This is a genomic window from Bradyrhizobium sp., assembly GCF_035935975.1.
In the GTDB taxonomy this organism is placed as follows: Bacteria; Pseudomonadota; Alphaproteobacteria; order Rhizobiales; family Xanthobacteraceae; genus Bradyrhizobium.
In genome coordinates this window covers 1-57,671 of sequence record NZ_DASYWN010000038.1, presented here as the reverse complement: position 1 = coordinate 57,671, position 57,671 = coordinate 1, and the positions used below count along the sequence as shown (strand labels likewise).

General features: G+C 63.5%; 49 protein-coding genes (1 of these 49 running past the window's edge). 26 read left to right on the top strand and 23 right to left on the bottom strand.

All coding sequences use genetic code 11. The features are described from left to right. From VGR99_RS20770 to VGR99_RS20760, 3 genes are all read right to left on the bottom strand, one after another. Positions 1–1,144: the 5' portion of an extracellular solute-binding protein gene (locus VGR99_RS20770; protein ID WP_326900897.1), read on the bottom strand. 731 nt of this gene lie to the left of the window's left edge; the window shows 1,144 of its 1,875 coding nt (coding positions 1–1,144); its start codon is at positions 1,142–1,144; the stop codon falls past the left edge of the window. A 14-nt stretch (positions 1,145–1,158) separates the two neighbouring features. After that, positions 1,159–3,054 carry an extracellular solute-binding protein gene (locus VGR99_RS20765; RefSeq protein ID WP_326900896.1) on the bottom strand — a complete coding sequence of 632 codons (1,896 nt, stop codon included), beginning with the start codon at positions 3,052–3,054 and terminating at the stop codon, positions 1,159–1,161. Between the two features lie 212 nt (positions 3,055–3,266). Next, positions 3,267–3,821, bottom strand: coding sequence for a c-type cytochrome (locus VGR99_RS20760; protein WP_326900895.1), 555 nt, complete (start codon positions 3,819–3,821; stop codon positions 3,267–3,269). A gap of 252 nt (positions 3,822–4,073) precedes the next feature. Between VGR99_RS20760 and VGR99_RS20755 the strand changes: the two genes are divergently transcribed. Both VGR99_RS20755 and VGR99_RS20750 read left to right on the top strand, forming a co-directional pair. Continuing rightward, a complete protein-coding gene (locus VGR99_RS20755) occupies positions 4,074–4,814 on the top strand; it encodes a 3-deoxy-manno-octulosonate cytidylyltransferase (RefSeq protein ID WP_326900894.1) in 741 nt (246 codons plus the stop codon). A gap of 21 nt (positions 4,815–4,835) precedes the next feature. Continuing rightward, positions 4,836–5,693, top strand: a complete 858-nt coding sequence (locus tag VGR99_RS20750) for a prephenate dehydratase (RefSeq protein WP_326900892.1) — start codon at positions 4,836–4,838, stop codon at positions 5,691–5,693. 158 nt (positions 5,694–5,851) lie between these two features. Here the strand turns inward: VGR99_RS20750 and VGR99_RS20745 are convergent, their stop codons facing one another. Continuing rightward, entirely contained in the window at positions 5,852–6,868 is a 1,017-nt protein-coding gene (locus VGR99_RS20745; RefSeq protein ID WP_326900891.1) for an LLM class flavin-dependent oxidoreductase, read from the bottom strand. 384 nt (positions 6,869–7,252) lie between these two features. Here VGR99_RS20745 and metF point away from each other — a divergent pair, with 384 nt between their 5' ends. The 3 genes from metF to VGR99_RS20730 all read left to right on the top strand — a co-directional run bounded on the left by metF (position 7,253) and on the right by VGR99_RS20730 (position 13,360). Next, a complete protein-coding gene (gene metF, locus VGR99_RS20740; RefSeq protein ID WP_326900889.1) occupies positions 7,253–8,179 on the top strand; it encodes a methylenetetrahydrofolate reductase [NAD(P)H] in 927 nt (308 codons plus the stop codon). 6 nt (positions 8,180–8,185) lie between these two features. Then, complete coding sequence (metH, locus tag VGR99_RS20735) at positions 8,186–12,037, top strand: methionine synthase (RefSeq protein WP_326900887.1); 3,852 nt, start codon at positions 8,186–8,188, stop codon at positions 12,035–12,037. Positions 12,038–12,592: 555 nt separating this feature from the next. Then, complete coding sequence (locus VGR99_RS20730; protein ID WP_326900886.1) at positions 12,593–13,360, top strand: hypothetical protein; 768 nt, start codon at positions 12,593–12,595, stop codon at positions 13,358–13,360. A 168-nt stretch (positions 13,361–13,528) separates the two neighbouring features. Here the strand turns inward: VGR99_RS20730 and VGR99_RS20725 are convergent, their stop codons facing one another. Next, complete coding sequence (locus VGR99_RS20725) at positions 13,529–15,004, bottom strand: sulfatase family protein (RefSeq protein WP_326900884.1); 1,476 nt, start codon at positions 15,002–15,004, stop codon at positions 13,529–13,531. A gap of 535 nt (positions 15,005–15,539) precedes the next feature. Here VGR99_RS20725 and VGR99_RS20720 point away from each other — a divergent pair. Beyond that, complete coding sequence (locus tag VGR99_RS20720; protein ID WP_326900883.1) at positions 15,540–15,902, top strand: hypothetical protein; 363 nt, start codon at positions 15,540–15,542, stop codon at positions 15,900–15,902. A 255-nt stretch (positions 15,903–16,157) separates the two neighbouring features. Here VGR99_RS20720 and VGR99_RS20715 read toward each other — a convergent pair whose 3' ends face one another. Then, the gene (locus tag VGR99_RS20715; protein ID WP_326900882.1) at positions 16,158–16,508 is read right to left on the bottom strand and encodes a DUF1622 domain-containing protein; all 351 of its coding nucleotides are present in this window, start codon (positions 16,506–16,508) and stop codon (positions 16,158–16,160) included. A 295-nt stretch (positions 16,509–16,803) separates the two neighbouring features. Here VGR99_RS20715 and VGR99_RS20710 point away from each other — a divergent pair, with 295 nt between their 5' ends. Continuing rightward, positions 16,804–18,108, top strand: coding sequence for a DUF2254 domain-containing protein (locus VGR99_RS20710; protein ID WP_326900881.1), 1,305 nt, complete (start codon positions 16,804–16,806; stop codon positions 18,106–18,108). Positions 18,109–18,366: 258 nt separating this feature from the next. Beyond that, positions 18,367–19,041 carry a hypothetical protein gene (locus VGR99_RS20705; protein ID WP_326900880.1) on the top strand — a complete coding sequence of 225 codons (675 nt, stop codon included), beginning with the start codon at positions 18,367–18,369 and terminating at the stop codon, positions 19,039–19,041. Positions 19,042–19,346: 305 nt separating this feature from the next. Here the strand turns inward: VGR99_RS20705 and VGR99_RS20700 are convergent, their stop codons facing one another. Next, positions 19,347–20,561 (bottom strand): L,D-transpeptidase, encoded by a 1,215-nt coding sequence (locus VGR99_RS20700; protein WP_326901248.1) that lies wholly within the window; start codon positions 20,559–20,561, stop codon positions 19,347–19,349. 199 nt (positions 20,562–20,760) lie between these two features. On the opposite strand from VGR99_RS20700, the gene VGR99_RS20695 reads away from it, so the two are divergent. Continuing rightward, complete coding sequence (locus VGR99_RS20695; protein WP_326900879.1) at positions 20,761–21,957, top strand: transglycosylase; 1,197 nt, start codon at positions 20,761–20,763, stop codon at positions 21,955–21,957. Between the two features lie 13 nt (positions 21,958–21,970). On the opposite strand, the gene VGR99_RS20690 is transcribed toward VGR99_RS20695, so the two are convergent. Continuing rightward, positions 21,971–22,600, bottom strand: coding sequence for a glutathione S-transferase family protein (locus tag VGR99_RS20690; protein ID WP_326900878.1), 630 nt, complete (start codon positions 22,598–22,600; stop codon positions 21,971–21,973). Between the two features lie 341 nt (positions 22,601–22,941). On the opposite strand from VGR99_RS20690, the gene VGR99_RS20685 reads away from it, so the two are divergent. The 4 genes from VGR99_RS20685 (at position 22,942) to VGR99_RS20670 (ending at position 27,417) form a co-directional block, all read left to right on the top strand. Next, a complete protein-coding gene (locus VGR99_RS20685) occupies positions 22,942–23,394 on the top strand; it encodes a hypothetical protein (protein WP_326900877.1) in 453 nt (150 codons plus the stop codon). Between the two features lie 5 nt (positions 23,395–23,399). Then, positions 23,400–24,788, top strand: a complete 1,389-nt coding sequence (locus tag VGR99_RS20680; protein WP_326900876.1) for a Dyp-type peroxidase — start codon at positions 23,400–23,402, stop codon at positions 24,786–24,788. Positions 24,789–24,832: 44 nt separating this feature from the next. Beyond that, on the top strand, positions 24,833–26,680 hold the full coding sequence (locus VGR99_RS20675; protein ID WP_326900875.1) for a di-heme-cytochrome C peroxidase: 1,848 nt from the start codon (positions 24,833–24,835) through the stop codon (positions 26,678–26,680). Between the two features lie 395 nt (positions 26,681–27,075). After that, on the top strand, positions 27,076–27,417 hold the full coding sequence (locus VGR99_RS20670) for a hypothetical protein (RefSeq protein ID WP_326900873.1): 342 nt from the start codon (positions 27,076–27,078) through the stop codon (positions 27,415–27,417). Positions 27,418–27,542: 125 nt separating this feature from the next. Here the strand turns inward: VGR99_RS20670 and VGR99_RS20665 are convergent, their stop codons facing one another. The 12 genes from VGR99_RS20665 to VGR99_RS20610 all read right to left on the bottom strand — a co-directional run bounded on the left by VGR99_RS20665 (position 27,543) and on the right by VGR99_RS20610 (position 40,470). Next, positions 27,543–28,001, bottom strand: a complete 459-nt coding sequence (locus VGR99_RS20665) for a hypothetical protein (RefSeq protein WP_326900871.1) — start codon at positions 27,999–28,001, stop codon at positions 27,543–27,545. Positions 28,002–28,075: 74 nt separating this feature from the next. Beyond that, entirely contained in the window at positions 28,076–28,456 is a 381-nt protein-coding gene (locus tag VGR99_RS20660; protein WP_326900869.1) for a hypothetical protein, read from the bottom strand. Between the two features lie 130 nt (positions 28,457–28,586). Next, on the bottom strand, positions 28,587–28,898 hold the full coding sequence (locus VGR99_RS20655; protein WP_326900868.1) for a hypothetical protein: 312 nt from the start codon (positions 28,896–28,898) through the stop codon (positions 28,587–28,589). An 84-nt stretch (positions 28,899–28,982) separates the two neighbouring features. Continuing rightward, positions 28,983–29,357, bottom strand: a complete 375-nt coding sequence (locus VGR99_RS20650) for a hypothetical protein (RefSeq protein WP_326900867.1) — start codon at positions 29,355–29,357, stop codon at positions 28,983–28,985. A 130-nt stretch (positions 29,358–29,487) separates the two neighbouring features. Next, a complete protein-coding gene (locus tag VGR99_RS20645) occupies positions 29,488–30,081 on the bottom strand; it encodes a GNAT family N-acetyltransferase (RefSeq protein ID WP_326900866.1) in 594 nt (197 codons plus the stop codon). Continuing rightward, positions 30,078–31,583, bottom strand: coding sequence for a glycerol kinase GlpK (gene glpK / locus VGR99_RS20640; RefSeq protein WP_326900865.1), 1,506 nt, complete (start codon positions 31,581–31,583; stop codon positions 30,078–30,080). The genes VGR99_RS20645 and glpK overlap by 4 nt, the downstream gene beginning before the upstream one ends. A gap of 233 nt (positions 31,584–31,816) precedes the next feature. Next, positions 31,817–32,590: an SDR family oxidoreductase gene (locus tag VGR99_RS20635; RefSeq protein ID WP_326900864.1), complete on the bottom strand. Its 774-nt coding sequence runs from the start codon at positions 32,588–32,590 to the stop codon at positions 31,817–31,819. Between the two features lie 151 nt (positions 32,591–32,741). Next, positions 32,742–33,884: a pimeloyl-CoA dehydrogenase small subunit gene (pimD, locus tag VGR99_RS20630; RefSeq protein WP_326900863.1), complete on the bottom strand. Its 1,143-nt coding sequence runs from the start codon at positions 33,882–33,884 to the stop codon at positions 32,742–32,744. A gap of 71 nt (positions 33,885–33,955) precedes the next feature. Then, positions 33,956–35,146 carry a pimeloyl-CoA dehydrogenase large subunit gene (gene pimC / locus VGR99_RS20625; RefSeq protein ID WP_326900862.1) on the bottom strand — a complete coding sequence of 397 codons (1,191 nt, stop codon included), beginning with the start codon at positions 35,144–35,146 and terminating at the stop codon, positions 33,956–33,958. Between the two features lie 149 nt (positions 35,147–35,295). Then, positions 35,296–36,483 carry an acetyl-CoA C-acyltransferase gene (locus VGR99_RS20620; RefSeq protein WP_326900860.1) on the bottom strand — a complete coding sequence of 396 codons (1,188 nt, stop codon included), beginning with the start codon at positions 36,481–36,483 and terminating at the stop codon, positions 35,296–35,298. Next, positions 36,480–38,156, bottom strand: a complete 1,677-nt coding sequence (gene pimA, locus VGR99_RS20615) for a dicarboxylate--CoA ligase PimA (RefSeq protein ID WP_326900857.1) — start codon at positions 38,154–38,156, stop codon at positions 36,480–36,482. The genes VGR99_RS20620 and pimA overlap by 4 nt, the downstream gene beginning before the upstream one ends. A gap of 217 nt (positions 38,157–38,373) precedes the next feature. Then, positions 38,374–40,470 carry a 3-hydroxyacyl-CoA dehydrogenase NAD-binding domain-containing protein gene (locus VGR99_RS20610; RefSeq protein WP_326900855.1) on the bottom strand — a complete coding sequence of 699 codons (2,097 nt, stop codon included), beginning with the start codon at positions 40,468–40,470 and terminating at the stop codon, positions 38,374–38,376. A gap of 130 nt (positions 40,471–40,600) precedes the next feature. Here VGR99_RS20610 and VGR99_RS20605 point away from each other — a divergent pair, with 130 nt between their 5' ends. From VGR99_RS20605 to VGR99_RS20565, 9 genes are all read left to right on the top strand, one after another. Beyond that, on the top strand, positions 40,601–41,467 hold the full coding sequence (locus VGR99_RS20605) for an IclR family transcriptional regulator (RefSeq protein ID WP_326901247.1): 867 nt from the start codon (positions 40,601–40,603) through the stop codon (positions 41,465–41,467). Between the two features lie 66 nt (positions 41,468–41,533). After that, entirely contained in the window at positions 41,534–42,331 is a 798-nt protein-coding gene (locus VGR99_RS20600) for an ABC transporter ATP-binding protein (protein ID WP_326900853.1), read from the top strand. Then, complete coding sequence (locus tag VGR99_RS20595; RefSeq protein WP_008135694.1) at positions 42,328–43,041, top strand: ABC transporter ATP-binding protein; 714 nt, start codon at positions 42,328–42,330, stop codon at positions 43,039–43,041. Before VGR99_RS20600 ends, VGR99_RS20595 begins: the two co-directional genes overlap by 4 nt. A gap of 13 nt (positions 43,042–43,054) precedes the next feature. Beyond that, positions 43,055–43,933 (top strand): branched-chain amino acid ABC transporter permease, encoded by an 879-nt coding sequence (locus tag VGR99_RS20590; RefSeq protein WP_326900844.1) that lies wholly within the window; start codon positions 43,055–43,057, stop codon positions 43,931–43,933. A 2-nt stretch (positions 43,934–43,935) separates the two neighbouring features. Then, positions 43,936–44,955 carry a branched-chain amino acid ABC transporter permease gene (locus VGR99_RS20585; RefSeq protein ID WP_326900843.1) on the top strand — a complete coding sequence of 340 codons (1,020 nt, stop codon included), beginning with the start codon at positions 43,936–43,938 and terminating at the stop codon, positions 44,953–44,955. 31 nt (positions 44,956–44,986) lie between these two features. Then, complete coding sequence (locus VGR99_RS20580; RefSeq protein ID WP_326900841.1) at positions 44,987–46,216, top strand: ABC transporter substrate-binding protein; 1,230 nt, start codon at positions 44,987–44,989, stop codon at positions 46,214–46,216. Positions 46,217–46,344: 128 nt separating this feature from the next. Further along, positions 46,345–47,571 (top strand): ABC transporter substrate-binding protein, encoded by a 1,227-nt coding sequence (locus VGR99_RS20575; RefSeq protein ID WP_326900840.1) that lies wholly within the window; start codon positions 46,345–46,347, stop codon positions 47,569–47,571. Positions 47,572–47,813: 242 nt separating this feature from the next. Continuing rightward, entirely contained in the window at positions 47,814–49,043 is a 1,230-nt protein-coding gene (locus VGR99_RS20570; protein WP_326900839.1) for an ABC transporter substrate-binding protein, read from the top strand. A 202-nt stretch (positions 49,044–49,245) separates the two neighbouring features. After that, the gene (locus tag VGR99_RS20565) at positions 49,246–50,529 is read left to right on the top strand and encodes a glycerate kinase (RefSeq protein WP_326900837.1); all 1,284 of its coding nucleotides are present in this window, start codon (positions 49,246–49,248) and stop codon (positions 50,527–50,529) included. A gap of 161 nt (positions 50,530–50,690) precedes the next feature. Here the strand turns inward: VGR99_RS20565 and VGR99_RS20560 are convergent, their stop codons facing one another. Continuing rightward, the gene (locus tag VGR99_RS20560) at positions 50,691–51,212 is read right to left on the bottom strand and encodes a MarR family winged helix-turn-helix transcriptional regulator (protein ID WP_326900835.1); all 522 of its coding nucleotides are present in this window, start codon (positions 51,210–51,212) and stop codon (positions 50,691–50,693) included. A gap of 173 nt (positions 51,213–51,385) precedes the next feature. On the opposite strand from VGR99_RS20560, the gene VGR99_RS20555 reads away from it, so the two are divergent. Genes VGR99_RS20555 through VGR99_RS20545 form a run of 3 tightly spaced genes read left to right on the top strand, consistent with a single transcriptional unit; the run spans position 51,386 to position 54,928 of the window. Continuing rightward, positions 51,386–52,426 (top strand): branched-chain amino acid ABC transporter permease, encoded by a 1,041-nt coding sequence (locus tag VGR99_RS20555; protein ID WP_326900834.1) that lies wholly within the window; start codon positions 51,386–51,388, stop codon positions 52,424–52,426. Between the two features lie 4 nt (positions 52,427–52,430). Continuing rightward, a complete protein-coding gene (locus VGR99_RS20550; RefSeq protein ID WP_326900832.1) occupies positions 52,431–54,200 on the top strand; it encodes a branched-chain amino acid ABC transporter ATP-binding protein/permease in 1,770 nt (589 codons plus the stop codon). After that, positions 54,197–54,928 (top strand): ABC transporter ATP-binding protein, encoded by a 732-nt coding sequence (locus VGR99_RS20545; RefSeq protein WP_326900830.1) that lies wholly within the window; start codon positions 54,197–54,199, stop codon positions 54,926–54,928. The genes VGR99_RS20550 and VGR99_RS20545 overlap by 4 nt, the downstream gene beginning before the upstream one ends. A 161-nt stretch (positions 54,929–55,089) precedes the next feature. Here VGR99_RS20545 and VGR99_RS20540 read toward each other — a convergent pair whose 3' ends face one another. Then, on the bottom strand, positions 55,090–55,710 hold the full coding sequence (locus VGR99_RS20540; protein WP_326900828.1) for a pyridoxamine 5'-phosphate oxidase family protein: 621 nt from the start codon (positions 55,708–55,710) through the stop codon (positions 55,090–55,092). A 123-nt stretch (positions 55,711–55,833) separates the two neighbouring features. On the opposite strand from VGR99_RS20540, the gene VGR99_RS20535 reads away from it, so the two are divergent. Beyond that, positions 55,834–56,718, top strand: coding sequence for a LysR family transcriptional regulator (locus tag VGR99_RS20535; RefSeq protein WP_326900826.1), 885 nt, complete (start codon positions 55,834–55,836; stop codon positions 56,716–56,718). A gap of 146 nt (positions 56,719–56,864) precedes the next feature. On the opposite strand, the gene VGR99_RS20530 is transcribed toward VGR99_RS20535, so the two are convergent. Continuing rightward, a complete protein-coding gene (locus VGR99_RS20530) occupies positions 56,865–57,284 on the bottom strand; it encodes a PaaI family thioesterase (protein ID WP_326900824.1) in 420 nt (139 codons plus the stop codon). Positions 57,285–57,671: the final 387 nt, after the last annotated feature.

The following is a 57,671-nucleotide window of genomic DNA, read 5'->3' as shown; positions in this document are numbered from 1 at the left end:
CGCTCGCCATGAGGTCCGAATTCTGGAACGGCGATACGGTGCGGGCATAGGCACCGTACATGATGGTCTTGTTGGTCCACTCGAAATCGAAGGCGTTGGTCAAGGCTTCGCGAACGCGAGGATCCCTGAATTTTTCGCGCCTTGTATTGATGAACCAGCCTTGCGCGCCGGACGGCGTATCGTCGGGCACGACCTCCATTTTCACCCGGCCGTCCTTCACGGCCGAAAAATCATAACGCGTCGCCCAGAGGCGGGAGGTGAACTCCTCGCGGTAGAGATAGTTCTTGCCGGTAAAGCCTTCGAAGGCGACGTCGCGGTCGCGATAGAACTCGTAGCGCACGATGTCGAAATTGTAGCTGCCGCGGCACGGCGGCAGATCGGCCGCCCACCAATCCTTCACCCGCTCGAACTCGATGTAGCGGTTGACCTCGAACTTCCCGACCTTGTACGGGCCCGAGCCGAGCGGCGTGTCCAGCGTCGATTCGTCGAAGGCCCGTGTGGCGTAATACGCTTTCGAGAAGATCGGCAGGCCGGCGACATAGAGCGGCACGTCGCGCGCCCGCCCCTTGGCGAAGGTGACGACCAGTGTCGCATCGTCGAGCGCTTCCGCACTGACCATGTCGCGCATCTGCACGATGATCAGCGGATGCCCCTTGGTCTTCAGCGACGTCAGAGAGAACGCCGCGTCGTGCGCAGTAAGCTTGCTGCCGTCGTGGAATTTCGCCTCCGGCCGCATGGTGAATCGATAGACCAGTCTGTCGGGCGATATCTGCACGGATTTGGCGGCAAGCCCGTACATCGCATCCGGCTCGTCATTGGCGCGCACCATCAGCGGCACGAACGTCATGTCCATGCCCTGCGCGCCGTCCCCCTTCAGGATGTAGGCGTTCAGCGAGTTGAAGGTCTGGTACGACTGGTTGTAGGCGCGTACCGACGGGATCAGCGAGAACGTGCCGCCCTTGGGCGCATCCAGATTGACGTAGTCGAAATGGGGGAAGTTCGCGGGATATTTGAGATCGCCGAACGCCGAGATGCCGTGGGCCTCGGCGGGCATCTCCGACGCCGCCGCGCCACGCCATGCGGCGGCGCTCAGCGCACCGCCGACACCTAAAGCCAGCACATGCCGGCGTGAAAGCTGCGCCATGCGCAATTGCTTCCTCAAGAGCGTTTTCCGATTCGCGCCGCTTTCTCCGCGTCGTACCACCACAGCGTCGGCAGGCCCGACCGGCCGTATTTCGGCAGCGGCTCGGCATGGCTGAAGCGGTCCCAGCGGGCATAGCGCGCGAACGAATAGGTGAACTGCGGCACCACGTAGAAATTCCACAGCAGCACGCGATCGAGGGCACGCGTCGCGGCGACGAGGCCGGCGCGGTCCTTGGCGAAGATCACCTTGTCGATCAGGGCATCCACGGCGGGGTTCTTGATGCCGATGGTGTTGCGCGCCCCCGGCACGTCGGCCGTCTGCGAGCTCCAATATTCGCGCTGCTCGTTGCCGGGCGAGAGCGACTCGCCCCATTGATCGATGATCATGTCGAAGTCGAAGCTGCGCAGCCGGTTCTGGTACTGCGCGTCGTCGACCACGCGGACCGACGTGTTGACGCCGATCCGCTCCAGCGAGGGCTTGTAGAACAGCGCGATGCGCTCGGACGACGGATCCTGCACCAGGATCTCGACCGTCAAGACCTTGCCCGAGGCGTCGACCAGCTTGTGGTCGCGCACCTCGAAGCCGGCCTCCTTCAGCAGCTTGGCCGCTTCACGCAGATTGGCGCGCACGGCTTCCGGGCTGCCGCCGACCGGATTCTGGTACGACGTGGTGAAGACTTCCGGCGGCACCTTGTCCTTCACGGTCTCGAGAATCTGCAGCTCTTCGCCCTGCGGCAGACCGGTCGCGGCAAGCTCGGTCCCCTCGAAATAGCTGTTGATGCGCTTGTACTGACTGAAGAAGAGCTGCTTGTTCATCTCTTCGAAGTCGAACGCATAGTTGAAGGCGCGCCGCACCCGCGCGTCCTTGAACTGGGGACGTCTGTTGTTGACCACGAAGGCCTGCATGCGGCCGGAATCGTTGATCGGAAATTCTTCCTTGATTACCCGCTTCTCGGCGACCGCCGGGAAGTCATAAGCCGTCGCCCACTGCTTGGCGGAGTTTTCCGCGATCCAGTCGGCCTGATCCGCCTTGAACGCCTCCAGCGCGACTTGGTTGTCCCGGAAAAACTCGAAGCGCAGTTCGTCGAAATTGTTCTGGCCGATCTGGCTTGGAAGGTTGGCGCCCCAATGATCCTTCACGCGCTCGAGCTTGATCGAACGCCCCGCCACGAATTCCCTGATCCTGTACGGACCGGAACCGAGCGGAATCTCCAGCGTGGTCGCGCCGACATCGCGCTTGCGGCCCTGCGCATCGGTGCCTTCCCACCAATGCTTGGGCAGCACGGTCAATTCGCCGACAATGGTCGGCAATTCCCGGTTGCCCGGCCCGTCGAAGCTGAACTTGACGTCGCGCTCGCCGACCTTCTCCGCCTTCGTCACATGGCGGTAGTAGGACGCGTACATCGGGCTCTGTTGCTTGAGCGTCTCCAGCGAGAAGATGACGTCCTCGGGCGTCACCGGCTTGCCGTCGTGCCAGCGCGCTTCCTTCCGCAGGCGATAGGTGACCCAGGAAAAATCATCCGGATGCTGCGCGGATTCGGCGAGCTCGCCATATTCGGTCGCCACCTCGTCCAGCGCCCGGGTCATCAGCGTTTCGTAGATCATGCCCGCAGCCGGCGCGATGTTACCTTTGACGCCGGAGATCGCGATGTTGAAATTGTCGAAGGTGCCGATCGAGATCAGGCGCGCGACGCCGGTCTTGGGCGCGTCCGGATTGACGTAATCGAAGCGCTTGAAATCGGCGGGATACTTGATGTCGCCGAACAGCGACAAAGCATGCCGCCAGGGCAACTCGGCCGCCGACTGCGCCCGGGCCGCGGAAACGACGGGAAGGCCCGCCGCAGAGCCAAGGGCGGGGAGCGCTGCGGCAGCAGTGCCGGTGAGCAGGAGTTCGCGTCGGGTAATGGCCAAATCAACATCCCTGTCTTGAAGGAGGTTACCCCTTTAAGGTCCCAATATAGGCGAGGTTTCGACGGAATATGTTGCTTTTTCCTCATGTTGGAAGCCCGGCAGGCCGATCCGCTGCGGCCAAACGCCCCGATAACGTCACTGCGAGGTCCGGATACGGAAACGGCCAGGCTTTTCAGCCTGGCCGCATGTTCCGGAAGAGGTTTTTGACGCCGTTACTTCGACGCCGTCGGGATCGGCTGCGGATGCTCTGACAGCGAATTCAGATAGGCAATGACGTCGGCGCGCTCGGAGTCCTTCGGAATGCCGGCGAAGCCCATCGCGGTGCCCGGGATGAAGCCCTTCGGGCTGGCAATGAACTTGTTGAGGTCGTCGAAGGTCCAGGTGCCGCCCTTGGCCTTCATCGCGGCCGAGAAGTTGAAGCCATTGCGGCCTTCGCCCCGGGCTTCGCCGACGACGCCATAGAGGTTCGGACCGACCCGATTCGGGCCGCCCTTCTCGAAGGTGTGGCAGGCGCCGCACTTCTTGGCGGCGGCAGCGCCCTTCTCTACCGACGCGGTCTGGAGCAGCTTTTCGATCGGCTCGGATGCGGCGGCAGCGCCGCCTTCCTTGCCGCCGTGGCCGGCGTCTTCCTTGACGGCGATCTCGAAGCCCGGCTTTTCCGGCATCTTGGGCGCGAACAGCGCACTCGCGGTGAAACTCGTCACCAGCAGGATGAGACAGGTACCGAGCACGGCACCGAGAATCTTGTTCAGTTCGAAAGAGTCCATTTCCGGCCAGGCCCCACACCGCAAGAAGGAAACAGCGGCCCAAGCGGCCGCCAGGACGAGCCTCGGGAGAATCAAAACGTTCCTTGTTGTTTCCCCGAGTTTTGCCATTGAGATATCGGTTTGCCCGGGGTCTGGCAACCCGTATAAGCGAGCCGGCTTCGAACCCGTCCTCACCCCATTTCTCGACGCGGAAAACCTCCCGTTTCCAGGCCCTTGAACCCGAGATCTTCAACCCAAGACTGCCCTTCAATCATGACCGATCCCCGCATCCTGGTGCTGATCCCGGCCCGCATGGCCGCCACCCGCCTGCCCGGCAAGCCGCTCGCCGACATCGCGGGCCTGCCGATGATCGTGCATGTGATGCGGCGAGCCGAGGCCGCCGGCATCGGCCGGGTCGCGGTCGCAACCGATACCGATGAGATCGCCTCGGTGGTGACCGCCCATGGCGGCGAGGCCGTGATGACCAGCCCTACGCACCCCTCCGGCTCCGACCGCATTCACGAGGCGATGCAGAAGCTCGATCCCGACGGCAAGGCCGAGATCGTGATCAATCTGCAGGGCGATTTCCCGACCATCACGCCACAGACCATCCGCGAGGTGCTGCCGCCGTTTGACGATCCGGGGGTCGATATCGTGACGCTGGCCTCGCAGATCCACACCGAGGAAGAAGACCTCGCCCCGAGCGTCGTGAAGGCCATCGGCTCGCCGATCGGGCCGCGGCGGATGCGGGCACTTTATTTCACCCGCGCCACCGCCCCTTACGGCGACGGACCGCGTTACCATCATATCGGCCTCTATGCGTACCGCCGCGCGGCGCTGGAGCGCTACGTCTCGCTGCCACGCTCTCCCCTGGAAATTCAGGAGAATCTGGAGCAGCTCCGGGCGGTGGAAGCCGGCATGCGCATCGACATCATCGTCGTCGACAGCGTGCCCCGCGGCGTCGACACGCCGCCCGATCTCGAAACCGCCCGCAGCATCCTTTCCAAATCCTGAGCTGCTGCTACAAGGCCCGTCATGAGCAAGATGAAGATCGCATTCCAGGGCGAGCCCGGAGCCAATTCCCACATCGCCATCGTCGAGGCCTATCCCGACGCCGAGCCGATGCCCTGCGCCACCTTCGAGGACGCGCTGTCCGCGATCTCGTCGGGCGAGGCCGATCTCGGCATGATCCCGATCGAGAATTCGGTCGCGGGCCGCGTCGCCGACATCCATCACCTTTTGCCGGCCTCTGGCCTCTTCATCATCGGCGAATGGTTCTTGCCGGTCCGCCATCAATTGATGGCGATCAAGGGCACCAAGCTCGAAGACATCAAGAGCGTCGAGAGCCATGTGCATGCGCTCGGCCAGTGCCGGCGCATCATCCGCAAGCTCGGCATCAAGGGTATCGTGCACGCCGACACCGCCGGCAGTGCCCGCGACATCTCCGAGCGCAACGACAAGACGGTCGCCGCTATCGCCTCGCGCCTCGCTGCGAAGATCTATGGCCTCGATATCCTCGCCGAAGACATCGAGGACGAGGCGCACAACACCACGCGCTTCGTGGTGCTGGCGCGCGAGCCGAAATGGGCCGCGCAAGGCTCCGGCCCGCTGGTCACGACTTTTGTATTTCGGGTGCGCAACTTGCCTGCCGCGCTCTACAAGGCGCTCGGCGGCTTTGCCACCAACGGCGTCAACATGACCAAGCTCGAAAGCTACATGGTGGACGGCAATTTCTTTGCCACGCAGTTTTATGCCGACGTCGACGGCCACCCCGACGACAGGGGCTTGGCGTTTGCGATCGAGGAGCTGAAATTCTTCTCGCGCGAATTCCGCATCGTCGGCGTCTATCCCGGCCACCCCTTCCGCGCGACCTTCAGCGAGACGCAGGATTAGTGTCGTGTCCCGGACGCGCGAAGCGCGAGCCGGGACCCAGGGGCTGCGAGACTCGAGGCAACGACAGGCCCCGGCTCAGCAGCGCATCACCATAGCGCGTCGAAGACGCGCGTTAACGCGCTTACGGTGCTGCGCCGCGTCCGGGGCGCGAGAGCGGTTCAAGCCGCCTGCTTCGCCAGCCCGAACGCCTCCGCGAGCAGCGAATACGATTTCTTGCGCGCCTCGTGATCGTACACGGCCGTGATCACCATCAATTCGTCCGGCTTGCTGGCATCGATCAGCGGCTGCAACTTTTTCTGCACGGTCGCCGGATTGCCGACGAACAGGCGTGAGCGGTTGCGCTTGATCGAGGTGCGCTCGGAATCCGTATAGGGATAGGCCAGCGCTTCCTCGACGCTCGGCAGCGGCAGGTATTGACCACGGTCGCGGCGCAGGCGGTTGAGGTCGAACGACGTCGCGAGCCTTTCGGCCTCTTCGTCGGTATCGGCCGCGATGACGGCGACCGCGAGGATCGCGTGCGGGCTCGCACTCCAGGCCGACGGCTGGAAATGGTCGCGGTAATGCACCATCGCGTCGATCGCATCATGGGACGCGAAATGATGGGCGAAGGCGAAGCCCATGCCGACCTGGGCAGCAAGCTCCGAAGAATAATCGCTCGAGCCGAGCAGCCAGATCGGCGGTAACGGCGTGTCATCGGGCATCGCGACGACGTTGTGATAGGGGTGCCCTGCGGGGAATTCGCGGGTCTGCCACAGGATCAACTCGTGCAGCCGCTCGAGGAAATCGTCGCCCTCGCGGCGGTCGAGCCGGCTTCTGAGTGCATAGGCCGTGGCGCCATCGGTGCCCGGCGCGCGCCCGAGGCCGAGATCGATGCGGCCGGGGAACAACGCCTCCAGCATCTTGAAGCGCTCGGCCACCACCAGCGGGGCATGGTTGGGCAGCATCACCCCGCCGGAGCCGACGCGGATATGCTTCGTCACCGCCGCGATCTGCCCGATCATCACGTCGGGTGCCGGGCTCGCCACTGAAGCGAGGTTGTGATGCTCGGCGAGCCAGTAACGGACAAAACCGAGCCCATCGACATGGCGGGCCAGGTCGATGCTGTTGCGCAGCGCCGCAGCGGGTTTTGTGCCGGTGGTGACGACCGAGAGGTCGAGGACTGAAAGCGGGATCATGGCGCGCTAACCTAGTGGAGGCCGGCGCCGCGGCAATGGGCCAACTGCGCAGGTCTGGCGCGCGCGGGCGGAGACGTCGAGGGGCGGGTCCAATCGTGGCGTTGGGACGAAGACGGCACTAACCGCACAAATTCCATATTGCCCACCCAACTAAATGACACTGGAAGACACCGTTGTTTTATTAACTATCTGATATTACTTAAGTATGAGAAATTAACGCGGTTCCCATCTACATTTCAACTCTAGCTCTATTTTGCCATCCACAGGCTAAAGTGGGCCACTTCCCACATTCGATGGGCTGTCGAATACGGCCGCGTTGGCTTATGTTGGGCACTCCCAATTGAGACCGACGCTGACGGCCCAGACGCTGGAGTAAGTGGTGCCATGACCGATCCGACGACGCCTGCCCATCCGAACGGGCAAGACGGGCATCTCGCTTCCAAGCGGCCTGCGATCTCGTTCGAGTTCTTTCCGCCCAAGACCGAAGATATGGAGCGCAATCTCTGGGAAACCATCAACAGGCTGGCCCCGCTCGACCCAAAATTCGTCTCGGTGACCTATGGCGCCGGTGGCTCAACGCGTGAGCGCACCCATTCGACCATCTCCCGTATCCTGAAGGAAACCGCGCTGCTGCCGGCCGCGCATCTGACCTGCGTCGGCGCCTCGCGCGGCGAGATCGACGAGATCGTCGACCGCTACCACGAAGTCGGCGTCCGCCACATCGTCGGCCTGCGCGGCGATCCCGCCGGCGGCATCGGCACGCCCTATTCCAGCCATCCCGAGGGCTACCAGAGCTCGGCCGAGCTCGTCGCCGGAATCAAGAAGCGGCATGCGGATATCGAGGTGTCGGTCTCAGCCTATCCCGAGAAGCACCCGGAAGCGCGCGACTTCGACGACGACCTCGACACGCTGAAAGCAAAGGTCGATGCCGGCGCGACGCGGGCGATCACGCAGGTCTTCTTCGATAACGACCTCTACTTCCGTTATCTCGACCGCGTCCGTGCGCGCGGCATCAACATCCCGATCGTGCCGGGCATCATGCCCATGCACAATTTCAAGCAGGCGCGCAATTTCGTCACCCGCGCCGGCACCACCGTGCCGGACTGGTTCGCCGCGAAATTCGAAGGCCTCGATGACGACGCAGAGACCCGCAAGCTGGTGGCCGCGACCGTTGCGGCCGGCCAGGTGCAGAAGCTCGCCAAGAACGGCGTCGACACCTTCCATTTCTACACCATGAACCGCGCCGATCTCGTGTTCGCGATCAGCCATTTGCTCGGCATTCGCGCCAAGAGCGCGCAGAAGGCGGCTTAAGACAACATGACCGTATCTCCCTCTCCGAAACGTACCGCCCTGATCAACGCCGCGCGCGAGCGCATCCTCGTGCTCGACGGCGCCATGGGCACGATGATCCAGAACCTGCAGTTCGACGAGGCCGCCTTTCGCGGCGAGCGCTTCAAGAACTTCCATCGCGACCTGCGCGGCAACAACGATCTGTTGATCCTGACCCAGCCGCAGGCGATCGAGGACATCCACGCCGCATATTTGCGCGCCGGTGCCGACATCGTCGCGACCAACACCTTCTCGACCACCTCGATCGCGCAGGCCGATTACGACCTCACCGACATCGTGTATGAAATGGCGCGCGAAGGCGCCCGCCTCGCCGGCAATGCCGCACGGCGGGTCGAAGCCGAGGACGGCAAGCCGCGCTTCGTTGCCGGCGCCATCGGTCCGACCAACCGCACCGCCTCGATCTCGCCTGACGTCTCCAATCCCGGCTACCGCGCCGTCACCTTCGACGATCTGCGCAAGTCCTATGGCGAGCAGATCAACGGCATGCTCGACGGCGGCGTCGACCTGCTCCTGGTCGAGACCATTTTCGACACGCTGAACGCCAAGGCGGCGCTCTATGCGATCGCCGAGATCACCGAAGCGCGCGGCATCGACGTGCCCGTGATGGTGTCCGGCACCATCACCGACAAGTCCGGCCGCCTGCTCTCGGGCCAGATGCCCGAAGCGTTCTGGAATTCGGTGCGGCACGCCAAGCCCGTCACCATCGGCTTCAACTGCGCGCTCGGCGCCGAAGACCTCCGCGCCCATATCGCCGATATCGGCCGCGTCGCCGACACGCTCGTCTGCGCCTATCCGAATGCCGGCCTGCCCAACGAGTTCGGCCAGTATGACGAGACACCGGAATACATGGCGCGCCTCGTCGGCGAGTTCGCCCGCGACGGCCTCGTCAACATCGTCGGCGGCTGCTGCGGCACCACGCCGGACCACATTGCGGCGATCGCCGCTGCGGTCGCTCCGCACAAGCCGCGCATCGTGCCTGAGATCGCATCAAAGCTGCGTCTCTCCGGCCTCGAGCCGTTCGTGCTGACCGACGCGATTCCGTTCGTGAACGTCGGCGAACGCACCAACGTCACCGGCTCTGCGAAATTCCGCAAGTTGATCACCAACGGCGACTACACCGCCGCGCTGCAGGTCGCACGCGATCAGGTCGAGAACGGCGCGCAGATCATCGACGTCAACATGGACGAAGGCCTTCTGGATTCAGAAGCCGCGATGGTGACCTTCCTCAACCTCGTCGCCGCCGAGCCCGACATCGCCCGCGTCCCCGTGATGGTCGACTCGTCGAAGTTCTCGGTGATCGAGGCCGGCCTGAAATGCGTGCAGGGCAAGCCGGTCGTCAACTCGATCTCGATGAAGGAAGGCGAAGACAAGTTCATCCACGAAGCCAAGATTGCCCGCCGCCACGGCGCGGCCGTCGTGGTCATGGCGTTCGACGAGGTCGGCCAGGCCGACACGTTCGCGCGCAAGACCGAGATCTGCAAGCGCGCCTACGACATCCTGGTCAACCGTGTCGGCTTCCCGCCGGAAGACATCATCTTCGATCCGAATATCTTCGCGATCGCGACCGGCATCGATGAGCACAACAATTACGGCGTCGACTTCATCGAGGCAACGCGCTGGATCCGCCAGAACCTGCCGGGCGCGCACATCTCGGGCGGCGTGTCGAACCTGTCGTTCTCGTTCCGCGGCAACGAGCCGGTGCGCGAGGCCATGCACTCGGTGTTCCTGTATCACGCCATCAAGGCCGGTATGGACATGGGCATCGTCAATGCCGGTCAGATGATCGTCTATGACGACATCGATCCTGAATTGCGCCAGACCTGCGAGGACGTCGTCCTCAACCGCGATCCCGGCGCCTCCGAGCGCCTGCTCGCGCTCGCCGAGAAGTTCCGCGGCAAGAAGACAGAAAGCAAGGAAGCCGATCTCGCCTGGCGCGAATGGCCGGTGGAGAAGCGGCTGTCGCATTCGCTGGTGCACGGGATCACCGAATTCATCGAGCAGGACACCGAAGAGGCCCGCAAGAACTCTTCGCGCCCGCTCGACGTGATCGAAGGGCCGCTGATGGCCGGCATGAACGTGGTCGGCGACCTCTTCGGCGACGGCAAGATGTTCCTGCCGCAGGTGGTGAAGTCCGCGCGCGTCATGAAGCAGGCGGTGGCCTGGCTGATGCCGTTCATGGAGGAAGAGAAGGCGCGCAATCTCGCGAGCGGCATCGGCACCGAGGGCTCCTCGTCCGCCGGGAAGATCGTGCTCGCGACCGTCAAGGGCGACGTCCACGACATCGGCAAGAACATCGTCGGCATCGTGCTCCAGTGCAATAATTACGAGGTCATCGACCTCGGCGTGATGGTGCCTGCCGCCAAGATCGTCGAGACCGTGAAGGCGGAGAAGGCCGACATCGTCGGTCTCTCAGGACTGATCACGCCCTCGCTCGACGAGATGGCATTCTTCGCCGGCGAACTGCAGCGCGAAGGCCTGAAGCTGCCACTCTTGATCGGCGGCGCCACCACGAGCCGCGTGCACACGGCGGTGAAGATCGACCCGAGCTATCGCGCCGGTCCCGTGGTCCACGTCAACGACGCCAGCCGCGCGGTCGGCGTCGCCTCCTCGCTGCTCTCGCCCGAGAAGCGCGAGGCCTATGCCGCCGAGGTCCGCGCCGAATACGCCAAGATCTCGGACGCGCATCTGCGCGCGCAGGCCGACAAGAAGCGGCTGAAGCTGGAGACCGCCCGCAAGAACCGCGTGCCGGTCGACTTTGCCAAAAACAAGCCGGTGAAGCCGACCTTCCTCGGCACCAAGAGCTTCGACGAATACGACCTCGCCGAGCTCGTGCCCTATATCGACTGGACGCCGTTCTTCCAGACCTGGGAACTCGCCGGACGCTTCCCCGCCATCCTCGACGATGCCAAGGTCGGCGAAGTCGCGCGCTCGCTCTACGACGACGCGCGGAAAATGCTCGACCTGATCGTCAAGGAGAAATGGTTCCGGGCGCGCGCAACCGTCGGCTTCTGGCCGGCGAATGCGCAAGGCGACGACATCGTGCTCTATGCCGACGAAAGCCGCACCAAGAGCATCGCGACGCTGCACACGCTGCGCCAGCAGCTCGAGAAGCGCGAGGGCCGTTTCAACGCGGCGCTCTCCGACTTCATTGCGCCCGCGGGCGTGCCCGACTATGTCGGCGGCTTCGTCGTCACCGCCGGCATCGGCGAGGATGCGGTCGCCGATCGCTTCAAGATGGCGAATGACGACTATTCCTCGATCCTGTGCAAGGCGCTGGCCGATCGCCTTGCCGAAGCCTTCGCCGAACGCATGCATGCCCGCGTGCGCCGCGAGTTCTGGGCCTATGCACCGGACGAGGCGCTCTCCAACGACGAGCTGATCCTCGAAAAGTATCAGGGCATCCGCCCCGCGCCCGGCTATCCCGCGCAGCCCGATCACACCGAGAAGGCGACGCTGTTCGAGCTGCTCGATGCGGAAGCCACCGCCGGCGTGAAGCTGACCGAGAGCTTTGCGATGTGGCCGGGCTCGTCCGTATCAGGGCTCTATTTCGCGAACCCCGAGAGCTATTATTTCGGCGTCGGCAAGATCGAGCGCGACCAGGTCGAGGACTATGCCGCGCGCAAGGGCATGACGGTGGCGGAGACCGAGCGCTGGCTCGCGCCGGTGCTGAACTACATCCCGTCGCGAGAGGACGCAAAGGACCGCTTCGCAGCGACGCCCGCGAACGACGTCGCCGCGAGCGACCTCGCCTCGCATCCGCCCGGCTGCACCTGCGCGGTGCATCTCGTCTGGCAGAAGAAGCGCGCGGGGGCGGGCTAGGCCCGCCCTTCGCCTTCCAAAACCAAAAAGTGCGAAAACAACCCCATGCACAGTAGCGATGGGGTTGAAAGGCTTGAGTAATTTCGGTCTTGCCGAAATTGCTTGCGGCGTCGGGCAAAACAGCGCTAGTATTGCATCATTGTCTGCTGTGCCCGTCTGACGCTCCTTGCCTCGACGGGAGCCTGAAATGACAGAGCCGGTAGCCCGCATGAGCGAAGCGATATGCGGGGCCGGTCTTCCCGGATGTCGCTTCGCTCATCCGGGCTACGGCAGATAGATCGTGCAACCAGCGCGCAAACCCTATCGCTGTACAACTCGTTTCGACAGCCTGTGTCCGTGGGAACCCGCCGCTTGTGAACCCGTTCACTTGTCCGCTCAACCTCGATTCGATACTCTCCTGGCCTACTACCTTCAAACCGATGGTTTGCTTGGGATCGAGCATATGAAGCAGTTCATTGCACTGTTCGTCGCCGCGATCGCTCTTGTCGTGCTGCCCACGATTGCCGCCGCGGACTGTCCGAAAGGCTACACGCCATGCGGCGAACGAAACCAGTTGTGCTGTCCAAGAAAGTAGCAAGCCGCAAATGGCTTTGGCTGGGTAGCGCAGTCTTCATCGCAATCGGCCTCGTGATGGTCGCAGCCTGGATCGGGTTCCCGCGCAAGAAACAGACGATCACCGCCATTCTGTCCGAGACCGGATATTTCGAGGTCGTGCCGCCGAGCACGTTTGGCGGCCCCGGCACCATCAACACGATCGAATATCTCAGCAACGGCCGGCTGGAGTTGCATCCGACCTGCGATGTCGATCCCGCGCTTCTGACCGGCAAGATCCAGAAATCGCCGACCGTGGACCGCGACCTCAGGCAGTCGCTCGAGAAGAATCTCGACGTGTCCGCGCAGGTCAGGGACAAGCTGTCCGCCGTCGCCGGCATGCAGGAGGTCGATTCGATCCACCTCAAGCTCGAGAACGCCAACATCCTGCTGATTTCCGACGAGTCGCTGATTTCGACCCGCAACGCCTTGCTGAAGGCCGAATGCGAGGACGCGATCACGCAGAACATTTCGAGCGGCGGTGTCGTGTGCCAGACGCGCTCGGTGCTGGAGGCCGATGTCGTCTACGAGATCAAATATCACAACAAGATCTCGATGGAGGAGCGGGCCAAGCTGACATCCGAGATCGCCGCGAAGCTCGACCTCGACGCGCACCAGGGCGGCGACGACAAGGTGTCCGGCTCTCAATTGTTCTTCGGCATCAGGCTGTCACCCAATCCGATCGTGCTGAAGACCGCGACGGGCGAGATCAAGCCGTGTGCGCGGAGATAGGGGCGACACAGGGGCGGTTGTAGCCCGCATGGAGCAGAGCGGAATGCAAGGACGCTGTCCCGGATTACGCTGCGCTCCATCCGGGCTACGGCACCGGAGTCGTCGAAAATGCCCCCAGGCCGACATGGCGCTTCCGACAGGGAGCCTTGGATGGAAGGAGCTTTTTGATCACCGCGCAGGGGAAATGGTCGGCGGGGCCGCCGGGTTAACGACACCATAATGGTCGGCCAGGAAATTGCTCGAGTTGGCATAATTCGCCGGCCGCGACCGTTCCGGTAGCATCGTGGCGTCCCAAGCCTCCCAGTCACTTTTCAACCGTTCGAATACGTCTTTCTCCCGGTCCTTGAGATTGGCCCGCTCGCGCGGGTCTCTCACCACATCGAAGAGAAACTCGTTTCCCGCTATCCGTAGATATTTCCGATCGCCGTCGCGGATAGCACGCTGCGATCCCGCCTTATAGCGCCAGCACAATTTCCGAGGATGTGCCGCCGACTGGGTGGTCAAGACTTGTCCAAGATCCTCTCCATCGGATGGATACGCCGCGTCCGGCGATGTCCCGGCGACAGCCAGTAAGGTCGGCATCCAGTCCATCGTGATCATGACCTGCTCAGACACCGCCCCAGGCGCGATCCGTCCCGGCCAGCGTACAATCGCGGGAATGCGAATGCCGCCTTCGAGCAGCTCATGCTTCATGCCGGTAAACGGCCACACGTTGGAGAATCGTTCGCCGCCATTGTCGCTGGTGAAAACGACAATGGTGTTACTGGCGAGTCCGCTAGAATCGAGCGCTTGCAGCACGCGACCGATATTAGCGTCCAGGCTTTGCACCATCGCCGCATAAGTTTTCTGCGAGCCGCCGTCGCGGTCAAAAATGTTCCTGATCCGCTTCGATTCCGCCTCATCATCCGGCCCTTCCCATGGCCAATGCGGGGCGGTGAAATGCAGGCTCAGCAGAAACGGCTCTTTTGACTTGGCATAGCCTTCAATAGTTTGCACGGCTCGATCGCCGAGCAAGTTTGTCATGTAACCGTGACGCTCAACCGGTACCTCCTGCTCGTAAAGTTGATGCGCAAGTCCGGGGAACGGCAAGACATACGTCCGGGACGCCTCTGCCCCATGATTGAAATAGTCGGCGCAGCAGCCGAGTATCCCGAAGAACTCGTCATATCCGCTCTTCAACGGAGAGAAATCCGGCAGATCCCCAAGGTGCCACTTTCCGACCAGCGTCGTGCCATAACCCACATTCTTCAGCAGCGACGGCAAGGTGGGGTGACTTGGCGCCAAGCCAGTCCCTTTGGGACTTAGGGAAATAAGCGGCTCTTCGAGCCCAACCGGCAACCGAGCCTGATAGCGCCCCGTGATCAACGCCGTGCGCGTCGCAGAGCAGTCAGGCGAATTGGCATACGCCTGCGTGAATTTCAATCCCTCGGCAGCCAGCCGGTCTATGTTCGGTGTCGCATAGTCGCGCTGACCGTAGCAGCCCACATCGGCGTAGCCGAGATCGTCCGCCAGGATGAAGACAATGTTCGGCTTGGTCGATTGAGCCCGAGCCGGACGACGATGGCCCATCCCCGCGAGTGCCAATGAACTCGCGGCAGTCGCTTGGACAAATCGACGACGAGAAATTGCGCTCTGCTGGGCCACGAGTGCTCTCCCTCTTAAGTTGATCGGTCATTGAGATCAAAGTTCAACATCCCGCTCGCTTTCGCGTCCGAGTGCCGCCGTCACTCATACCGCCAGGCCAGGCAACTGTGCCGCAGGCTTGTTGGAAACATCTCTTTGCCTCCGCGATCTTTACCAGCCGATCCGCTGGCTTGATGCGGACAAGGCTGGCACCGGAAAAAAAAGATGGCCCTTGCGGCTGCGACTGGGCGATCAGTGACAGCCACAAACGCTCGCAGCGCCGTCATGGAGACTTTCGTCCCGACGCCTATAGAAGTGAGTCCTTTGCTTCGGCGCAAAAGTTCATCGACGACCACAACCGACTAAAGGTCAACACATCTGCACTTTTAGTCCGGTCGGCCTGGGGAGCCCGCTTGCGGCCCTTCCTCTCTCAGCCTCACCGCTCCGGCCATGGAAAAAATCACTTTCCGCCGCGAAGCCTTGCGCCAGATCAAAAGGTGATTTTCCGGACCTTCAGAACTTGCGAGCAGGACCATCCGTTTGCGAGGGACTAAAGATGAAGATTGCATTGTTATCGCTGGCCCTAATGGGTCAACCGGCCACGATACCGATCTCTGATAAGGTTCCTGTGCTGAACGTGGAGGCGGGATGCAAAGCAGCAGTGGACGAAGCCAAAGCGCACGGACTTACTGCCGTTGAGAGTTTCGCGGATTGCATGAAAGACGAAAAGGAAGCGCAACAACAGGTAAGCACTTTATGGGCGACCAGCCCCAGCGATGTCCGCAATCGTTGCGAGGGCACAGCGTCGATAGGTGTTCATAGTTACGTCGAGTTGCTCACGTGTTTGCAGGCAGCGTTTGTCGCAGCCCACCCCGAGGCTGTCCCTCCAAGGAAAGCAAGGGATCGAAATAAGCACTAGGTGGATGGAGCCTGTTATCCCGGAAGGCCGAGTCCGGTTGTGGCCCATCGCTGACATTTCGGCCGGCGCCAGCCTGGTGTCCGATAACCGCCCTTGGCGGACTCTAAGCCTTGAAGCCCTGCCCAACAAAGTCAGCTAGTGACCCATTGCAGACCTGGGCGCACCCCCAGGGCAGCCGCCAAACAGGTTTGGGAAATCGATGCTTCAATGCTCTTGTGCCGGACTGGCGTCAGCAGCCGGTGCGAGTTCTCGCTGTCAGGGCCAACGGCCCTCGATCTCGAGTACCAGGGTCCAACTCAGGAACGTCCGGACCAGCACAAGACCGGCGAGGAGGCCCAGGCTTGCGAAGGTAAGCTCGATTGCAATTGTCTTGACAATGTCTGCTGCGACCAGGACTTCCAGGCCAGGCAGAAGCGAGCGCCCAATGCTGATTTTGTAGCTGTCATAGCGGGACCTGATCTCACGCCGATAGATGAACCGGCTGGACCAAATGATCCCCGCGACAATGATAAGAACGCCAAAAACTTCAATGCCGACGCCGACGAGATGTATCCATTGGCTGGCCGTCGCATCGAACGAAGGCGAGGACTCGACGCCGTGATCCATGATCCGACCCCTATGCAGCGGTCAGTGCGGCCGCCAAAGTCGCGTCTTCGGTAGAATAGCTTCTCCAGTATGAAATTCTTCATTCCGATTTCTACTTTGTGAGTGCGTAATCGACCCACGGATTGCGGCCGCGATCATTGATCGAAATCAAAGAGCCTCGGATCGACGCATAGAAGCTGGCCAGGAAGGCGCGAATTGGCGTCCTCCCGGTGGCTGGCTGCGGCGTAGCGAGTCCGCTTGCCGATTGTGAATGCAGCCAGCGGTCGCGCTCTTGCCAGATACGGGGAGGAAGCCGATGCAGCCATGGCTGATTCCGACAATCTATGCAGCTACGAGCATCACAGCCGGCTTCCTCCTGCCTCGCCTCGAGGCAAAATTTGTCGCCCACAGCCTCAATCTGTCGACCTCCTCAGCGCAAGCCTATCTCTCCGCGGTTGCATCAGGCATGATGGCGCTGACCGGCATCGTCTTTTCGATTGCCTTCGTCCTCGTTCAGTTCAATGCCATCGTTTATTCACCGCGCCTCGTAGTCTGGTTCGCGCGCGATCGGTTGTTGTTTCATTCGCTGGGCATGTTCGTCGCGACCTTCATGTACAGCCTCGCAACGCTGGCGTGGATCGATCGTTCCGGTATCGAAGGAGTGCCGTTGATCTCGGCGGCCACTGTCGCGGTCATGCTGGTGGCGAGTGTACTGATGCTCTCGCAGCTGGTTCAACGCCTCAACAACCTTCAAATCACGCGCGTTCTGCAGATCCTCGGAGATACCGGCAGGGATGTTATCCGCAGTACGTACGGATCCCCGCAACGGTCTGCGGCCGGTCAGGCGGACGAAGGTCATCGCCAGACTCCGCCAGATTCTTTCGCTCTCGTCGTCAGGCATAGAGAAACGCCGCAGGCGGTCACTTCGATCGACGTCCAGCGGCTCGTCGCTTGCGCGCGCATGATAGACGGCGTCATCCTTTTGGAATGCGCGGTGGGCGACACCCTGCTCCTGGGGACCACGATCCTTCGCGTTCATGGCAAGGCCCCGGCCGACGTCGAGAAACAGTTGAGGACAAGCGTTCATCTTGGTGAGCAACGGACATTCGAGCAGGACCCGAAATTCGCCCTGAGGCTATTGGTTGACATCGCCATCAAGGCGCTTTCTCCCGCGATAAACGACCCGACGACCGCGGTGCAGGCGATCGACCAGATCGAAGATCTGCTGAGACGCTTGGCCGCGTGCGACCTGGAGGCCTGCCGTGCGTTCGACGAGAATGGCATTCTGAGAGTGATTTATCAGATGCCGACCTGGGAAGATTACCTCGCGCTAGCGTTTGATGAGATCCGGCAGTTCGGATCCACCTCCATTCAGGTGATTCGGCGTCTGCGCGCAGCCTTGGTGCAGCTTGCTGGTTGCGTTGGTAGGGAGCGCGTAAGCTCCGTCCGTGCCTATCTCGATCATCTCGATTCCAGCATCGAGCGGTCCGGCTTCGATCCACAGGATCGCGCCGCCGCCCACATTGAGGATCGGCAGGGACTCGGCCTTTCGCGTCGCCAGGAGGAGAGCAATGCGAGTCCGGACCGGCGCACGGACCAGATCGGGCGGACGACATCGTGACAACGCTGACCCGCTCTTTCTCGGGATCAAGGAACTAGGATAGGTGGTACTTGCGCCGCATATCGCCAAGAACTCTGGGCACTTGGTCTGTCCGATTAACTGCGGAATGTGTGGCCCGGCGCCGGCGCACGCCAAGTCGAGCGAGGCGGCGGCGATTGCAGGATACTGCGAAAGAGCGATTCACCTGACGAGGCGCAGCTCACCTGCGGCTGCTCATTGCAATCGTCGCACTTACTTTCCAAGAAAGGGAGGTCCGCTATGCAAACGTCTTCCGATCGGCCGGGCCTAACGCACGCCCAATTGCGAACTCCAAGAGCTGCCGCAATAGCCGGGGTTGCCTTCTCAATCTTGCTGTTTGCGGTATTTATGCTGATGCGGCATTCAGTGCCGCGCGATCCTCTGGAGACTGGGGCGTGGCTGCACACCGGCGCCACCAACGTCGTGGTCGCCCTAAACCTCGTACCCTTTGCAGGAGTTGCCTTTCTCTGGTTTGTCGGCGCACTTCGCGACAAGCTCGGACGGCGCGAGGATCAGTTTTTTGCGACAGTATTTCTCGGCAGCGCCCTCTTGCTTCTGGCCATGCTGTTTGCGGCTGCTGCCGTGGTGGGAGCGATCATACTTGCGTTTCACGCTGCGCCAGAAGTCTTGGTCAATTCCGCAACGTTCCATTTCGGGCGTGGTCTGGCCTACGGAATGATCAACATCTACGTGGTGAAGACGGCATCCGTTTTCATGATCACGACCTCGACAATTGGCGTCTATACTGGCTTCACACCGCGCTGGTTGGCCCTGGGTGGCTATGCGGTTGCGGCGGCGCTTTTGATTGGCAGCTATTATTTCGACTGGAGCCTACTGGTGTTCCCGATTTGGGTGCTGTTGATAAGCATCAGCATTCTGGCGGACAAAAATGTGCCGAGAGCGCCAAGCTCGTGACCAGCCCTGCGGTCATCATCGTCGGGATTGCCCCGCGCTGCGACCGGCGCACGGCGAAATTCAGAGATTGTCGCCTTTTGGCCCATCGCTGACATTTCGGCCGGCGTCAGCCTGGTGTCCGATAACCGCCCTTAGCGGACTCTAAGCCTTGAAGCCCTGCCCAACAAAGTCAGCTTTTGACCCAGAACGGACCTCGCGCCGCTTTGGCTTAGGTGCGGACATCGAGAATTTTGCACGAGAATTGCGCTCGAACAATTCCAACGGGTCGCGCAGCGGCGTCGCTTGTTGGTGGTTGCGTCGCCGCATCAATGCGTTAGCACGATGAAATCCGTGTCTTTACCGGTCTCATGGCTAAATCCGCTGTCGGAAATAATCAATGAAGAGGCCGGCGTCAGAAGTTTGGAGATACTCTCAACCGTACCCTGAGGTATTTCGATGCGGTTGAGGACAGCGTTGGCCTGATCGGGCGACGGTACCGATGGGGCGGTTTGCTTCACGGGCGCCTCGCGCCCTTTCGTGGCACCCGCGATGCGAGGAAACTCGTCCGGAATCGACACGACGGTCCATCGAATAGCCGTTCCCTCGTTCTGGAAGTCCATTGCGGTAAACACGTGCGTTCCCAGCGGCTCCTCCGGATTTTCGATCTTGACCGGGACATCGAACAACGGCGTGAATCCCTGACGCACGAACAGCTTGCTCAACTTGCGACTGACGAAGATGGAGATTGGGACGATCTTCTTGGGCGCGCTTGCAGCGGGAACCGAACCCGGCACCTGGAGACTGGCGGCTTCCGGAGTCTCGGCGTTTGACACCTGTGATCCCTGCGTTGCTGCGGCTGTACCGATGCTCTTGGTTGCGACGTCCGACGAAGCGGACGCGGCTTCCGGTTGAAAAAGATGCGGATTTGTTATCTCGACCGGCTGGACATCACCGTGCGCAATGATCACGCGCGTGCCGCGCTTCGTGAGATGCCAGAGTCGAACAGCAAAATCAATTTTCAAACGGATGCAGCCGTGTGACGCCGGATGACCAGGCACGACACCGGCATGCAACGCGATCCCCGACCAGGTGATGCGTTGCATGTAGGGCATGGGAGCGGCGCTATAGATATTTGAACGGTGCCATCGTTGTTTGCTGATAACGCTGAACACGCCGAGGGGCGTAGGATGCCCCGCCATTCCCGTGGACACCGAAGAGCGTGCAATCAGGGCGCCGTTGTCAAAAAGCGAGACTCGCTGGTCTGCTATCGAGATGATGATCTGGAGCGGGCCCTTCGGAAGGGGCTCGGGCGCGGTTTCAGATTTTGTCTGCCGGTGGTGGTGCTTGTGTTTGTAGGGAGCGTGTTGGCCTGGCCAGAACGTGTGTTGGGCTCCAAACCAAAATTGAGCGTGTGCGATCCCCGCAGGGAGCATGAAGATGGCGAATACAGCCGTTGTTATCGCGCGCTGCATTGCTGGTAATCCCTTAGCGAACATCACCCGTCGAATAGCGATGCGCAAAGCCGACGCCTGATGCGTCATCCCGACCAACGCGCGCAGCCTCTCCTTCAAATCTGGTCGCAGTGGGTCGAAAATTGGACCGTACTCACAATTGCGGTGGGAGTTGGCGTTGAGACGGGGCGCAATTGCTTGTCATCGATGCGTTGCAATCGGGCAACACGTTTGGAGAAAATGACGAGCGGCCGTTTGCGCCATTGCGCGACCCACATTGATCCCAAGAATGAATCTCTTCGCATGCTTGGCTTTTCTACACGGCTCCGGCGGAGCCTATGGGGGCGACGGCATCATGGACCCGTGGCGATTTGCGATAGTGGCGCCAGCGTTTTGCGGAACGGTCGTTCTCGCGGGGTGGATCGCTGGCTGGCTGGCCGGCTTCGGTTCGGCCGGCACCGAGAACGCCCGCGCAGTGTCGATCGAGGACCGCGCAGCATCTCTCGCCGCCACCGCTGGGCTCGCTGACAAACCGCAGGCAATCGCGATGGCCAACGCCGTCGTCGCTGACACCGTTGTCGCGAACGCCACGGTCGCCGGCGTCGAAGGGGCGACGGCCGAACCCGCGGCAGGGACGGCCACCGACACGACGGCGGCATCGGATCAGCCGGAATCGATCGTCGCGTTGGCCGATCCGTCGCAGATGCTGTCGGCCGATTTACCGCCTGTGCAGGAATCGGTGGACTTGGGCCGCCGTGATGTCGCCCAACCGGCGCCGACAACGTGCGGTGCATCCGGCGGTTCCTCCAGCTCGGGGCCGCAGGATTTCCGGTATCTCATTTGTTATGTCTGGTCCGAGCTGCCGCCTGCCGAGAAGCCGGCTGCGATCGTCTTGCGTTCGTTCAAGGACATCCCGGTCGGAACGCCGGTGGAGGAGATCAAGCGCGCGTCCGACGCTTTCGGTCTGGATTTCACTTTCATGAAGGCGGTGGCCAAGGTCGAGTCCGGTTTCGACCCGAAGCAACGCACCGGGTCGTATATCGGACTGTTCCAGCTGAGCAAATACGAGTTCGGCAAATTCGGCTCCGGAGACATTCTCAGTCCCCGCGATAATGCCGTTGCGGCGGCCTACAAGGTCATCATCGAAGGCATTCTGTTTCAGTGGGTGACGCACAGGGAGCCGGACCTGAACGATCTCTACCTGATCCATCAGCAGGGCTGGGAGGGCGCCGCGGAGCACCTCAGCCAACCCAATCGCATCGCCTGGAAATCAATGTGCGCCACCGGCGAGGGCAGGGAGAAGGGCGAAAAATGGTGCAGGCGCGCGATCTGGCGCAATACGCTTCCGGCCGTCAAAAAGGCGTGGAAATCGGTGGAGAAGCTGACGTCGGAGGCGTTCGTCGGAATGTGGCGCGAGCGGGTTGCTCATTTCTATTCGAAATACATGACCACCGCCACCGCCGATACCGAGCGGGCGCACCAGTAAATTTCCGGCACCGTCACCCCTTCGGCGGCGCCAGCGGTTGCACGATCTCGTGGAACGGCGCCAGCGCTTCGCAACGCTCCGCGTGGGCCGCGAGGGCCGGATAGCGCGCGGCATCGAACAAGCGCGGATGCGCCTCGCGCGTGAAGCGGACGACGCAGGCCACGACGATGTCGGCATGGCCGATGCGATCCCCCAGCCAGTACGGCGTCGTCACCCCGGCCCGCTCGGCTTCGAGCACCTTCAGCACGTCGGCGATCTGCGCCTCGCAGCGCTCGACCCATAGCGCCAGCTGCTCCTTCCGCAGCACGCGCTCGTAAAGCAGGCTCACCGCCTTGTCGCCGAGGCCCGAGGCGAGCGCGCAGATGCGCAAATGCTTGCGACGTCCGGCGCCGCTGCGCGGCAGCATCGCCTTCTCGGGCCCGACGAGCTCGTCGAGATGATCGAGGATGACCATGCTCTCGATCAGCGCCTCGCCGTCGTCGAGCACCAGCGTCGGCACGCGGCGCAGCGGGTTATACGGCGCGATCGTGTCGGCGTCGCCGAAGGTCGACCACGGCCTGTGCTCGAAGGCGATCCCGTAAAGCCTGAGCGCAATCGCGACGCGGCGGACAAAGGGGGAGTCGTATTGGCCGATCAGGAACATGTTTTTTGCGCCTCTCAATCGTTGGGTCCGGCGGGTCGTCCAGTTCATCGTCCTTGCGTATGGCCCGCAATAGTTATCTCGGAAGAAGAGCATTGCGTCGGTCGGAGCAAAACGGTGCCCCGCATGCAGCCGTGCAACCCGCACGCGATTCAATGACCGGCACAAGCTACGCGTCACTCACTGCGGCCGCTGGAATGTCGGTGAAGCTCAGTGAAGCAATTCACACACTGTAGTTGCAAACGTGCTAAAATACAGGCGTGAAGCAATCGGGGGGATACATGCAGCCGCGCCGCAACTGAGCCGTTCGCAACGGCTCCGGCGGACAACAGGGAGGAATTGCCATGGCCGTCGTACTGAAGATGGGTAAGATCAGCGCCCTGACCGCAATCACCAAGATCCTTCCCGATCATGCCGAACCGTTGCGCAAGACGCTTCAGGGGCTGACCGCGGCAAACGGCGGCAAGATCTCTTCTCTCGGCACGATCCATATCGTGCGCTGGGTCATTTTCGACAACGACACGCGCTTGTTCTTCGCGACCAATTTCGACGGCGACGTCGAGGACTACATGCGCGATTTCGCCGAGCGGGCCCCCGACGGCATCGACGCGATCTGGGGCCATTGCGAAGGGTATCCGGGTGCGCGCGACTATCCCAAGCTGCGCGATTACATTCTCGGCAGCGCCGTCGAGACCGACGGCTATTACTGCGCCTATCCGAATTCCACCGTCGCTGACATCAACAAGGCGCTGGACTGGAAGGGCAAGTTCGACAAATTCCTCGACCAGATCGGTTGACGAAAATGCCCGCCCCATCGGTCGCCAGCGACCTGGATCGGGCCGATATCCAGGGAATGGCGATGCGGCCGTATCGCTTCCCGGTGGCGCACTATCACCTGCTGAACGTGAGCGATCCGGCTCGCGCCCGGCGATGGTTCGGTGGCGCTGCCGGGCGATGCACCACCGTGGCGAATCTGGACGCATCGCCGTCACTGGGTTTCAACGTCGCCCTGTCGTGGCAGGGCCTGTCGGCGATCGGCACGCCAGAGCCCAGCCTGTCGAGCTTTCCGCAGGAATTCCAGCAGGGAATGGCGGCGCGAGCCGACCGGCTCGGCGATGTCGGCGACAGCGCCCCGGCGCGATGGGACGCACCGTTCGACAAGGGCGTGCACGCGCTCGTCGTGGTCAGTGCGATGACGGTCGCGGATCGCGATGCCGCTTCGACAGCATTGCTGTCTGAACTTGGCGAGAACGGCCTGGCTGCGGCAGGCAGCATCGATGCGCAATTGCTGCCCGGGCCGGACGGCAGGCTCGTCCCCATCGAGCACTTCGGGTATCGCGACGGCATTACGCAGCCCGCGATCGAGGGCAGTGGTGAGCCTGTCCTGCCCGGCGCGGGCATTCCGGACGCGGACGGCTGGCGCGCCCTGAAGGCTGGAGAGTTCGTCCTCGGGCGGCCCGATGAGACCGGTGCAGTCCCCGACCTGCCCACGCCGGCGAACCTCAGCGGCAACGGCAGCTTCGTGGTGTTGCGCAAGCTGCATCAGCATGTCTGGGCCTTCCGGGACTTTCTGCGGCGCTCCGCCACCGATGATGCCGACGCCGCGCTGCTGGCGGCGAAGATGATGGGACGCTGGCGAAGCGGCGCACCGGTGGCATTGGCGGCAGCGCAGGACGACCCGGCGCTCGCCGCGGATCCGATGCGCAACAACCAATTCACGTATTCTGACGATCTGCGGGGAATGAACTGCCCGATCGGGGCTCATGTGCGGCGCCTCAATCCGCGCTCGGGGCTGACGGGCCCGAACGGCGCATCCGTCCATCGGCATCGGCTGCTGCGCCAGGGTTTGCCCTACGGGTCGCACCTGCCTGCGGATGCGACGGCCGACGACGGCGCCGAGCGCGGCGCCATCATGTTGCTGGTCAACGCCGACATCGCGCGGCAATTCGAGTTCGTTCAGAAGGTCTGGATCAACGACGGCGACTTCGCCGGTCTCGGGAGTGACAAGGATCCGATGATCGGCGGCAATGACGGGAACGGAAGCTTCACGATCCCGCGTAGCGGCGCGCCGCGGCGTCGATTGACCGGACTGCCGGCGTTCGTGAGCACGCGAGGCGGAGAGTATTTCTTCCTGCCGGGCATCGCCGCGTTGCGATCCTTTGCCGATTCCCCGGCGGAGACGCCCCCATGATCGATTCAGGCTGAGCTCTTCAACAGCCTGCCAAGGAGACCAAAATGGCGTGGAAACCGAATTCAATCGTCGGCTCGCTGTCCCTGCTGTTCTCGGTCGCCGTTGCCGCGATCATCTTGATCGCGGGGGCGATCGGCTACCCCTATGTCGCCAAGGTCTATGACGGGATCAAAGTGAAGTTGCCGGAGTATCCGACGGCCCAGAAGACCCGCTGGCTCGACCAGAACTGGAAGGATCAGCGCGACTGGGTTCACCACGCCGATCAGGGAACGGCGACTTTCCACATTCCCTACGAATGGTTCATGGCGCTTGAACGGCCGGAGTTGTCGCTGACGACGGTGGGGCTTTTGAGCGATCCCGCTTATCTCGACCGTTTCGGATTCATTCCCGACCCGGCCGATCCCAAGCTCGGCTTGCCCGTCGGCATGGCGCGCGGCAAGGCCATGGTCGATGCCACCACGCAACCATGGAGAAATCCACGGGCCCCCTACAATGACATGACGCGGATCGGGTTGACCTGCGCGGCGTGCCACACCGGACGTTTCACCTATCAGGGGACGGAATTCCTGGTCGACGGCGGCCCGGCCCTCACGGATCTCGGCAAGTTCAGGACCGCGCTCGGCCTCTCGCTGGCGTTCACGCGCTTCGTGCCCTACCGCTTCGAGCGGTTTGCCGAGAAGGTGATCGGACCTGACCCGAGCGAGGTGGAAAAAACCCAGCTGCGTGCACAGCTCGACAAGGTCCTGGCGCAGGGCAAGGGGCTCTCCGATCTCGACGCCATGGTTGCCCCGCAGAGCGTGGTCGAGGGGTTCGGCAGGCTCGACGCCTTGAACCGCATCGGCAACGAGGTCTTTGCGATCGACCTCAAGATTCCCGCCAACTATGCCGCGACGTCGGCGCCCGTGCACTTCCCGCGCATCTGGGATGCCTCGTGGTTCGATTGGGTCCAGTACAACGCATCGATCGAACAGCCCATGGTGCGCAATGCCGGCGAGGCCATGGGCGTATCCGCGATGGTCAACCTGACGGACGCGAGGGGCGGCCTTTTCAACTCCGGCATCGAGATCATGAACCTGGACCGGATCGAGAAATCGCTGGCCGGGAAGCAGCCGAGTGAAAGCACGGGCTTCACCGGATTGAAGTCACCGCAATGGCCTGCCGAGCTTCCGCCGATCGACAAGACGCTCGCCGAGCAGGGCGCGGCTCTCTACAAGGAGCATTGCCAGGGATGCCACCTGGCGCCGGTGAGCAGTGCCGAGTTCTGGACATCCGACCGCTGGTCGCTGCCGGACAAGCGGAAGGAGGAGCGTTATCCGGGCGAGCGTTATCTCCGCGTCACGGTCGTCCCGATCACGCGGATCGGCACCGACCCGGCGCAGGCCCAGGATATGCTCAATCGCAAGGTCACGGTGCCGCGGGAGCTCGATATTGCCTCCGACAGTTTCGGCCCGGCGCTTGGCCTGGTCACCGCAAAAACCGTGACGCATTGGTACGACAGCCAGACACCACCGATTGGGCCGGAACAGCGCGACGAGCTGAACGGATACCGCGACAACGGCATCCAGGCGCCACTGGCGTACAAGGCGCGCCCGCTCAACGGAATCTGGGCAACGCCGCCGTATTTGCACAACGGATCGGTGCCGAACCTTTATGCCCTGCTGTCGCCGATCAACGAGCGGCCTGCGAAATTCTACCTCGGCAACCGCGAATACGATCCGGTCAATGTCGGATATCGCCATGACAAGCTGGAAGGCGGCTTCGAGCTCGATACCGGGATCCGCGGCAACCACAACACCGGGCACGAGTTCAACAATGGAAAGGACGGCGTGATCGGGCGGCTGCTGACACCGCAGGAGCGGCGGGCGTTGGTCGAGTTTCTGAAGACGATGTGAGGAGAAGGCGGCGTATCGACGCGCCAAGTCGAAGAGCCACGGCCGCGCCACACACTCCGTCATTGCGAGCGGAGCGAAGCAATCCAGAATCTTTCCGCGGAGGGATTCTGGATTGCTTCGTCGCTTCGCTCCTCGCAATGACGGTGAGGAGGCAGTCGCGTAGCCCGGATGGAGCGCAGCGAAATCCGGGACCTGTCAGCGTGTGAAAGAGCCCCGGATTGCGCTGCGCTCCATCCGGGCGAAGTGTGCTATAGTCTGGTACCGATAAAAATGGCCTAAACACCTGAAATTACAAACATATTGGTTGCGGTCGTGTGCTGGCGTGCAGACTTGTGCAGCTACGGTACTTCCTTGCACAGGCAGTCAAGCTCGATCTGACCTACATGGACGCCATTATGACGCACGACTTCGCCCTGTTGTGCACGGCTGTCACGACGGTCTACTCAGACGTCCTCAAGACCGAAGACGAAAAAAAGCTGCTCAAGAAGCTGATCAGCCAGTGCCGAGCGATGAACGACACGAGGGTCAAGGTCGTTCACGGTCAGTTGTTTCCGGCCGATGACGGTGGATGGGTTTCGCATCGATCACGGCAAAACCTGAAGCTGGAAAACACGTTTGGCATGGCTGCGCTTCAGGAGAAGCAGGCACAGGACGGCGTCGGCACGTTCATTGGTCTCCAAGATTTGCTGTCGAGGTTCTTGTATGAAGACGCCGCAACGACCACTCCAGCGAAGTGAGAAGCCGTCCGCCAACCTCTCACGGCCACCGCGCGAGGTTCGCGTCCGGCAGTTCGACCCGACGCGACAAACCCAGCGTCCGCAACAACACCGCGACCCGCTGGCTGCCGTTTAGCAGGGAAGAGCTACTTCTGCCGGTCGATAGGACGAGGACCATATTGCTGATTGCTGAATGCCGAGGGGTACGACGGCCGCCGAATGACGATGAAGGCGCGGTCTGCGGCCACATGACACCGGTTGCACCCGGCGTTCATTTCGTCAAAGGCTTGGTCGAATTTCACTTCGTTCTTAGTCTTGATGGCTTCGCTAAGTGCACTTCTAATTTTTTCCGGGGTTATAGGGGGTGCCGTATTGGGATAGTATCGCCCTGCCTCCACGAGGCTGGCGACGAGTTGCTCTAGCTCATAATCCGCTGCAGGCCAGTTCCTCGCTTTGGCGGCATAGAAAAGTTTTGCATGCCGAATTTGAATTACGACCATTAGGTCAGCGAGGCGGGGCACGTAGCTAGCGGCACGCCGCTCCGAGTTCTCCTCCGCCGCCGAGATAGCGTGAGCGAAGAACAGTGCGATCAGCAACGTGGCCAAGGATATTCGCAGTGCGCGCATTGCACAATTACCGAGGTCAGTGACTACCAAATGTAGGGTGGCGCGACCTTCAACTAAATTTTGCCAGCCGCCTGCGCCATCGTCTCCTTGCATTTCTTGCTCACATCCGCGAAGCGCTCTTTAAGGCAGACCGCAATACGGTCCTCCCCAGGCAAAACATCTGCACAGTTCTTTTTGATGTCCTGCTGACAGGCCCTGCTGATGGCGCCGAGCTTTACGATCTCAACTTGGCAGGGCAAGGAAAACTCTCTGAACCGAGTTCTGATGCAGGCCCGACGAGGACTGCCTTCAGACACGTTACACCAAAGCCTCACGTCAGCAACGCAAGCTGCAAGAACGGGATGCTGCGCGACTGCGACCGACGGCATCGCGATAACCGCAAGAAAACCGGCAGCCACTATGCTCGCAAATTGAAAGGTGGTCCGTACCGTCATATCCAAGCTCCTCTGCAGCGGCCACGAGGAGGCAAGAGGCTCGATTAGCCTCTGTTGATCTAAATCAACGGATGGCCGCTTTGCCCCGAGAGCGGCCGGAATTCAGGCGTCCGGAGAGCGGCCTCGGGGCCTAGTCCAAATGCCGCTCCGCCCAACAGGGCCTGTCGGCGCTGCCATGCGCAATCCAGAGCCATGGCAAATTGTCCGGGAAGATGACCGACGACTTACCGGATCGCCAGAACGTGATGAGCTCGGCGCGATGGTTGGCCCAGTCTCGGCGTATCTCGGGACCAACGAACTTCGTCAAGTCGGTACAGATCTGATCGCTATAACCACTGTAACCCTGCACGACGATCTTGACCTCGCCGGTCAACAGCTCATGGCGCCGGTAGGGACCTAACGTCATCCGCGATGCGCGTCGACGCCTGATGATCGTGCTCACGACCTGTCTCCTCCCCGATAGTCGCCGCCACCTAGCGATGTGCTCGGCCGCCGACTGTTGGTTACGCCAGAACTTCGGGTCGTCTTACCTCTTGCGAAACGGCGGCTTCGCCAGTGCGGTCTCGTCGAGCTTGCGGCGATAGAGCTCCTTCGCCTCTTCCATCTGCTGCTTTGAGAACAGCAATGGTCCGCTACTCGCGCGGCTCTTGCGCCGAACCGGCACACGATCAGCACTGACGAACCAAGCGTGGCCGCGCTCAAGGTCGTCGTGATGGTGAGCATAGAAGCCCCAGCGTCCCAGATCGGCCTCGTCGCCCGGCTTGCAACGATAGATCGAGACCGAGCCAGTACTGATGTCGATCAGGTGATCGACCCAGAACGAGGCTTGCAGCTCTTCGCAGGCGCCGGTCGTGCCGTTTTCCCTCCCGGCGAAGGCTGGCGCAGGGTTATGGCGGGTCAATGGTCGTTAGCGTGCATCGATGTGCGCTGACGTGCGCGCTTGACTATCCCGCGTTTTAGGAAGTCTGTAGGAATAATTCGAAATAGCCCAATGATATCAATTGGCTTCTGCGCTCCATCCGGGCTACGACCTATGTGATGATCGGCACATGCTTCGCCGCATCGCGCGGCGCGGTGCCGTCGAGGCGCGGGTCATCGGCGATCTCGATCTGGCGGCGGAACGGACGGAAGCCGGAGCGCTGGTAGAACGCGACGGCCGAGGGATGATCGAAGGTGCAGGTGTGCACCCAGACGCGGCGCACATCGCCGGACCATGCGCGCTCCAGGGCGCGGTTCATCAGGAAGCGGGCGGCACCCCGTCCGATCAAGCCAGCGGTGACACCGAAATAGACCAGCTCGCACTGGCCGGCTTCGCGAAAATCCAGCTCCAGCAGGCCTTCGTCGCGGCCGTCCACGGCCAGCGCGTAGACCTCGATCCCCGGCGTGTGGATGATTGCGGCGAGCTCGGCATCGCTCATGCGGGCGCGCGAGAACCACAGCCACTCTTCGCCGACGCGGCGGAAGAGATCGCGATACCAGTCAAGCGCGGGCGTATCGACCTTGCGCAGGGACCAGTTGCCCGGCGGATCATCGCGGCGCGCGGGAGGCGCGGTCATCTCCAGATGGGTGACGACCGCCGCGATCTTTCCGTCCGGCACATCGGAATAGCCGTCGGGGAGAATCACCCCTCGCCCTCGTCGCTCGCCAGCACGCCCTTCACCGCGCGCGCCCAGCCCGCGAGCTTCCGCTCGCGCGTCGCCTGGCTCATGTTCGGCTTGAAGCGGTGCTCGAGGCGCCAATTGTCGGCGAACTTCGTCGGCTCGGGATAGACGCCGGCGTTGAGGCCGGCGAGATAGGCCGCGCCCAGCGCCGTGGTCTCCTGGATCACGGGGCGGTCGACGGGGGCGTCGAGCAGGTCGGCGAGGCGCTGCATGGTCCAGTCCGACGCGGTCATGCCGCCGTCGACGCGGAGCACGACGCTGGCGGTTTCCGAGCTCGGCCAGTCAGCCCGCATCGCGGCCCACAGATCGAAGGTCTGGTAGCAGACGCTTTCGAGCGCGGCATGGGCGAACTCGGCCGGGCCGGTGTTGCGGGTGAGGCCGAACAGCGCGCCGCGCACGCGCGGATTCCAGTAGGGCGCGCCCATGCCGACGAAGGCCGGCACGAGATAGACGCTCTGCATCGAGTCCGACTGATCGGCGAGCGGTCCGGTCTCGGCGGCGTGCTTGATGATGCCGAGGCCGTCGCGCAGCCACTGCACGGCGCTCCCCGCGACGAAGATCGAGCCTTCGAGCGCGTAGGTGCGCTTTCCATCGAGCTGATAGGCGACGGTGGTGAGCAGCTTGTTCTTCGACACGACCGGCGTCGTGCCGGTGTTGAGCAGCGCGAAACAGCCGGTGCCGTAGGTGGACTTCATCATGCCCGGGCGGAAGCAGGCCTGTCCGATAGTCGCGGCCTGCTGGTCGCCGGCGATGCCGGAGATCGCAATGGCGCCGCCGAACAGATCGGGCGTGCTCTCGCCGAAGCGGGCGGACGAATCCTTCACCTCGGGCAGCATCGAGCGGGGCACGCCGATGATCTCCAGCAGCTCGTCGTCCCACTCGCCGGTGTGGATGTTGAACAGCAGCGTGCGCGAGGCGTTGGTGGCGTCGGTGGCGTGCACCTTGCCGCCGGTCAGGCGCCAGAGCAGGTAGCAATCGATGGTGCCGAACATCAGCTCGCCGCGGGCGGCGCGCGCGCGGGCGCCGGGGACGTGGTCGAGGATCCAGGCGACTTTTGTGCCGGAGAAATAGGGATCGATGATCAGGCCGGTCTTCTGCGAGATCACGGGCTCGCGGCCGTCGGCCTTCAGTTTGGCGCAGATGTCGGCGGTGCGGCGGTCCTGCCAGACGATGGCGCGGTGCACGGCCTGCCCGGTCGCGCGGTCCCACACCACGGTGGTCTCGCGCTGGTTAGTGATGCCGATCGCGGCGATGTCCTTCGCGCCGATCCCGGCATGCTCGATCGCCTCGCGGCAGACGATCACGGTCGAGGCCCAGATGTCCTCCGGCTCGTGCTCGACCCAGCCCGAGGCGGGAAAATGCTGCGGAAACTCGGCCTGTGCCTTCGCCGCGATGGAAATATCGCCGCGAAACAGCATCGCGCGCGAAGAGGTGGTGCCCTGGTCGATGGCGAGGACGTAAGACATGGCGGCTTACCTTGACGTTTTCTTTGGGTGTTATCCCGGAGGGACCATTGTGTCGCGCCAAAGGGAGCGGATTAGGGCGGCAAGGTCAAGGTTGGTCTCGTGCCCCGGATGCGGCGCAGCGCGCCAGCGGTGCGCCGCTGAGCCGGGGCCCACAGCCGAGCAAATGGAGACATGGGTCCCGGCTCTGCGTCGCGTCATTTCATGCCGCGACGCGTCCGGGACACGAGGCCGCGTTACACAGCCGCGGTGGTCACGCCGCCGTCGATCACGATGGTCTGGCCGGTCATGAAGCTCGACGCATCGGAGGCGAGGTAGGCCACCGCGCCGGCGATCTCGTCCGGCTCGCCGATGCGGCGGAGCGGCGTGGTGGCGGTGCGGCGCTTGAGGTTGGCTTCGTCTTCCCAGAGCGCGCGGGCGAAATCGGTCTTGACGAGGCCGGGTGCGATGCAGTTGACGCGGACGCCTTTCGGGCCCCATTCGCCGGCGAGCGAACGGCATAGCGCGAAATCGGCGGCTTTCGAGATGCCGTAGGCGCCGATCACGGTGGAGCCGCGCAGGCCGCCGATCGAGGAGATGATGACGACGGAGCCGCCTCCGCGCTCGGCCATCTGCGGGATCGCGAGCGCAGAGAGCCAGATGTTGCTCTTGACGTTCGAGCCCATGATCTTGTCGAAGGCTTCGTCGGTGATGTCCAGCAGCGGGCCGTAATACGGGTTCACCGCGGCGTTGCAGACGAGGATGTCGATCTTGCCGTAATGTTTTGTGGCACCCAAGATCAATGCCTCGACCTCGGCCTTGCGCGCGATGTTGCAGGGAATGACGGTGGCATCGCCGCCCGAGGCGTTGATGCCGTCGGCGACTTCCTTGCAGGCGTCGGCCTTGCGGGAGGAGACGACGACTTTTGCGCCGAGCTTGGCGAGCAGCTCGGCCGAGGAGCGGCCGATGCCGCGGCTGGAGCCGGTGACGACGGCGACCTTCCCGGTGAGATCGAACGGGGTGTTTTTCATTGTTGTTGGCTCCCTGCGTCCACTTGTTCGGTGTCATCGCCCGACTTGATCGGGCGATCCAGTACCCCGCGGCTGAAGTTGCGTGAACGAACTGCCGCCGCGGAGTACTGGATGCCCCGGTCAAGCCGGGGCATGACAGTTTTTGCTTGGCTTAAATCAACCCACCCGCATCCGCGACGCGGCGCTGGTGGTAGTCGGTGTCACCAAAGCTGTTCTCGATCATGGTGAGGCGCTTGAAGTAGTGGCCGATCTTCGCTTCCATGGTCATGCCGATGCCGCCGTGGAGCTGGATCGCCTGCTGGCCGACGAACTTCAGCGACTTGCCGATCTGCACCTTGGCCGCGGCAATGGCGTTGCTGCGCTCCTTGGCGTTCTCGAAATCACCAGCCATGGTCGCGAACATCGACATCGAACGCGCCTGCTCGGCGGCGACGAACATGTCGGAGGCGCGGTGCTGCAGCGACTGGAACGAGCCGATCGCGACGCCGAACTGCTTGCGCGTCTTGATGTACTCGACCGTGGTCTTGAGCGACTCGTCCATCAGGCCGACCGCCTCGGCGCAGAGCGCGACGCGGGCTTCGTCCACCACGCGCTCGATCAGGGCGAGCGAGTCGTCGGGATTGCCGAGCGCGGCATCGCTGCCGACTTCAACACCGGTCAAGGTGATGTCGGCGGCATGCAGGCCGTCCTGGGTCGGGTAGGACTTCTTGGTGATGCCCTTGGCATTCGCCGGCACCAGGAACACGCCGATGCCGGTCTTGTCGCGGCGGTCGCCCTTGGTGCGCGCGGTGACGATGAGCGTCTCGGCGTTCTCGCCATTGAGCACGACGAATTTTTCACCGTCGATGACCCAGCCGTCGCCCTTCTTCTTCGCCGTCGTGGTGACGTCGAACAGATCGTAGCGCGAGTTCTTCTCGAGCTGGGCGAACGCCAGCGTCTTGCTGCCGTCGATGATGCCGGGGATATGCGCGGCCTTCTGCGCATCGCTGCCCGCATGGCGCAGGAAGCCGCCGCCGATTACGACCGTGGCGAGATACGGCTCGAGCACCAGCGCCTTGCCGAGCGCTTCCATCACGATCATGGTCTCGACGCCGCCACCGCCGAAGCCGCCATCGGCCTCCGCGAAGGGCAGGCCCAGCAGGCCCTGCTCGGCGAGCTTGCCCCAGACGGCCTGGCTCCAGCCGCCCTTCTCCTTCATGTACTTCTTGCGGCTCTCGAAATCGTAGGAATCGGTCAGCAGGCCGTCGATGCTTTCCTTGAGAAGCCGCTGCTCCTCGTTCAGATCAAAATCCATTTCTTTGGTTCCTCGTACCCGAAATTATCTGGCTTCCCCGGGGGCGCGCTGCGCGCGCCCCGGAATGACGCCTAGAGCCCCAGCACCGCCTTGGCGATGATGTTGCGCTGGATCTCGTTGGAGCCGCCGTAGATCGAGACCTTGCGGTTGTTGAAGTAGCTCGGCGCGATCTGGGCGGTCCAGTCCATGGCTTCGTTCGAGCCGTCGTCGCCATGCACGTCGTAGGGCGCGGCGAACGGGCCGATCACTTCCATGAGCAGCTCGGTGGTGGTCTGCTGGATCTCGGAGCCCTTGATCTTCAGCACCGAGGAGGCCGGATTGGGCTTGCCCTTGCCGTGCTTGCCCTCGTCGGCGACGACGCGGAGCTGGGTCAGCTCGAGCGCCTTCAGCTCGATCTCGCAGGCCGCGAGCTTCTCGCGGAAGGCCGCGTCCTGGATGATCGGCTTGCCGCCGGATTCGACCTTGCCGGCGAGATCGCGGATGCGGCGCAGACGCTCCTTGGAGACGCCGACGCGCGCGATGCCGGTGCGCTCATTGCCGAGCAGGAATTTTGCGTAATCCCAGCCCTTGTTCTCCTCGCCGATCAGGTTCTCGTAGGGAACCTCGACGTCGTCGAAGAACACCTCATTGACCTCAACGCCGCCGTCGATGGTCTGGATCGGACGCACGGTGACGCCCTTCGACTTCATCGAGAACACGATGAAGGAGATGCCCATCTGCTTCTTGGCGGTCGCGTCGGTGCGGCAGAGGCAGAAGATCATGTCGGCGTGCTGGGCCAGCGTGGTCCAGGTCTTCTGACCGTTGATGATCCACTTGTCGCCCTTGCGCTCGGCCCTGGTCTTGAGCGAGGCGAGGTCCGAACCGGAGCCGGGCTCGGAGAAGCCCTGACACCACCAATCGTCGACATTGGCAATGCGCGGCAGGTACTTCTTCTTCTGCTCTTCATTGCCGAAGGTGTAGATGACCGGGCCGACCATGCTGACGCCGAAGGCGAGCGGCTGCGGCGCCGGATAGGACTGCAGCTCCTCGTTGAAGATGTAGTGCTGCACGCTGGTCCAGCCCGTGCCGCCGAACTGCTTGGGCCAATGGCTGACGCCCCAGCCCTTCTTGTTGAGGATGCGCCACCACGTCACCATCTCGTCCTTCGAGAGATGGCGGCCTTCCACCAGCTTGCGCCGCGTATCCGGCGGCACGTTGTCGCGGAAGAATGAACGCACTTCCTCGCGAAACGCCTGCTCTTCCTTCGTGAATGCGAGATCCATCGGATCCTCCTGTGAACGATTTTGTTCTTACCAAACCCGCCGTCATTCCGGGATGCGCCGTAAGGCGCAGGCCCGGAATCCATATCCCCGACTCGTGGTTATGGATTCCGGGCTCGCCGCTTTGCGGCGCCCCGGAATGACAGAAACACTTACTGCAACACCTCGAACAAGCCGGCCGCGCCCATGCCGCCGCCGACGCACATGGTGACGACCGCATACTTCGCCTTGCGGCGGCGGCCTTCGATCAGCGCGTGGCCGGTCAGGCGCGCGCCCGACATGCCGTAGGGATGGCCGACCGAGATCGCGCCGCCATTGACGTTGATCTTCTCGGGGTCGATGCCGAGCTTGTCGCGGCAATACAGCACCTGCACCGCGAAGGCTTCGTTCAGCTCCCAGAGGCCGATGTCGTCGACGGTGAGGCCGTGGCGCTTGAGCAGGCGCGGCACGGCGAAGACCGGGCCGATGCCCATCTCGTCCGGCTCGCAGCCGGCGGAGACGAAGCCGCGGAAGATGCCGAGCGGCTTGAGGCCGCGCTTGGACGCTTCCTTGTCGCTCATGATGACAGAGGCGCTGGCGCCGTCGGACAGCTGGCTGGCATTGCCGGCGGTGACGGAGAAACCCTCGCCGCGCACGGGCTTGAGGCCGGCAAGGCCTTCGATCGTGGTCTCGGGGCGTGGACCTTCGTCCTGCGACAGCGTCACTTCCTTCATCGAGACAGCACCGGTCGCCTTGTCGGTAACCGCCATCTGCGTCGTGATCGGCGCGAGCTCATCCTTGAACTTGCCGCCCTGCTGCGCGGCTGCGGTGCGGCGCTGGCTCTCCAGCGAATACTCGTCCTGCTTCTCGCGCGAGATGCCGTAGCGCTTGGCGACGATTTCGGCGGTGTCGATCATGGGCATGTAGACCTCGCCCTTGATCTTGAGCAGCGCCGGATCCTGGGCGTGGAAGCCGTTCATCTTGTCGTTCTGGACGAGCGAGATCGACTCGCCGCCGCCGCCGACCGCGATCTCGACGCCGTCGAAGATCACCGAGCGCGCGGCGAGCGCGATCGCCTGCAGGCCCGAGGCGCATTGCCGGTCGATGGTGGTGCCGGCGACCGTCACGGGCAGGCCGGCGCGGAGCAGCGCCTTGCGGGCGATGTTGCCACCAGTCGCGCCCTGCTGGAGCGCCGCGCCCATCACGACGTCCTCGATCTCCTTCGGATCGACCTTGGCGCGCGCGACGGCTTCGCCGATGGCGTGGCCGAGCAGCGTCGCGCCCTCGGTGGCGTTGAGCATGCCGCGATAGGCCTTGCCGATCGGCGTGCGGGCGGTGGAAACGATGACGGCGTCGGTCAAGAACGACCTCCTGGTTGGGTGGATTGTGATGGTTTCTGCTGCTGGCGCAATTCGTGGCGCGACAGCTTTCCGACCGGCGTGCGCGGCAGATCCTCGACGAACTCGACCGCCGCCGGCAATTCGTGCTTGCCGACCTTGCCGGTGAGCTGCGCGCGCAGCTCGTCGAGCGAGAACGGCTTTGCGTCCGGCTTCAGCTTGATGAAGGCTTTCGCAGCCTCGCCGCGATACTGGTCGGGAATGCCGAGCACGATCACCTCGTGCACGCCCGGAAGGGTATAGATCGCCTGCTCGATCATTTGCGGATAGACGTTGAAGCCGCCGGAGATGATCATGTCCTTCTTGCGATCGACCAGGAAGAAATATCCGTCGGCGTCGACATAGCCGATGTCGCCGGTGAGGAAGCGGCCATCGGCGAAGGACTCCGCGGATTCCTTCGGCTTGTTCCAATAGCCCTTGGTGACGTTCGGGCCCTTGATGCGGATCTCGCCGACTTCGCCCGGCGGCAGCACCTTGGTCGGATCTTCCAGCGCGACGACGTCGAGCTCGATGCCGGGCAGCATCAGGCCGATCGAGCCGGGCTTGTCGGGACCGACAGGCGGATGGCCGGTGCCGGGCGAGCAGGTCTCGGTCATGCCCCAGCCGCTGCGCAGCTTCTTGCCGACCTTGCTCTCGAAGAAGCGGGCGACCTCGACCGGCAGCGGCGCGCCGCCGGAGCCGATCGCGTTGAGCGAGGAGAAGTCGCGCTTGTCCAGATCCGGCAGCGCAGCGATCGCGATCCACATCGTCGGCACGCCCGGGAAATAGGTCGCGCGCTTGACCTCGATGTCGCGCATCACGGCTTCGACATCGAAACGCTGGTGGAGCGAGATCAGATTGCCGCGGCTGAGCGAGGACAGCAGCACGACGGTGAGCGCGTAGATGTGGAACAGCGGCAGCACGCAGATCACGCGCTCGATCATATCGCCGCGTGCGGCACGATTCGGCTTGCCCCAGACGTCGTAGATCGACACGGCCGACGACAGATTACCGTGCGTCAGCATCGCGCCCTTGGGCAGGCCGGTGGTGCCGCCGGTATATTGCAGCAGCGCGACGTCGTCGGCCGTCACCGACGGCCATTGCGCGGGCGCGGTGGCGCCCTCGACGAAGGTCTTGAAGGTGACGATGCGGGGATCGCTGGGGATCGGCGCCTGCGGCGTGCCGACCTTGCCCCAATTGTCGTCCTCGCAGACGACGAGGCGATCGATCAGCCCCTTCTCCAGAAATTTCAGCGCGGTCGGCAGCAGCGCGGCGAGGTTGGAGGTGACCAGCAGGCGCGAGCCGGAATCGGAAACCTTGTGCGTCAGCGCGATCTCGCCGTCGAGCGGCGACAGATGCGCGACGCGGGCGCCGGCCTTCAGCGCGCCGAAGAAATTGACGGGATGATCCGGCGTGTTGCCGAGGAACAGCGCCACGGACGTGTTCTTGCCGCAGCCGGCGCGCAGGAACGCCGCCGCCGCGCGCTCGGCCATCGCGGCGAGCTCGGTATAGGTGATCGGACGATCGCGGAATTCCAGCGCAGTGTGCGGGCCGTAATCGGCGGCGGCTTTCGACAAGAGGTCAGGCAGCGAGCCCTGGGCGATGGTGTCGTCCCAGTGCACACCCTCGGGGTAAAACTGTTCGCCGGGATGGGTCATTTCGTTTCGTTATTTTGCACCGCCTAAGCGGCAACTCCACGTAAGGCAGGCACGGACGGACGGGCTCCCCTCCCCCTTGCGGGGAGGAGTTGGGGAAGGGGGTAGTCACGAACGCCGGCGCCCGGGGCTACCCCCCTCCCTGCCCCTCCCCCGCAAGGGGGGAGGGAATGAAGAGAGCGGAGCTCGGAGCGAGACATCACGGCGATTGCCAACCCGATCAAGCCGCTTTCGACGCCGCCGCCAGCGAGGCGAACGTCTTGCCTTCGGCGGCGAGCTTCTTCAGCAGCGGGGCGGGCTCGAGGCTCGGGTCGTTGGTCTCCTTGGCGTAGAAGGCCAGGCGATCGGCGATATGCTTGAGGCCGACGGTGTCGGCCCAGAACATCGGGCCGCCGCGATAGATCGGCCAGCCATAGCCGTAGAGCCAGACCACGTCGATGTCCGACGGACGCGCCGCGATACCTTCTTCGAGGATCTTCGCGCCCTCGTTGATCATCGGGTACATCATGCGCTCGAGGATCTCGTCGTCGCTGACGACTCGCTTCTTGCGGCCGAGGCGCAGCAGCGTCTCGTCGATCAGCTTCTCGACCTCCGGATCCGGCAGCGGCGCGCGCGAGCCGGCTTCGTACTTGTAGTAGCCCTTGCCGGTCTTCTGGCCGAAGCGGCCGGCTTCGCACAGCGCGTCCGCGATCTCCGACTTGATGCCGCGGTCCTTGCGCGAGCGCCAGCCGATGTCGAGGCCGGCGAGGTCGCCCATCGCGAACGGTCCCATCGGCATGCCGAATTTTGTCACCACGGCATCGACCTGCTGCGGCAAAGCGCCTTCGAACAACAGTTTCTCGGACTGCTTGCCGCGCTGGGCCAGCATGCGGTTGCCGACGAAGCCGTCGCAGACGCCGACCACGGCCGGCACCTTCGCGATCTTGCGTGCGATGGTCACAGCCGTGACGAGCGCATCGGGCGCGGTCTTGTCGGCGCGCACGATCTCGCACAGCTTCATGACGTTGGCCGGCGAGAAGAAATGCATGCCGAGCACGTCCTGCGGACGCTTGGTCGCCTTCGCGATCTCGTCGATGTTGAGATACGAGGTGTTGGAGGCGAGCACGGCGCCCTGCTTGACGTACTGGTCGAGCTTGCCGAACACTTCCTGCTTCACCGCCATGGTCTCGAACACGGCCTCGATGACGAGGTCGGCATCGCCGACATTCTCGATGCCGACGACCCCGTTGATCAGCGCCATGCGCTTGGCGGGCGCGTCGGCCGGGATGCCGCCGCGCGCGGCGGTCGCTTCCCAGTTCTTCTGCATGATGCCCATGCCGCGCTTGAGCTGTTCCTCGCCGGTCTCGATCAGGGTGACGGGGATGCCGGCATTGGCAAACGACATCGCGATGCCGCCGCCCATGGTGCCGGCGCCGAGAATGGCAACACGGTTAACGGGGCGCGACTTGGTGCCCTCGGGAACGCCTGCGATCTTGTTGGCTTCGCGCTCGGCGAAGAAGGCGTAGCGCTGCGCCTTGGACTGGTCGCTGGCGACGAGCTTGAGGAAACCCTCGCGCTCCTTCTTCAGACCTTCGTCGAACGGCAGGTCGATCGCCGCACCGACGGCGTCGGCCGCCGCGAACGGGGCTTCCAGGCCGCGCGACTTCTTGGTCATGGCGGCGACGGCATTGGTGAAGATCGAGCGATCGGCCTTCGCGGCCGCAATCTTGGAATCGTCGTCGCGCAGGCGGCGCAGCGGGCGCTTCTCGGCGATCAGCTTGCGGACGAACGCCTCGCCGCCGGAAGCCGGGCCTTCGACGATCTCTTCGATCAAGCCGTTCTTCAGCGCTTCGGCAGCACCAATCGGATCGCCGCCGACGATCATCTTGACCGCGAGCTCGGGACCGACCGCGCGCGGCAGGCGCTGGGTGCCGCCGGCGCCGGGCAAGAGGCCGAGCTTCACCTCGGGCAGGCCGAGCTTGGCCTCCTTGACCGCCACGCGGAAATGACAGGCCAGCGCGACTTCGAGGCCGCCGCCGAGCGCGGTGCCGTGGATCGCGGCAACGATCGGTTTCGGCGAATTCTCCATCTCGGCCAGCACTTCGTTGAGGCCGGGCGGCTTCGGCGGCTTGCCGAATTCGGTGATGTCGGCACCGGCGATGAAGGTGCGGCCGGCGCAGGTCAGCACGATGCCCTTGATCGCGGGATCGGCGATGGCGGCCTTCATGCACTCCAGGATACCACCGCGGACTGCGGCACTCAGCGCATTGACCGGAGGGCTATTCACCGTGACGATCCCGACTTCGTCATGACGCTCAAGCTTGACCACTTCGCTCACGGTTTCCCTCCTTGGTGGGGATTTACTTTTGTTCGATTTCGCGGTGCGGAATTTAATTCCGCATCTTGACGGCAGGGTTATTTTGAAGCACGGACGTTGTCAACGACTCCGCGCAAGAAGCAGATCAGGGATGAAGCGTACAGGAAAGAAGACTGCGACCGATCGGAATTTCGTCGTCGCGCTTTCCCGCGGACTGGATGTATTGCGCGCGTTCCAACCCAATGACGGCCTGCTCGGCAATCAGGAGATTGCGGCCCGCACCAATCTGCCGAAGCCGACGGTTTCGCGGCTGACCTATACGCTGACCAAGCTCGGTTATCTGACGCCGGTTCCCCGTTTCGAGAAATACCAGCTCACGCCCGCCGCGATGTCGCTCGGCTATGCCGCGCTCGCCAATCTCGGCGTTCGGCATTTGTCCGAGCCGTTTCGCGAGGACGTGATGCGCGCGACCGGCGGCGCCGTCGCCGTCGGCGGCCGCGACCGTCACAGCATGATCTATTTCGGGCAGAGCCGCGGCAGCGAGACGGTCGGCGTTCAACTCGACGTCGGCTCCCGCGTGCCGATTGCAACCAGCGCGATGGGACGGGCCTATTTCTGGGCGCTCGACGACGAGGCTCGCGCGGAACTGTCGCGCCTCTTGCGCGAACATTACGGCAGCCGCTGGCCGAAAATGCGTGATGGGCTGGAGCGTTCCGGCGAGACCGTCGCGAAACACGGTTTCGCGATTTCGGTCGGCGACTGGCACGACGACATCGGCGCCGCCGGCGTCGCGCTCAAGCTCAACGACGGAACCGGACCTTACGCATTCAATTGCGGCGCACCCGCATTCCGCTTCACGGAAGAGCGATTGATCAACGACATTGGACCGCGTCTGCTTGCGATGGTAAGGAACATCGAAGCGGCACTCGGGGGTCTGATGCCGCATTCAAAAAAAGAAATCAGCAAAAAGCTGAAATCAGGAGGAAAAGTTGCGCGTGTGGCCGAGGGGTTCAGATAGCCTTAGTCTTCACCGGGAGCGGTTCGCATCGCCCCGTCGCCCACTGAACGGTGTGGGCGAGACGAGATGACGCAGGCACAGCTCGCGCGGGGGACATCGCCCCTGCTCGCGGTTCGCGACGTCAGCGTCGTGTTCGGCGGCATCGTCGCGCTCAACGGCGTGTCCTTCGACATGCACAAGGGCCAGATCCTCGGCTTGATCGGCCCCAACGGCGCCGGCAAGACCACGCTCTTCAACTGTCTCTCGCGGCTCTATCAGCCGTCGTCCGGCGACATCCTGATGGAGGGCGTCAGCATCCTGACGCGGCCGCCGCACCGCATCGCCGAGATCGGCATCGGCCGCACCTTCCAGAACGTGGCGCTGTTTCCGAACCTGTCGGTGATGGACAACGTCCGCGTCGGCACGCATGCGCGCACCTCCAGCGACATCATCAGCGACTCGCTGCGCCTCGCCTGGATCCGCCGCAGCGAGACCGACGTGAACAAGAAGGTGCACGAGATCCTCGCCTATCTCGACCTCGAGGACGTCGCCCACACCGTCGTGTCCGGCCTGCCCTTCGGCACGCAGAAGCGCGTCGAGCTGGCGCGCGCGCTCGCGGCCGACCCGAAGATCCTGTTGCTCGACGAGCCCGCCGGCGGCCTCAACCACGAGGAAGTCTACGTGCTCGGCGACCTCATCCGCAAAATCCGCGACGAGCGCCACATGACCGTGCTGCTGGTCGAGCACCACATGGGCCTCGTGATGTCGATCGCCGACCACGTCGTCGCGCTGAATTTCGGCAAGAAGCTCGCGGAAGGCACGCCGGCCCAGGTGCAGGCGGACCCCGACGTCATCAAGGCCTATCTCGGGAGCAAGGACCAATGACGACGCTGCTCAACGTCAAGGACCTGCGCGCCTATTACGGCCAGGTCCAGGCGCTCCATGGCCTGTCTTTCTCCCTCAACGAGGGCTCCCTGACGACGCTGCTGGGCGCCAACGGCGCCGGCAAGACCACCACGCTGCGCGCGATCTGCAACATGGTGCGCTCGACCGGCGGCATCGAGTTCGACGGCAAGCCGCTGAACAACCGCTCCACCGAGAGCATCGTGCGGTTCGGCATCGCCCATGTGCCGCAGGGCCGCGGCACCTTCACCACCATGACGGTGGAGGAGAACCTCCAGCTCGGCGCCATCACCCGCAAGGACAGCGCCGGCATCGTCTCCGACATCGAGCGGATGTATGCGCATTTCCCGGTGCTCAAGCAGCGCCACACCCAGCAGGCCGGCACGCTCTCCGGCGGCGAGCAGCAGATGCTCGCGGTCGCCCGCGCCCTGATGCTGCGGCCGCGCCTGATGCTGCTGGACGAGCCCTCCTTCGGCCTCGCGCCGCTGGTGGTGCGCGACCTGTTCGGCATCCTCGGCAAGATCAACCGCGAGGACAAGGTGTCGATCCTGGTGGTCGAGCAGAACGCCCAGCTCGCGCTCGAGCTCGCCGACCAGGCCTATGTGATCGAGACCGGCCGCATCGTGATGTCGGGCAATGCCAAGGACATCGCGAACAACGAAGAAATCCGCAAATCCTATCTGGGTTACTGAGGGAGCCGGCACAATGGAACTGTTCACCAACCAGGTCCTGGCCGGCATCGCCACGGGCGCGATCTACGCCTGCATGGCGCTCGCCGTGGTCATGATCTACCAGGCCATCGACCATCTCAACTTCGCGCAGGGCGAGATGGCGATGTTCTCGACCTTCATCTCCTGGCAGCTGATGCAGTGGGGCGTGTCCTACTGGGCCGCCTTCCTGATCACGCTGGCGTTCTCCTTCGCCGCCGGCATCGCGATCGAGCGCATCCTGTTCAAGCCGCTAGCGAAAGCGCCGGTGCTGACCAACGTCGCCGGCTTCATCGCGCTGTACGCGATCATCAACTCGTCGGCCGGTCTGCTCTGGGACTTCACCATCAAGCAGTACCCGACCCCGTTCGGCTCCGCGCCGTTCCTGGGCAGCCAGCTGATCTCGACCCACCAGGCCGGCATGATCGGCGTCACCGTGCTGCTGCTGCTCGGCCTGTACTTCTTCTTCCAGTACACCCGGATCGGCCTTGCGATGCGCGCGGCCGCTTCCGTGCCTGAATCGGCCCGCCTCGTCGGCATCAACACGAGCTGGATGATCGCGCTCGGCTGGGGCATGGCGACCGCGATCGGCGCGATCGCCGGCATGCTGATCGCCCCGGTCGTGTTCCTCGAGCCCAACATGATGGGCGGCGTGCTGATCTACGGCTTCGCCGCCGCGGTGCTCGGCGGGCTGACCAGCCCGTTCGGCGCCGTGGTCGGCGGCTTCCTGGTCGGCATCTTCGAGAACCTCGCCGGCACCTACATCCCCGGCGTCGGCAACGAGCTGAAACTCCCGATCGCGCTCGCGCTGATCATCTCCGTCCTGGTCGTCAAACCCGCTGGCCTGTTCGGCCGGCACATCGTCAAGCGAGTTTGATCATGAGCGCTGCAGAAGAAGTCGTTGCAGAGGGCCACGAGGCGGTCGAGGCCGTTCCGAAGCGGGCCATGACGCTGGGCACCGGCACCTCGCTGGTGGTGCTCGCCGCGCTGCTGATCGCCCCCGTCTTCGTCAAGAACTTCATCATCTTCCAGATGACGATGCTCCTGATCTACGGGCTCGCGGTGCTGGCGCTGAACATCCTCACCGGCGGAAGCGGCCAGTTCTCGCTCGGCCAGAGCGCGTTCTACGCGGTCGGCGCCTATACGACCGCGGTGCTGATGGAGCACTTCAACGTCAATTACGCGCTGACCCTGCCGATCGCCGGCGTGGTCTGTTTCGGCTTCGGCTTCCTGTTCGGGCAGCCGGCGCTGCGGCTCTCCGGCGTCTATCTGGCGCTGGCGACCTTCGCACTTGCGACCGCGATGCCGCAGCTCCTGAAGCTGAACTTCCTCGAGCACTGGACCGGCGGCGTGCAGGGCCTCGTCGTCACCAAGCCGGACGCGCCGTTCGGCCTGCCGATGTCGCAGGACATGTGGCTGTACTATTTCACGCTCGTCGTCGTGATCGCGATCTACATCTTCTCGGTGAACCTGTTGCGCTCCCGCTCGGGCCGCGCCTTCATGGCGATCCGCGACAACGAGATCGCGGCCTCCGCCATGGGCGTCGACGTCGCGCTCTACAAGACGCTGGCCTTCGGCGTCTCCGCCGCCATCACCGGCATCGCCGGCTCGCTCGGCGCCATCGCGGTGCAGTTCGTCGCGCCCGACAGCTACACCATCACGCTCGCGATCTCGCTGTTCCTCGGCATGGTCGTCGGCGGCGTGGGCTGGCTGCCCGGCTCGATCGTCGGCGCCGCCTTCATCATCTTCGTGCCTAACATGGCGGAAGGCATCTCCAAGGGCCTCTCCGGTGCCGTGTTCGGCGTGCTCCTGTTCCTCGTCATCTACCTCGTGCCGCACGGCGCAAGGCAAGTCGCAATCCTGGGCCAGCAACTCGCCGGAAAGCTCAGAAAAAACTGAAAACCACGATCTTAAGGAAGGAGATTTCGTTTTGTTTCTCGCAAGAATACTGCGAACCACTGCGCTCGTAACGGCGGTCGCAACCCTCACCTCCGGCGCAGCACTCGCTCAGAAGAAATACGATACCGGCGCGACCGATACCGAGATCAAGATCGGCAACATCATGCCGTACAGCGGTCCGGCGTCGGCCTATGGCATCATCGGCAAGACCGAAGAAGCCTATTTCAAGATGATCAACGACAAGGGCGGCATCAACGGCCGCAAGATCAACTTCGTCACCTATGACGACGCCTATTCGCCGCCGAAGGCCGTCGAGCAGGTCCGCAAGCTCGTCGAGAGCGACGAGGTGCTGGCCGTGTACAATCCGCTCGGCACGCCCTCGAACACCGCGATCCAGAAGTACCTGAACGCCAAGAAGATCCCGCAGCTGTTCGTCGCCACGGGCGCCACCAAGTGGAACGACCCGAAGAACTTCCCCTGGACCATGGGCTGGCAGCCCTCCTACCAGAGCGAAGCACAGATCTACGCGAAATGGCTGATGAAGGAGAAGCCGAACGCCAGGGTCGCGATCCTCTACCAGAACGACGATTTCGGCAAAGACTACCTCAAGGGCACCAAGGACGGTCTCGGCGCCAAGGGCGCGTCGATGATCATCATGGAAGAGAGCTATGAGATCTCCGAGCCCTCGATCGACGGCCACATCGTCAAGATCAAGGCCGCCAATCCCGACGTGCTGCTGATCTACGCGACGCCGAAGTTCGCCGCGCAAACCATCAAGAAGACCGCCGAGCTGAGCTGGAAGCCGCTCCAGATCCTCACCAACGTGTCGATCTCGGTCGGCAGCGTGATGAAGCCGGCCGGCTTCGAGGCCTCGCAGGACGTGCTGTCGGCGGCCTATGCCAAGGACTCCACCGACCCGCAGTGGAACAACGATCCCGGCATGAAGAGGTGGAACGAGTTCGTCGACAAGTACATGCCCGGCGCCGACAAGACCGACACCGGCATGGTCTACGGCTATGGTGCCGCCTCGACCCTGGTCAAGACGCTGGAAATGTGTGGTGACGACCTTACCCGCGCCAACCTGATGAAGCAGGCCGCGAGCCTGAAGGATTTTGCGCCGGACACCCTGCTGCCCGGCGTCAAGATCAACACCAGCGCCACCGACTTCGCCCCGATCTCGCAGCTCCAGATGCAGCGCTTCAAGGGCGAGAAGTGGGAACTGTTCGGCGAGATCATCAGCGGCGACGTCGCCTCCGAGTGACGTGCTGACGCCATAGTCCAAATCTCGTCCGAAAGGACAAAGCCCCCGCGGGCAACCGCGGGGGCTTTTTGTTGACGTCGCCCGTCAATCTTGTTCAATGCGGCCGATCCAACCGAGGCAGGAGAACAATGGTCGCCGTTCGTTTTCAGGTTGTGGCCCTTTCGGCCGCATTCGCATTGTGCACTGCGATGACCGGCCCCGCGCTGGCGCAGAAGAAATACGACAGCGGCGCCTCCGATACCGAGATCAAGATCGGCAACATCATGCCCTATAGCGGCCCCGCCTCCGCCTATGCGGCGATCGGCAAGGCCGAGGAAGCCTATTTCAACAAGATCAACGCCGAGGGCGGCATCAACGGCCGCAAGGTCAAGTTCATCTCGTATGACGATGCGTATTCGCCGCCGAAGACGGTGGAGCAGGCGCGCAAGCTGGTCGAGAGCGACGGCGTGCTGCTGATCTTCGGCTCGCTCGGCACCTCGACCAACGGCGCCATCCGCAAATACATGAACGAGAAGAAGGTGCCGCAATTGTTCGTGGCGAGCGGTGCCTCGAAATGGAACGACCCGAAGCAATATCCGTGGACCATGGGCTGGCAGCCGAGCTACGCCAGCGAAGCGCGCATCTACGCCAAGTACATCATGAAGGAGAAGCCGGACGCCAAGATCGCCGTGCTCTACCAGAACGACGATTTCGGCAAGGACTACCTGAAGGGCCTGAAGGACGGCCTCGGGCCCAAGGCGTCGATGATCGTGCTGGAAGACGGCTACGACACCTCCGAGCCCGCGATCGACGAGCATGTCGTGAAGCTGAAAGCCTCGGGCGCCGACGTCTTCGTCAGCATCACCACGCCGAAATTCGCGGCCCAGGCGATCAAGAAGGCGGCCGAGATCAACTGGCACCCGGTCCACATCATCTCCAACGTCTCCGCCTCGGTCGGCGGCGTGCTGGAGCCGGCGGGGATCGAGATCTCGCAAGGCATCCTGTCGGCGAGCTACACCAAGGACGGCTCCGACCCGCAATGGAATGCCGATGACGGCATGAAGCGGTTCTATAACTTCCTCGCGCAATTCGATCCGAAGGCCAACAAGCTCGATGCCGGCGTGGTGTTCGGCTATGCCGCGGCGCAGACCATGGTGAAGGTGCTGCAGATGTGCGGCGACGACCTCACCCGCGACAACGTCATGAGGCAAGCCGCGAGCCTGAAGGATTTCGCGCCCGACACGCTGCTGCCCGGCATCACGATCAACACCGCACCCGACAATTTCGCCCCGATCGAGCAGCTGCAGATGATGCGGTTCAAAGGCCGGAAATGGGAGCTGTTCGGCGACATCATCTCGAGCGATCTCAACCACTGAGCCCGCGCAACCCAAAATCGCTCGATATCATATAAACAACCAAAGACAGTCGCGCCTTCTCGCACCCGCACACGCGTCCGCGCCACGCCCTAGACTACTAAAGGAGCAGCCCCTGCGACGCCGTCGCGGGGGCTTTCTGTTGAAGGCCCAGGGTAAATCGTATTGAATTGCGGCCACGTCGCCAAAAACAATCACGGCAAGAAAAGGAGACGTACACACACCAAGAAAATAGGGAGATAGGAATGCCCGCTGTCACCGGCAAGCTTGCGGCCGCGTCACTGGCGCTCGCGCTCATTGCGGCGTCGACCTCCACCGCATCGGCCCAGAAGAAATACGATACCGGCGCGACCGACACCGAGATCAAGATCGGCAACATCATGCCCTACAGCGGACCGGCCTCCGCCTACGGCATCATCGGGCGGACCGAAGCCGCCTATTTCAAGAAGATCAACGACGAAGGCGGCATCAACGGCCGCAAGATCAACTACATCAGCTACGACGATGCGTACTCGCCGCCGAAGACGGTGGAGCAGGCGCGCAAGCTGGTCGAGAGCGACGAGGTGCTGTTCATCTTCAACTCGCTCGGCACGCCGCCGAACTCGGCGATCCACAAATATATGAACACGAAGAAGGTGCCGCAGCTGTTCGTCGCCACCGGCGCCACCAAGTGGAACGATCCGCAGAACTTCCCATGGACCATGGGCTGGCAGCCCAACTACCAGAGCGAGACGCAGATCTATGCGAAGTGGCTCTTGAAGAACAAGCCCGACGCCAAGATCGCGGTGCTCTACCAGAACGACGATTACGGCAAGGATTATCTGAAGGGCCTCAAGGACGGCCTCGGCTCCAAGGCGGCCTCGATGATCGTGATGGAGGAGAGCTATGAGACCTCCGAACCGACCATCGACAACCACATCGTCAAGCTGAAGTCGACCGGCGCCGACGTGTTCATGAACATCACGACGCCGAAATTCGCGGCGCAGGCGATCAAGAAGAACGCCGAGATCGGCTGGAAGCCGCTGCACTTCCTCAACAACGTCTCGGCCTCGGTCGGCAGCGTGATGAAGCCCGCCGGTTTCGAGAACGGCCAGGACATCATCTCGGCCGATTATCTCAAGGACGTGTCGGATCCGGAGTGGAACAACGATGCCGGCATGAAGGAGTTTCTCGCCTTCATGACCAAGTACTTCCCGGAGGGCGACAAGCTCGACAAGGGCACCATCGTCGGCTACGCGGTGGCGCAGACGCTGGTCCAGGTGCTGAAGCAGTGCGGCGATGATCTCACGCGCGAGAACATCATGAAGCAGGCCGCCAGCCTTAAGAACTTCCGCACCGAGGCGCTGCTGCCGGGCATCCAGATCAACACCGGCGCGAACGACTTTGCGCCGATCAGCCAGCTCCGGCTCGAGCGGTTCAAGGGCGAGCGCTGGGAACTGTTCGGCGACGTCATCAGCGCCGACGTCGGCGGCTAGTCCGATCGGAGATCCGGCGATAACAAGCCCCCTGCGAGATGATCGCAGGGGGCTTTGCTGTCGGCTGATTACATCACGCGATTGCACAATCGAATGATGGTAAAGCCTGCTTACCCTTTTGCGCCCGATGCGCTAGGCAGGGGAATGGCGACGTCCTCGCCGTCGCTCTAGTCTGCTCAAGAGTTTGCCGAAGGCCTTCGTCATGACCGATCGACGCCCCCTGCTCCGCGCGCTCTACGATGCCGCCGTTGCCGCAGCCCATCCCAATACGATCCTGGCGCCTCACTTGCGCCCCGCGCCCAAAGGGCGCGTGATCTGCCTTGCCGCCGGCAAGGGCGCGGGCGCGATGGCCGCCGCGGCGGAGCGGCATTACCTCGACACGCTGGGGCTCGCGCCGGAGCGCCTGGTCGGCATCGCCACCACCCGCCACGGCTATGGCGTGCCGACGCGGCGCATCCGCGTGGTCGAGGCCGGCCATCCCGTGCCTGACGAAGCTGGCCTCAAGGGCGCAGCCGACACGCTCGCGCTCGCGGGCGAGGCCGGGCCTGACGATCTGCTGCTGGTGCTGCTCACCGGCGGCGGTTCGGCGAACTGGATCGCGCCGGTGGACGGCATCAGCTTTGCGCAGAAGCAGGCGGTCAACAAGGCGCTGCTGCGCTCGGGCGCGCCGATCGGCGAGATGAATATCGTCAGAAAACATCTGTCGCGGATCAAGGGCGGCCGGCTCGCGCGCGCCGGCAAGAATGCGGCCGAGATCGTGACGCTCGCGATCTCCGACGTGCCGCATGACGATCCCTCCGCGATCGCCTCCGGTCCCACCGTGCCCGATCCGACCACGCTGGCGGACGCGCGCGCGATCGTCGCGAAATACAGGCTCGACATCGACGACGCCGTGCGCCGCGCCCTCGACGATCCCGCCAATGAAAGCGCCAAGCCCGGCGACGCAGCCTTCGCGCGCGCGTCGTTCGAGCTGATCGCGCGTCCGAAGCAATCGCTCGACGCGGCCGTGAAGCTCGCCAAGGACGCCGGCTACGAGACCATCGATCTCGGTGCCGATCTCGAAGGCGAGGCCCGCGAGGTCGCCGCCAATCATGCCAAGCTGGCGCTGCAGGCGCGCGCGCAAGGCAAGCGCCTCGCGATCCTCTCCGGCGGCGAGCTCACGGTCACCGTGCGCGGCAATGGCCGCGGCGGCCCGAACCAGGAATACGCGCTGGCGCTGGCGGAGCTGTTGAAGGACACGCCTGACATCTCCGCGCTCGCCGGCGACACCGACGGCGCCGACGGCGGCGCCGGCCATCCCACCGATCCCGCCGGCGCGCTGATCGACGCGGCGACGTTTGCGAAGATGAAAGCGCTGGCGCTTCAGCCGCAGGCGTATCTGGACAACAACGACGCGACGACGTTCTTCGAGGCGACCGGGGATCTGCTGCAGCCCGGCCCGACGCTGACCAACGTGAACGATATCCGGGTGATCTTGGTGGATTGAGGCGGCTGCCCCAATGACGGTGTCATTCCCCGCGAAAGCGGGGAATCCAGTACGCCGCGGCTTCTCCGTATCCGACTGACGTCTCTGGAATACTGGATCGCCCGGTCGAGCCGGGCGATGACGGCGGAGAATGTGGATCGACCGCGGTTAGTCGCGGAGCCTCAAAACTCGTTCGCGATCTTCGACAGCATCTCGATCAGGGCTTCACGGTTGGACTGCCCGAGCAGATCGTTCAGCCGCGACTCGTGCTTGGTGGCGACGAGCTTCTTGGCGCGGGTCAGGACGGCCTTGCCCTTGTCGGTCAGGACCAGGATGTGCGAGCGGCGGTCGTTGGTGGAGCGGATCCGCGCGCAAAGGTCGCGGCTCTCCAGGTTGTCGAGCAGGGCCACGAAATTCGGGCGGAGGATGCCGAGGGTGGAGGCGATCTCGGTCTGGTTACGGCCGGGATTCTTCTCGACCAGCAGCAGCACGGAGAACTGCGCCGGCGTCAGCTGGAGCGAGGCCATGCAGCGCAGGAAGTTCTCGAACACTTTCAGCTGCGCACGCTTCAGGACATAGCCGAGCTGTTCGGAGAGTTCGCCGAGCTGGAGGGCTTCAGGCTGCGCCTCAGCGGCGTCCTTGCGCCCCTTGGCCGCCTCGCCGGACTTTTCGGAAGACTTTTCAGCGGTTTTGGAAACGGTCATCGCCTCGTGCTCGTAATCCCGCTAAATTCGGGACGGGTCGTCCGCCACCCTTGAGATTATATTTGATAATTGTTATGGACCATATCAAATATCGTCAGCGTCTTTCAATGGCTGTGAGCGGACCGTCCACCACAATCAGGGGGACCGGTCCGGATTAGGGGGAGCGTCCGGTCTTGAATACCACCATCATGCTGTTCCTGGTTCAGGACGGCATCACCAATGGCGCGATCTATGCGCTGCTCGGGCTGGCGCTGGTGCTGGTGTTCGCCGTCACCCGCGTGATCCTGATCCCCCAGGGCGAATTCGTCACCTATGGCGCGCTGACCTATGCCTCGCTCGCCGCGGGGCAGATGCCGGGCACCGCCAAGCTCGCGCTGGCGCTGGGCATCGGTGCGTTCGTCTTCGACCTGTTCACGGCACGCAAGGCGCTGCATGCGCGGCTGATCCTGCGCAGCTTCATCGCCAACATCGTGCTGCCCGCCATCGTGCTGGCGCTCACCATCTATTTTGCCGCGCAGAAGCCGCCGGTGGCGGTCTGCATCGCGCTGTCGCTGGTGATCGTCGCGATGATCGGCCTCTATCTCTACCGTATCGCGTTCCAGCCACTCGCGCACACCTCGGTGCTGGTGCTGCTGATTGCGTCGGTCGGCGTCCACCTCGCGCTGCAGGGCCTCGGCCTGCTGTTCTTCGGCGCCGAAGGCCAGCGCGGACCCGCCGTGCTGTCCGGCGCCTTCACCGCCGGCGCGCTGCGCTTCACCGGCCAGAGCATCACCGTCTACGCCATCACCGTCGCCTTCATCGTCGGGCTCTGGCTGTTCTTCGGCCTGACGCTCTACGGCAAGGCGCTGCGTGCCACCGCGGTCAACCGGCTCGGAGCCCGGCTCGTCGGCATCCGCACCACGCTGTCGGGGCAGATCGCCTTTCTGCTGGCCTCCATCATCGGCGCGCTGTCAGGCATCATGATCGTGCCGATCACGACGCTCTATTACGACTCGGGTTTCCTGATCGGCCTGAAGGGCTTCGTCGCCGCGATCATCGGCGGGCTCGTCAGCTACCCCCTCACCGCCGTCGCGGCGCTGGTCGTCGGCATCGTCGAGGCGTTCTCGTCCTTCTATGCCTCCAACTACAAGGAAGTGATCGTCTTCATGCTGCTGATCCCCGTGCTGCTGCTGCGCTCGCTCGCCGCGCCCGCGGTCGAGGAAGAGAAGGACTGAGCGCATGCAGAGCCGGCTTCCCATTCTCGTCTTCGCGCTTGTCATGGCGGCGATCCCGTTCGTGCCTAGCATGCCGCCCTTCTGGATCGTGCTGCTCGACAATATCGGCCTTGCCGCGCTGGTCGCGATGGGCCTCGTGCTGCTGACCGGCGTCGGCGGTCTGACCTCTTTTGGCCAGGCCGCATTCGTCGGCTTCGGCGCCTACACCACGGCGGTGCTGTCGACGGCCTATGGCCTGTCGCCCTGGCTGACACTGCCGCTGTCGCTCCTGGTCAGCGGATCGCTGGCGGTGCTGCTCGGCCTCGTCACCGTCCGCCTCTCCGGCCACTATCTGCCGCTTGGCACGCTCGCCTGGGGGCTCGGCCTGTTCTATCTTTTCAGCAAGCTGGAGTTCCTGGGGAGAAACGACGGCATCTCGGCGATCCCGCCGCTGTCGATCGGCACGTTCAAGATGCTCTCGCCCGGCTCGATCTATTACGCGATCTGGGTCGCGGTGATCCTCTCGGCGCTGCTGACGATGAACCTGCTGGACTCCCGGACCGGCCGCGCCATCCGGGCGCTGCGCCGCGGCCATGTCGCGGCCGAGGCTTTTGGCGTGCACACGCCGCGGGCCAAGCTCTTGGTGTTCATCCATGCCGCCGTGCTCGCCGGCCTCTCCGGCTGGCTCTACGCCCATCTCCAGCGCGCGGTGAACCCGACGCCGTTCGGCGCACAGGCCGGCATCGAATATCTCTTCATCGCGGTGGTCGGCGGCGCCGGTTATGTCTGGGGCGGCGTGCTGGGAGCGGCGATCGTCGTGGTGCTGAAAGAGGTGCTGCAGAGCTATCTGCCGCTGATCCTGCCCGGTTCCGGCCAAGTCGAAACCATCGTGTTCGGCATCATGCTGGTGGCGCTGCTGCAGCTCGCACCCGGCGGCGTCTGGCCGTGGCTGATGGCGTTCCTGCCCGAGCGCACCGGCGGCAAGAAGCCCGACACCTCGCTGAAGCTGGAACAGCGCGCCCGCTCGTCCGGCGAGGCCAGCATCCTGCTCCACGTCGAGAAGGCGCGGAAGCAATTCGGCGGCGTGGTCGCGGTCAACAACGTCTCCTTCGACGTCCAGGCCAGGGAGATCGTCGCCCTGATCGGACCGAACGGCGCCGGCAAGAGCACCACGTTCAATTTGATCACCGGCGTGCTGTCCGCCACATCGGGCTCGATCTCCGTGCTCGGCAAGAAGGTGGACAACGCGCCGCCGCAGGAGATCGTCAAGCTCGGCATCAGCAGGACGTTCCAGCATGTGAAGCTGGTGCCTGACATGACTGTGCTGGAGAACGTCGCGATCGGCGCGCATCTGCGCGGCCATTCCGGCCCGATCGCCTCGATGCTGCGGCTCGACCGCGCCGACGAGGCAAAACTGCTCGCAGAAGCCGCCCGCCAGATCGAGCGCGTCGGCCTCGCCGAGCAGATGCACCAGCTCGCAGGATCGCTCTCGCTCGGCCAGCAGCGCATCGTCGAGATCGCGCGTGCGCTGTGCGTCGATCCGATGCTGCTGCTGCTCGACGAGCCGGCCGCGGGCCTGCGCCACATGGAGAAGCAGCGGCTCGCCGCGCTCCTGCGCGAGTTGCGCGACGGTGGCATGTCCGTGCTTCTGGTCGAGCACGACATGGGCTTCGTCATGAATCTGGCCGACCGCATCGTCGTGCTCGATTTCGGCACCAAGATCGCGGAAGGCACGCCCGCCACGATCAAGACCAATCCCGAAGTGATCAAGGCCTATCTCGGAGTGGCGGCATGAGCGCGCTGTTGTCCGTCACCGACGCGCATGTCGCCTATGGCAAGGTCGAGGCCGTGCGCTCGGTCTCGCTCGAGGTCGGCGCCAACCAGATCGTCACCATCGTCGGCGCTAACGGCGCCGGCAAGACCACGCTGCTCTCCGCCATCATGGGCATTCTACCGCTGAAGGGCCGCGTCGCCTTTGCCGGGCAGGATCTCGCCCGGCTCGACATCGAGGACCGCGTCGCGATGGGTCTCGGCCTCGTGCCGGAGCACCGCGAATTGTTCGTGACCATGAACGTCGAGGACAATCTCGAGCTGGGCGCCTTCCGCATCGAGCGGAGCAAGGCGAAGGCCTCGATGGAGCGCGTCTACACGCTGTTCCCGCGCCTGAAGGAGCGGCGCAAGCAGTTCGCCGGCACGCTCTCCGGCGGCGAGCAGCAGATGCTGGCGATGGGCCGCGCGCTGATGGGCGAGCCCAAGCTGCTGATGCTGGACGAGCCGAGCCTCGGCCTCGCGCCGATCATCGTCGCCGACATCTTCCGCATCGTCACCGAGCTGCGCGCCAGCGGCGTCTCGGTGCTGCTGGTCGAGCAGAACGCGCAGGCCGCGCTGAAGATCGCGGACCAGGCCTATGTGATGGAGCTCGGCGAGTTCGTGCTGAGCGGCAAGGCCAGCGACGTCGCGGCGAACGAGCGGGTGGCGGCGAGCTATCTCGGCTTCCAGCACGAAGGTGCGAGCGCGGTTTAGCTCTCAGGCGCCTCCTTACACCCGGATGTCATCGTCCGCGAAGGCGGACGATCCAGTATTCCAGAGGCGCCTCTGCTTGAATCGAGACGCCGCGGCGTACTGGATGCCCCGCCTTCGCGGGGCATGACATCGAATATGCGGCGAGAGGCGAAGAGAGACGTTCAGCTCCCCGCCTTCCCCTTCAACACCGCGACCTCCGCTTCCAGCTCCGCGATCCGCTTGTCCCTCGCCGCCAGCGCCGCGGCGACATCAGGCGCATCGAACTTCTGCGGAATGTGCTGCGGGCAGTTGGTATCCCACGCAGCGATCTTGAACAGGATCACCTGCTCCGGCCGGGCGCGGTAGCCCTTCGGCATCAGGGCCGTCGTCAACGCCTCGTCGTCCTCGACCACGCGCGCCTCGCCCCAGATCTTCACCCGGCGGCGGTGGGCGTAGTCCATCACGAAAATGTAGGCCTTGGGATTCTCGGACAGGTTTCCCTGGGTGATGTATTGCCGGTTGCCGGAATAGTCGGTGAAGGCCAGCGTCTGCTTGTCCAGCACCTTCAGGAACCCCTTCGGGCCGCCGCGGTGCTGGATGTAGGGCTGGCCGTCGGCCGAGGCGGTCGCAAAGTAGAAGCTGTTTGCGTCAGCCAGGAACGCCGCGAGGTTCTCGTCGACCTCGGTGCGCCATCCCCGCTGCTCGGCATGGGCATAGCCCTCGCGCGAGCCCTTTCGGGTCTGGATCGATTTCACCGCCGGCGAGAAGGCGATATCGCTGGCATAGGTGTGTACGGCAGTCATCGGAACATCTCCTGAAAATTCCGGCGCATTGCTGCGTCTTTCAGAACTTAAGATGGACCTTCCGGCGATCAAAACAATCGGCCAGCTTGACACTTCATCATTGCAATATATGCAATAATGGCCATGGACCGCCTTGAAGCCATGCATGTCTTCGTCACCGTCGCCGACCTGCGCGGCTTTGCGCCGGCGGCGCGCAAGCTGCGGCTGTCGCCCTCGGCGGTGACGCGGATGATCGCGGCGCTGGAGGATCATCTCGGCGCCCGGCTGCTGCAGCGGACCACGCGGCAGGTGCGGCTGACCGATGTCGGCACGCGCTATCTCGAGCGCGCGCGACGCATCCTCGCCGATGTCGAGGAGGCCGACGGCTCGGCGCAGGAGGAGCGCAACCGGCCGAGCGGACGTCTCGTGGTATCGGCGCCGGTCGGCTTCGGCCGGCTCCATGTCGGGCCGGTCATGACCGACTATCTCAAGCGCTATCCCGAGGTCGCCGCCGAGCTCAGGCTGTCGGACAACCTCGTCAATCTCGTGGAGGATGCCGTCGACGTGGCGGTGCGGATCGGCCATCTCGCCGATTCCTCGCTGGTGGCACGCCAGGTCGGCGAGATGCGGAGAATCGTCGTGGCGACGCCGGGCTATTTGAAGCGCCACGGCGAGCCGAAGACGCCGGAGGCGCTGCTCGAGCACCAGACCATCCAGTTCGGTCCCTCCGCCAGCTGGCATTTCGTGCAGGACGGCCGCGACATCGAGGTGACGCCGAGCCCGCGCTTCACCAGCAACAGCGCCGACGCGGCGCTGCAATATGCCGAGGCCGGCGGCGGCGTGACGCGCGTGCTGGCCTATCAGGCCGCCGAGGGCCTGAAGCGCGGGCGGCTGAAAATCGTGCTGGCGAAATACGAGCAGCCGGCGCTGCCGATCCACATCGTCTATCCAACCTCGCGACTGCTCTCGGCCAAGGTGCGTGCGTTCATCGATCTCGTGGTGGAGACGGCGGAGTGGAAGTTTGGGTAGCTCCCGTGCCCCGGACGCATCGCAGCACGCAGTGATGCGATGCAGAGCCGGGGCCCAGAAGGCGGCGCGGTATCATGCCGAGACGTGGGTCCCGGCTCTGCGCAGCAGCGTTACACGCTGCAGCGCGTCCGGGACACGAGAGAGCATCAGCCCTTCTTCGGCACCACGCGGAACGTCCCGCTGGCGCGCGCGATCACGGCGTCGTCGGCCTTGATCAGGCACTGCGCGAAGCAGATCGTCTTGCCGGTCTTGATCACGTCGCTCTCGATCGCGCACCACTGGCCGATCTCGGCGGAGCCGACGAAATCGACCGAGAGCGAGACCGTCACGAATGACGTGGTCCAGTTCGTCACCAGCGCACAGCTATAGCCCATGGCGTTGTCGGCGAGCGCCGTGATGAGGCCGCCATGGATCAGGCCGCGGCCGTTGGTGTGCGGTCTCCCCAGCCGGAGGCCGATGATGACGGCCTTGTCGGTGTTCTTGGAGTAGAGCGGCTCCCAGGGTTCGGTGAGAGGGCTCTTGCGGAAAAGCGGCTCGAAGCCGGCGGGGATGTCGGTGGAGGTCATGGCGGTCTCGCGTTGCTGGGTCGCCGGCATTGAACGCGATGGACGTGACGGATGCATCAATTACAAAGTTTTAAACGAGATTTGCGTGGGCGTTTGAAACGGCCCGCGCTGTCGCCTGACCACAACTGTCATGCCCCGCGTAGGCGGGGCATCCAGTACGCCGTGGCCTCTCCGTATCCCCGCGCTGCCTCTGGAATACTGGATCACCCGCTTTCGCGGGTGATGACAGCGTGCCCTACAGCGGCAGTGCCGTAGCAACCATTAAACGCCGAGGAGTTTTTCGGTCCACGGCGTGCCTCGTTGCAGGACGGTATTGGCATAGATCAGGAGCTTTCGCGCGCAGGCGATGAGAGCGGCGTTGTGGGCCTTTCCGGCTGCCGTGAGGCG

Excerpts from the sequence above, each read along its gene's own strand:
- VGR99_RS20745 (WP_326900891.1), bottom strand. The coding sequence starts at position 6,868 with ATGATCCCGCTTTCAGTCCTCGACCTCTCGGTCGTCACCACCGGCACA.
- VGR99_RS20560 (WP_326900835.1), bottom strand. The coding sequence starts at position 51,212 with ATGACCGTTTCCAAAACCGCTGAAAAGTCTTCCGAAAAGTCCGGCGAG.
- pimD (WP_326900863.1), bottom strand. The coding sequence starts at position 33,884 with ATGGATTTTGATCTGAACGAGGAGCAGCGGCTTCTCAAGGAAAGCATC.
- VGR99_RS20695 (WP_326900879.1), top strand. The coding sequence starts at position 20,761 with ATGAATCTCTTCGCATGCTTGGCTTTTCTACACGGCTCCGGCGGAGCC.
- metH (WP_326900887.1), top strand. The coding sequence starts at position 8,186 with ATGACCGTATCTCCCTCTCCGAAACGTACCGCCCTGATCAACGCCGCG.
- VGR99_RS20705 (WP_326900880.1), top strand. The coding sequence starts at position 18,367 with ATGCAAACGTCTTCCGATCGGCCGGGCCTAACGCACGCCCAATTGCGA.
- VGR99_RS20690 (WP_326900878.1), bottom strand. The coding sequence starts at position 22,600 with ATGTTCCTGATCGGCCAATACGACTCCCCCTTTGTCCGCCGCGTCGCG.
- pimC (WP_326900862.1), bottom strand. The coding sequence starts at position 35,146 with ATGGATCTCGCATTCACGAAGGAAGAGCAGGCGTTTCGCGAGGAAGTG.
- VGR99_RS20530 (WP_326900824.1), bottom strand. The coding sequence starts at position 57,284 with ATGACCTCCACCGACATCCCCGCCGGCTTCGAGCCGCTTTTCCGCAAG.
- VGR99_RS20660 (WP_326900869.1), bottom strand. The coding sequence starts at position 28,456 with ATGACGGTACGGACCACCTTTCAATTTGCGAGCATAGTGGCTGCCGGT.
- VGR99_RS20570 (WP_326900839.1), top strand. The coding sequence starts at position 47,814 with ATGCCCGCTGTCACCGGCAAGCTTGCGGCCGCGTCACTGGCGCTCGCG.
- VGR99_RS20545 (WP_326900830.1), top strand. The coding sequence starts at position 54,197 with ATGAGCGCGCTGTTGTCCGTCACCGACGCGCATGTCGCCTATGGCAAG.
- VGR99_RS20710 (WP_326900881.1), top strand. The coding sequence starts at position 16,804 with ATGCAGCCATGGCTGATTCCGACAATCTATGCAGCTACGAGCATCACA.
- glpK (WP_326900865.1), bottom strand. The coding sequence starts at position 31,583 with ATGTCTTACGTCCTCGCCATCGACCAGGGCACCACCTCTTCGCGCGCG.
- VGR99_RS20540 (WP_326900828.1), bottom strand. The coding sequence starts at position 55,710 with ATGACTGCCGTACACACCTATGCCAGCGATATCGCCTTCTCGCCGGCG.
- VGR99_RS20750 (WP_326900892.1), top strand. The coding sequence starts at position 4,836 with ATGAGCAAGATGAAGATCGCATTCCAGGGCGAGCCCGGAGCCAATTCC.
- VGR99_RS20720 (WP_326900883.1), top strand. The coding sequence starts at position 15,540 with ATGAAGATTGCATTGTTATCGCTGGCCCTAATGGGTCAACCGGCCACG.
- VGR99_RS20670 (WP_326900873.1), top strand. The coding sequence starts at position 27,076 with ATGACGCACGACTTCGCCCTGTTGTGCACGGCTGTCACGACGGTCTAC.
- VGR99_RS20590 (WP_326900844.1), top strand. The coding sequence starts at position 43,055 with ATGGAACTGTTCACCAACCAGGTCCTGGCCGGCATCGCCACGGGCGCG.
- VGR99_RS20585 (WP_326900843.1), top strand. The coding sequence starts at position 43,936 with ATGAGCGCTGCAGAAGAAGTCGTTGCAGAGGGCCACGAGGCGGTCGAG.
- VGR99_RS20565 (WP_326900837.1), top strand. The coding sequence starts at position 49,246 with ATGACCGATCGACGCCCCCTGCTCCGCGCGCTCTACGATGCCGCCGTT.
- VGR99_RS20685 (WP_326900877.1), top strand. The coding sequence starts at position 22,942 with ATGGCCGTCGTACTGAAGATGGGTAAGATCAGCGCCCTGACCGCAATC.
- VGR99_RS20635 (WP_326900864.1), bottom strand. The coding sequence starts at position 32,590 with ATGAAAAACACCCCGTTCGATCTCACCGGGAAGGTCGCCGTCGTCACC.
- VGR99_RS20550 (WP_326900832.1), top strand. The coding sequence starts at position 52,431 with ATGCAGAGCCGGCTTCCCATTCTCGTCTTCGCGCTTGTCATGGCGGCG.
- VGR99_RS20680 (WP_326900876.1), top strand. The coding sequence starts at position 23,400 with ATGCCCGCCCCATCGGTCGCCAGCGACCTGGATCGGGCCGATATCCAG.
- VGR99_RS20760 (WP_326900895.1), bottom strand. The coding sequence starts at position 3,821 with ATGGACTCTTTCGAACTGAACAAGATTCTCGGTGCCGTGCTCGGTACC.
- pimA (WP_326900857.1), bottom strand. The coding sequence starts at position 38,156 with ATGACCCATCCCGGCGAACAGTTTTACCCCGAGGGTGTGCACTGGGAC.
- VGR99_RS20700 (WP_326901248.1), bottom strand. The coding sequence starts at position 20,561 with ATGACGCATCAGGCGTCGGCTTTGCGCATCGCTATTCGACGGGTGATG.
- VGR99_RS20755 (WP_326900894.1), top strand. The coding sequence starts at position 4,074 with ATGACCGATCCCCGCATCCTGGTGCTGATCCCGGCCCGCATGGCCGCC.
- VGR99_RS20600 (WP_326900853.1), top strand. The coding sequence starts at position 41,534 with ATGACGCAGGCACAGCTCGCGCGGGGGACATCGCCCCTGCTCGCGGTT.
- VGR99_RS20575 (WP_326900840.1), top strand. The coding sequence starts at position 46,345 with ATGGTCGCCGTTCGTTTTCAGGTTGTGGCCCTTTCGGCCGCATTCGCA.
- VGR99_RS20535 (WP_326900826.1), top strand. The coding sequence starts at position 55,834 with ATGGACCGCCTTGAAGCCATGCATGTCTTCGTCACCGTCGCCGACCTG.
- VGR99_RS20595 (WP_008135694.1), top strand. The coding sequence starts at position 42,328 with ATGACGACGCTGCTCAACGTCAAGGACCTGCGCGCCTATTACGGCCAG.
- metF (WP_326900889.1), top strand. The coding sequence starts at position 7,253 with ATGACCGATCCGACGACGCCTGCCCATCCGAACGGGCAAGACGGGCAT.
- VGR99_RS20715 (WP_326900882.1), bottom strand. The coding sequence starts at position 16,508 with ATGGATCACGGCGTCGAGTCCTCGCCTTCGTTCGATGCGACGGCCAGC.
- VGR99_RS20605 (WP_326901247.1), top strand. The coding sequence starts at position 40,601 with ATGAAGCGTACAGGAAAGAAGACTGCGACCGATCGGAATTTCGTCGTC.
- VGR99_RS20675 (WP_326900875.1), top strand. The coding sequence starts at position 24,833 with ATGGCGTGGAAACCGAATTCAATCGTCGGCTCGCTGTCCCTGCTGTTC.